68 protein-coding genes (2 of these 68 only partly in view) are annotated in these 55,171 nt (G+C 41.6%); 19 read left to right on the top strand and 49 right to left on the bottom strand.

From position 1 onward, the window contains the following. Positions 1–259: the start of an L-glutamate gamma-semialdehyde dehydrogenase gene (pruA, locus tag FHW89_RS25905; RefSeq protein ID WP_172337946.1), read on the bottom strand. The gene continues 1,379 nt to the left of window position 1, outside the view; only the first 259 of its 1,638 coding nucleotides appear in the window; its start codon is at positions 257–259; the stop codon falls past the left edge of the window. A 119-nt stretch (positions 260–378) separates the two neighbouring features. Here pruA and FHW89_RS25900 point away from each other — a divergent pair, with 119 nt between their 5' ends. Next, positions 379–822 carry a hypothetical protein gene (locus FHW89_RS25900; protein ID WP_172337945.1) on the top strand — a complete coding sequence of 148 codons (444 nt, stop codon included), beginning with the start codon at positions 379–381 and terminating at the stop codon, positions 820–822. A 63-nt stretch (positions 823–885) separates the two neighbouring features. Beyond that, a complete protein-coding gene (locus FHW89_RS25895; RefSeq protein WP_172337944.1) occupies positions 886–1,299 on the top strand; it encodes a GNAT family N-acetyltransferase in 414 nt (137 codons plus the stop codon). Here the strand turns inward: FHW89_RS25895 and FHW89_RS25890 are convergent. Then, the gene (locus tag FHW89_RS25890) at positions 1,289–2,155 is read right to left on the bottom strand and encodes a DUF6340 family protein (protein WP_172337943.1); all 867 of its coding nucleotides are present in this window, start codon (positions 2,153–2,155) and stop codon (positions 1,289–1,291) included. The two genes, FHW89_RS25895 and FHW89_RS25890, sit on opposite strands and share 11 nt — an antisense overlap. 283 nt (positions 2,156–2,438) lie before the next feature. Here FHW89_RS25890 and FHW89_RS25885 point away from each other — a divergent pair, with 283 nt between their 5' ends. From FHW89_RS25885 to FHW89_RS25875, 3 genes are all read left to right on the top strand, one after another. After that, positions 2,439–3,554 (top strand): M42 family metallopeptidase, encoded by a 1,116-nt coding sequence (locus FHW89_RS25885; protein ID WP_172337942.1) that lies wholly within the window; start codon positions 2,439–2,441, stop codon positions 3,552–3,554. Positions 3,555–3,654: 100 nt separating this feature from the next. Then, positions 3,655–4,557, top strand: a complete 903-nt coding sequence (locus FHW89_RS25880) for a sugar phosphate nucleotidyltransferase (protein ID WP_172337941.1) — start codon at positions 3,655–3,657, stop codon at positions 4,555–4,557. A 274-nt stretch (positions 4,558–4,831) separates the two neighbouring features. Further along, positions 4,832–5,008: a hypothetical protein gene (locus FHW89_RS25875; RefSeq protein ID WP_172337940.1), complete on the top strand. Its 177-nt coding sequence runs from the start codon at positions 4,832–4,834 to the stop codon at positions 5,006–5,008. Positions 5,009–5,096: 88 nt separating this feature from the next. Here FHW89_RS25875 and dnaK read toward each other — a convergent pair whose 3' ends face one another. Further along, on the bottom strand, positions 5,097–7,007 hold the full coding sequence (dnaK, locus tag FHW89_RS25870; RefSeq protein WP_172337939.1) for a molecular chaperone DnaK: 1,911 nt from the start codon (positions 7,005–7,007) through the stop codon (positions 5,097–5,099). 456 nt (positions 7,008–7,463) lie between these two features. Between dnaK and FHW89_RS25865 the strand changes: the two genes are divergently transcribed. Next, positions 7,464–7,937, top strand: a complete 474-nt coding sequence (locus FHW89_RS25865) for a GNAT family N-acetyltransferase (RefSeq protein WP_253952322.1) — start codon at positions 7,464–7,466, stop codon at positions 7,935–7,937. A gap of 69 nt (positions 7,938–8,006) precedes the next feature. Here the strand turns inward: FHW89_RS25865 and FHW89_RS25860 are convergent, their stop codons facing one another. The 31 genes from FHW89_RS25860 to FHW89_RS25710 form a co-directional block, all read right to left on the bottom strand. Then, on the bottom strand, positions 8,007–8,192 hold the full coding sequence (locus FHW89_RS25860) for a hypothetical protein (protein WP_172337937.1): 186 nt from the start codon (positions 8,190–8,192) through the stop codon (positions 8,007–8,009). Between the two features lie 164 nt (positions 8,193–8,356). Then, positions 8,357–8,950, bottom strand: coding sequence for a 50S ribosomal protein L17 (rplQ, locus tag FHW89_RS25855; protein ID WP_172337936.1), 594 nt, complete (start codon positions 8,948–8,950; stop codon positions 8,357–8,359). 137 nt (positions 8,951–9,087) lie between these two features. Next, positions 9,088–10,080, bottom strand: a complete 993-nt coding sequence (locus tag FHW89_RS25850) for a DNA-directed RNA polymerase subunit alpha (protein WP_166095847.1) — start codon at positions 10,078–10,080, stop codon at positions 9,088–9,090. A gap of 95 nt (positions 10,081–10,175) precedes the next feature. Then, a complete protein-coding gene (gene rpsD / locus FHW89_RS25845; protein ID WP_076377381.1) occupies positions 10,176–10,784 on the bottom strand; it encodes a 30S ribosomal protein S4 in 609 nt (202 codons plus the stop codon). Between the two features lie 67 nt (positions 10,785–10,851). After that, complete coding sequence (gene rpsK / locus FHW89_RS25840) at positions 10,852–11,241, bottom strand: 30S ribosomal protein S11 (RefSeq protein ID WP_172337935.1); 390 nt, start codon at positions 11,239–11,241, stop codon at positions 10,852–10,854. A gap of 132 nt (positions 11,242–11,373) precedes the next feature. Continuing rightward, positions 11,374–11,751 carry a 30S ribosomal protein S13 gene (rpsM, locus tag FHW89_RS25835; RefSeq protein ID WP_166095852.1) on the bottom strand — a complete coding sequence of 126 codons (378 nt, stop codon included), beginning with the start codon at positions 11,749–11,751 and terminating at the stop codon, positions 11,374–11,376. Between the two features lie 71 nt (positions 11,752–11,822). Continuing rightward, positions 11,823–11,939: a 50S ribosomal protein L36 gene (gene rpmJ, locus FHW89_RS25830; RefSeq protein ID WP_074487407.1), complete on the bottom strand. Its 117-nt coding sequence runs from the start codon at positions 11,937–11,939 to the stop codon at positions 11,823–11,825. An 8-nt stretch (positions 11,940–11,947) separates the two neighbouring features. Further along, entirely contained in the window at positions 11,948–12,166 is a 219-nt protein-coding gene (infA, locus tag FHW89_RS25825; protein ID WP_022833270.1) for a translation initiation factor IF-1, read from the bottom strand. Positions 12,167–12,230: 64 nt separating this feature from the next. Then, positions 12,231–13,022, bottom strand: a complete 792-nt coding sequence (gene map, locus FHW89_RS25820; RefSeq protein ID WP_172337934.1) for a type I methionyl aminopeptidase — start codon at positions 13,020–13,022, stop codon at positions 12,231–12,233. An 8-nt stretch (positions 13,023–13,030) separates the two neighbouring features. Continuing rightward, the gene (gene secY, locus FHW89_RS25815) at positions 13,031–14,371 is read right to left on the bottom strand and encodes a preprotein translocase subunit SecY (RefSeq protein ID WP_172337933.1); all 1,341 of its coding nucleotides are present in this window, start codon (positions 14,369–14,371) and stop codon (positions 13,031–13,033) included. A 6-nt stretch (positions 14,372–14,377) separates the two neighbouring features. Then, positions 14,378–14,824, bottom strand: coding sequence for a 50S ribosomal protein L15 (gene rplO, locus FHW89_RS25810; RefSeq protein WP_172337932.1), 447 nt, complete (start codon positions 14,822–14,824; stop codon positions 14,378–14,380). A gap of 4 nt (positions 14,825–14,828) precedes the next feature. Then, a complete protein-coding gene (gene rpmD / locus FHW89_RS25805; protein ID WP_166095860.1) occupies positions 14,829–15,008 on the bottom strand; it encodes a 50S ribosomal protein L30 in 180 nt (59 codons plus the stop codon). Positions 15,009–15,014: 6 nt separating this feature from the next. Next, positions 15,015–15,533, bottom strand: coding sequence for a 30S ribosomal protein S5 (gene rpsE / locus FHW89_RS25800; RefSeq protein WP_076377395.1), 519 nt, complete (start codon positions 15,531–15,533; stop codon positions 15,015–15,017). A 12-nt stretch (positions 15,534–15,545) separates the two neighbouring features. Continuing rightward, positions 15,546–15,896 (bottom strand): 50S ribosomal protein L18, encoded by a 351-nt coding sequence (gene rplR, locus FHW89_RS25795; RefSeq protein ID WP_172337931.1) that lies wholly within the window; start codon positions 15,894–15,896, stop codon positions 15,546–15,548. 5 nt (positions 15,897–15,901) lie between these two features. Beyond that, positions 15,902–16,459, bottom strand: coding sequence for a 50S ribosomal protein L6 (gene rplF / locus FHW89_RS25790; protein ID WP_090462794.1), 558 nt, complete (start codon positions 16,457–16,459; stop codon positions 15,902–15,904). A 16-nt stretch (positions 16,460–16,475) separates the two neighbouring features. After that, positions 16,476–16,874 (bottom strand): 30S ribosomal protein S8, encoded by a 399-nt coding sequence (gene rpsH, locus FHW89_RS25785; RefSeq protein ID WP_076377401.1) that lies wholly within the window; start codon positions 16,872–16,874, stop codon positions 16,476–16,478. Positions 16,875–17,021: 147 nt separating this feature from the next. Continuing rightward, positions 17,022–17,291, bottom strand: coding sequence for a 30S ribosomal protein S14 (rpsN, locus tag FHW89_RS25780; protein ID WP_166095871.1), 270 nt, complete (start codon positions 17,289–17,291; stop codon positions 17,022–17,024). Beyond that, a complete protein-coding gene (gene rplE / locus FHW89_RS25775; RefSeq protein WP_090462789.1) occupies positions 17,284–17,847 on the bottom strand; it encodes a 50S ribosomal protein L5 in 564 nt (187 codons plus the stop codon). Before rplE ends, rpsN begins: the two co-directional genes overlap by 8 nt. Beyond that, positions 17,847–18,191, bottom strand: coding sequence for a 50S ribosomal protein L24 (gene rplX / locus FHW89_RS25770; RefSeq protein ID WP_172337930.1), 345 nt, complete (start codon positions 18,189–18,191; stop codon positions 17,847–17,849). Before rplX ends, rplE begins: the two co-directional genes overlap by 1 nt. A 1-nt stretch (position 18,192) precedes the next feature. Then, complete coding sequence (rplN, locus tag FHW89_RS25765) at positions 18,193–18,561, bottom strand: 50S ribosomal protein L14 (RefSeq protein ID WP_073405786.1); 369 nt, start codon at positions 18,559–18,561, stop codon at positions 18,193–18,195. Between the two features lies 1 nt (position 18,562). After that, positions 18,563–18,817 carry a 30S ribosomal protein S17 gene (gene rpsQ, locus FHW89_RS25760; protein WP_090462782.1) on the bottom strand — a complete coding sequence of 85 codons (255 nt, stop codon included), beginning with the start codon at positions 18,815–18,817 and terminating at the stop codon, positions 18,563–18,565. 16 nt (positions 18,818–18,833) lie between these two features. Further along, positions 18,834–19,043 (bottom strand): 50S ribosomal protein L29, encoded by a 210-nt coding sequence (rpmC, locus tag FHW89_RS25755; protein ID WP_172337929.1) that lies wholly within the window; start codon positions 19,041–19,043, stop codon positions 18,834–18,836. A gap of 123 nt (positions 19,044–19,166) precedes the next feature. Beyond that, positions 19,167–19,589, bottom strand: a complete 423-nt coding sequence (gene rplP, locus FHW89_RS25750) for a 50S ribosomal protein L16 (protein WP_076377413.1) — start codon at positions 19,587–19,589, stop codon at positions 19,167–19,169. Positions 19,590–19,636: 47 nt separating this feature from the next. Further along, complete coding sequence (gene rpsC, locus FHW89_RS25745) at positions 19,637–20,512, bottom strand: 30S ribosomal protein S3 (protein WP_090462776.1); 876 nt, start codon at positions 20,510–20,512, stop codon at positions 19,637–19,639. Between the two features lie 6 nt (positions 20,513–20,518). Beyond that, positions 20,519–20,947 (bottom strand): 50S ribosomal protein L22, encoded by a 429-nt coding sequence (gene rplV / locus FHW89_RS25740; RefSeq protein WP_172337928.1) that lies wholly within the window; start codon positions 20,945–20,947, stop codon positions 20,519–20,521. A gap of 6 nt (positions 20,948–20,953) precedes the next feature. Beyond that, positions 20,954–21,220 (bottom strand): 30S ribosomal protein S19, encoded by a 267-nt coding sequence (rpsS, locus tag FHW89_RS25735; protein ID WP_066006044.1) that lies wholly within the window; start codon positions 21,218–21,220, stop codon positions 20,954–20,956. After that, positions 21,220–22,047 carry a 50S ribosomal protein L2 gene (rplB, locus tag FHW89_RS25730; protein ID WP_172337927.1) on the bottom strand — a complete coding sequence of 276 codons (828 nt, stop codon included), beginning with the start codon at positions 22,045–22,047 and terminating at the stop codon, positions 21,220–21,222. Before rplB ends, rpsS begins: the two co-directional genes overlap by 1 nt. Positions 22,048–22,054: 7 nt before the next feature. Further along, positions 22,055–22,345 carry a 50S ribosomal protein L23 gene (rplW, locus tag FHW89_RS25725; RefSeq protein ID WP_166095882.1) on the bottom strand — a complete coding sequence of 97 codons (291 nt, stop codon included), beginning with the start codon at positions 22,343–22,345 and terminating at the stop codon, positions 22,055–22,057. A 2-nt stretch (positions 22,346–22,347) separates the two neighbouring features. Further along, positions 22,348–22,980, bottom strand: a complete 633-nt coding sequence (gene rplD / locus FHW89_RS25720) for a 50S ribosomal protein L4 (protein ID WP_166095884.1) — start codon at positions 22,978–22,980, stop codon at positions 22,348–22,350. A gap of 1 nt (position 22,981) precedes the next feature. Further along, the gene (gene rplC, locus FHW89_RS25715; protein WP_166095886.1) at positions 22,982–23,599 is read right to left on the bottom strand and encodes a 50S ribosomal protein L3; all 618 of its coding nucleotides are present in this window, start codon (positions 23,597–23,599) and stop codon (positions 22,982–22,984) included. A 382-nt stretch (positions 23,600–23,981) separates the two neighbouring features. Continuing rightward, the gene (locus FHW89_RS25710; RefSeq protein WP_172337926.1) at positions 23,982–24,323 is read right to left on the bottom strand and encodes a hypothetical protein; all 342 of its coding nucleotides are present in this window, start codon (positions 24,321–24,323) and stop codon (positions 23,982–23,984) included. Between the two features lie 164 nt (positions 24,324–24,487). On the opposite strand from FHW89_RS25710, the gene FHW89_RS25705 reads away from it, so the two are divergent. After that, the gene (locus tag FHW89_RS25705) at positions 24,488–26,953 is read left to right on the top strand and encodes a M1 family metallopeptidase (RefSeq protein ID WP_172337925.1); all 2,466 of its coding nucleotides are present in this window, start codon (positions 24,488–24,490) and stop codon (positions 26,951–26,953) included. A gap of 427 nt (positions 26,954–27,380) precedes the next feature. Further along, positions 27,381–28,688 carry a DUF3472 domain-containing protein gene (locus FHW89_RS25700; RefSeq protein ID WP_172337924.1) on the top strand — a complete coding sequence of 436 codons (1,308 nt, stop codon included), beginning with the start codon at positions 27,381–27,383 and terminating at the stop codon, positions 28,686–28,688. Between the two features lie 331 nt (positions 28,689–29,019). Here FHW89_RS25700 and FHW89_RS25695 read toward each other — a convergent pair whose 3' ends face one another. From FHW89_RS25695 to FHW89_RS25685, 3 genes are all read right to left on the bottom strand, one after another. Further along, positions 29,020–29,397, bottom strand: coding sequence for a hypothetical protein (locus tag FHW89_RS25695; protein ID WP_172337923.1), 378 nt, complete (start codon positions 29,395–29,397; stop codon positions 29,020–29,022). Positions 29,398–29,402: 5 nt separating this feature from the next. Next, positions 29,403–29,897: a hypothetical protein gene (locus tag FHW89_RS25690; RefSeq protein ID WP_172337922.1), complete on the bottom strand. Its 495-nt coding sequence runs from the start codon at positions 29,895–29,897 to the stop codon at positions 29,403–29,405. A gap of 589 nt (positions 29,898–30,486) precedes the next feature. Further along, the gene (locus FHW89_RS25685; protein ID WP_172337921.1) at positions 30,487–31,746 is read right to left on the bottom strand and encodes a prephenate dehydrogenase; all 1,260 of its coding nucleotides are present in this window, start codon (positions 31,744–31,746) and stop codon (positions 30,487–30,489) included. A gap of 133 nt (positions 31,747–31,879) precedes the next feature. Between FHW89_RS25685 and FHW89_RS25680 the strand changes: the two genes are divergently transcribed. Together FHW89_RS25680 and FHW89_RS25675 are read left to right on the top strand one after the other, a co-directional pair. Then, a complete protein-coding gene (locus tag FHW89_RS25680; protein ID WP_172337920.1) occupies positions 31,880–32,611 on the top strand; it encodes a hypothetical protein in 732 nt (243 codons plus the stop codon). 323 nt (positions 32,612–32,934) lie between these two features. Then, positions 32,935–33,558, top strand: coding sequence for an NUDIX hydrolase N-terminal domain-containing protein (locus FHW89_RS25675; protein ID WP_172337919.1), 624 nt, complete (start codon positions 32,935–32,937; stop codon positions 33,556–33,558). Positions 33,559–33,664: 106 nt separating this feature from the next. On the opposite strand, the gene FHW89_RS25670 is transcribed toward FHW89_RS25675, so the two are convergent. From FHW89_RS25670 to FHW89_RS25655, 4 genes are all read right to left on the bottom strand, one after another. Beyond that, complete coding sequence (locus FHW89_RS25670; RefSeq protein ID WP_172337918.1) at positions 33,665–34,369, bottom strand: carboxypeptidase-like regulatory domain-containing protein; 705 nt, start codon at positions 34,367–34,369, stop codon at positions 33,665–33,667. Positions 34,370–34,759: 390 nt separating this feature from the next. After that, a complete protein-coding gene (locus FHW89_RS25665) occupies positions 34,760–35,758 on the bottom strand; it encodes a LiaI-LiaF-like domain-containing protein (protein WP_172337917.1) in 999 nt (332 codons plus the stop codon). An 82-nt stretch (positions 35,759–35,840) separates the two neighbouring features. Then, positions 35,841–36,440, bottom strand: a complete 600-nt coding sequence (locus FHW89_RS25660; protein ID WP_172337916.1) for a PspC domain-containing protein — start codon at positions 36,438–36,440, stop codon at positions 35,841–35,843. Positions 36,441–36,688: 248 nt separating this feature from the next. Next, positions 36,689–37,393, bottom strand: coding sequence for an SDR family oxidoreductase (locus FHW89_RS25655; protein WP_172337915.1), 705 nt, complete (start codon positions 37,391–37,393; stop codon positions 36,689–36,691). Between the two features lie 214 nt (positions 37,394–37,607). On the opposite strand from FHW89_RS25655, the gene FHW89_RS25650 reads away from it, so the two are divergent. Together FHW89_RS25650 and FHW89_RS25645 are read left to right on the top strand one after the other, a co-directional pair. Further along, on the top strand, positions 37,608–38,339 hold the full coding sequence (locus FHW89_RS25650; protein ID WP_172337914.1) for an ABC transporter permease: 732 nt from the start codon (positions 37,608–37,610) through the stop codon (positions 38,337–38,339). Continuing rightward, on the top strand, positions 38,336–39,088 hold the full coding sequence (locus FHW89_RS25645) for an ABC transporter ATP-binding protein (protein ID WP_172337913.1): 753 nt from the start codon (positions 38,336–38,338) through the stop codon (positions 39,086–39,088). The genes FHW89_RS25650 and FHW89_RS25645 overlap by 4 nt, the downstream gene beginning before the upstream one ends. A 124-nt stretch (positions 39,089–39,212) precedes the next feature. Here the strand turns inward: FHW89_RS25645 and FHW89_RS25640 are convergent, their stop codons facing one another. Beyond that, complete coding sequence (locus FHW89_RS25640) at positions 39,213–39,419, bottom strand: hypothetical protein (RefSeq protein ID WP_172337912.1); 207 nt, start codon at positions 39,417–39,419, stop codon at positions 39,213–39,215. A gap of 215 nt (positions 39,420–39,634) precedes the next feature. Here FHW89_RS25640 and FHW89_RS25635 point away from each other — a divergent pair, with 215 nt between their 5' ends. The 4 genes from FHW89_RS25635 to FHW89_RS25620 all read left to right on the top strand — a co-directional run bounded on the left by FHW89_RS25635 (position 39,635) and on the right by FHW89_RS25620 (position 44,320). Further along, positions 39,635–40,522, top strand: coding sequence for a class I SAM-dependent methyltransferase (locus FHW89_RS25635; protein ID WP_172337911.1), 888 nt, complete (start codon positions 39,635–39,637; stop codon positions 40,520–40,522). A gap of 5 nt (positions 40,523–40,527) precedes the next feature. Further along, entirely contained in the window at positions 40,528–42,111 is a 1,584-nt protein-coding gene (locus tag FHW89_RS25630; RefSeq protein ID WP_172337910.1) for an amidohydrolase family protein, read from the top strand. A 71-nt stretch (positions 42,112–42,182) separates the two neighbouring features. After that, positions 42,183–43,244, top strand: a complete 1,062-nt coding sequence (locus FHW89_RS25625) for a hypothetical protein (protein ID WP_172337909.1) — start codon at positions 42,183–42,185, stop codon at positions 43,242–43,244. 110 nt (positions 43,245–43,354) lie between these two features. Continuing rightward, positions 43,355–44,320 (top strand): Gfo/Idh/MocA family protein, encoded by a 966-nt coding sequence (locus tag FHW89_RS25620; RefSeq protein ID WP_172337908.1) that lies wholly within the window; start codon positions 43,355–43,357, stop codon positions 44,318–44,320. A 51-nt stretch (positions 44,321–44,371) separates the two neighbouring features. Here the strand turns inward: FHW89_RS25620 and FHW89_RS25615 are convergent, their stop codons facing one another. The 6 genes from FHW89_RS25615 to FHW89_RS25590 form a co-directional block, all read right to left on the bottom strand. Continuing rightward, entirely contained in the window at positions 44,372–45,220 is an 849-nt protein-coding gene (locus FHW89_RS25615; RefSeq protein ID WP_172337907.1) for a metallophosphoesterase, read from the bottom strand. Between the two features lie 181 nt (positions 45,221–45,401). After that, positions 45,402–46,220, bottom strand: a complete 819-nt coding sequence (locus tag FHW89_RS25610) for a glycerophosphodiester phosphodiesterase family protein (protein WP_172337906.1) — start codon at positions 46,218–46,220, stop codon at positions 45,402–45,404. Between the two features lie 25 nt (positions 46,221–46,245). Further along, complete coding sequence (locus FHW89_RS25605) at positions 46,246–47,340, bottom strand: alkaline phosphatase family protein (RefSeq protein WP_172337905.1); 1,095 nt, start codon at positions 47,338–47,340, stop codon at positions 46,246–46,248. Positions 47,341–47,414: 74 nt separating this feature from the next. Beyond that, on the bottom strand, positions 47,415–49,025 hold the full coding sequence (locus FHW89_RS25600) for a SusD/RagB family nutrient-binding outer membrane lipoprotein (protein WP_253952321.1): 1,611 nt from the start codon (positions 49,023–49,025) through the stop codon (positions 47,415–47,417). Between the two features lie 15 nt (positions 49,026–49,040). Continuing rightward, positions 49,041–52,337, bottom strand: coding sequence for a SusC/RagA family TonB-linked outer membrane protein (locus FHW89_RS25595; protein ID WP_172337904.1), 3,297 nt, complete (start codon positions 52,335–52,337; stop codon positions 49,041–49,043). 180 nt (positions 52,338–52,517) lie between these two features. Further along, positions 52,518–53,102, bottom strand: a complete 585-nt coding sequence (locus FHW89_RS25590; protein WP_172337903.1) for an HDIG domain-containing metalloprotein — start codon at positions 53,100–53,102, stop codon at positions 52,518–52,520. A 256-nt stretch (positions 53,103–53,358) separates the two neighbouring features. On the opposite strand from FHW89_RS25590, the gene FHW89_RS25585 reads away from it, so the two are divergent. Further along, the gene (locus FHW89_RS25585; RefSeq protein WP_172337902.1) at positions 53,359–53,937 is read left to right on the top strand and encodes an XRE family transcriptional regulator; all 579 of its coding nucleotides are present in this window, start codon (positions 53,359–53,361) and stop codon (positions 53,935–53,937) included. A gap of 20 nt (positions 53,938–53,957) precedes the next feature. On the opposite strand, the gene FHW89_RS29070 is transcribed toward FHW89_RS25585, so the two are convergent. After that, positions 53,958–54,167 (bottom strand): GDCCVxC domain-containing (seleno)protein, encoded by a 210-nt coding sequence (locus FHW89_RS29070; protein WP_305848683.1) that lies wholly within the window; start codon positions 54,165–54,167, stop codon positions 53,958–53,960. 199 nt (positions 54,168–54,366) lie between these two features. Here FHW89_RS29070 and FHW89_RS25580 point away from each other — a divergent pair, with 199 nt between their 5' ends. Together FHW89_RS25580 and FHW89_RS25575 are read left to right on the top strand one after the other, a co-directional pair. Next, positions 54,367–55,053 (top strand): HAD hydrolase-like protein, encoded by a 687-nt coding sequence (locus tag FHW89_RS25580; protein ID WP_172337901.1) that lies wholly within the window; start codon positions 54,367–54,369, stop codon positions 55,051–55,053. 105 nt (positions 55,054–55,158) lie between these two features. Continuing rightward, on the top strand, positions 55,159–55,171 hold the start of the coding sequence (locus FHW89_RS25575; RefSeq protein ID WP_172337900.1) for a DUF5690 family protein. Its footprint extends 1,343 nt past the window's final position; the window shows 13 of its 1,356 coding nt (coding positions 1–13); the start codon lies at positions 55,159–55,161; its stop codon lies beyond the right edge, outside the window.

Here is a 55,171-nt window from a genome sequence, read left to right as displayed (position 1 = left end):
CATCAATAGCAGCAGTAACGTGACTGGCATCACCTTCAGAAAAAGTAGCCAGTAAATGTTTATGATCATGCGGCGGGCGGATCTCGAGCTTAGTGCCCGTACGTACTTCTTTGTCGCCGATGTACATAGGTATATCCAATTGGTGAGCACGGGCAGCCTCTAAGGCGGCTTTAAGCGCTACACGTTCCAAACTGCGCGGGCCATAGTTTAAAACAGGCTCGTTTTGCGGCGGCGGAACATTAAAAAATCCTTTAAGCATAGATGGGTTATTTATGTTGCCGCAAAGATACGGATTTTGCAGGGAAGGGGGAATTGAGGAAATGTCAAAAATGCTATGGATACAACACAAACGTTTGAGAAAATTAATACTTTTAGGATGTGGAAGATCAGGATGAATTATTTTTTGAGTTGAAATGCGATGGCGATTCAATAAAAATAACCCCAGTTGAATTTATAATCTATGATTCGGAAACCTCATGGGATAAAAACTGGATAAAAACCAAAATAGAAATCAAAGCCGGTGTATTTACTGGAACATATAGGGGGGAATTTATGACCCACGATTTCGTGGCCTTTAAAAAGGAATTAAAAAACCTATACATCAATTTAGATAGTTCAGCAAAATTTGAAGGATTAGAGGGATATTTAAAAATAGATATTAAAGGGGACGGATTAGGTCACCTAAATGCTATATGCGTAGCCAACGATGCACCTGGATATGGAAATAAGTTAACTTCTTATTTTTATTTCGACCAGACATATATTCCACATCTATTAAAGCAACTTGATAAAATCATTGAATATTTTCCGGTAACAAAGTAATTATCTTTGCACCCACGACTTACACCACTCCCCAATAACGGATTGAAGAAGTTTTAATATATCATGATCCACATAGAACAAATACGTCCCGAACTTACCTGGCGCTTACGCCGACAGGTGCTTTATCCTGAACAAAAGCTGTACGAAATGGAAATGGAGGAAGACAATCACGGTTTGCATTTTGCCGCTTTTCTGGATAATAATGTGGTAGGCGTAATATCTTTGTTTGCCAGAGGCGATGACTACCAGTTTCGCAAGTTTGCGGTTGACGGGGAGGTTCAGGGCAAAGGCATTGGCACCAAAATGCTGGCCTATGTTACAGATTTTGCCCGTACCAATGGCGCCAAACGTTTGTGGTGCAATGCCAGGGTAACGGCAATCAGCTTTTACATCAATGCCGGCTTTGAGCATACCGGCCAGCTGTTTACACGGCAGGGGTATGATTACGAGATCCTGGAGAAAAACCTTACTCTTTAATCAGCGCCGCGATCAGCGTAGTAGCGTAGTCATTTTGCTGTTTCTGATTGGATAACTTGGCCAGATCAAGCGCCTCGTCAATATCACCCTGGGCCTCATAAACTACAGCCAGGTTATAAGCTGCCCTGCTTGCCTGTTTAAGGTCGGGACCATCAATAATGGGGTTGAGTATTTTAAAGGCAAGATCGAATCTGCCCGCCAGTATTTGCTTTACTGATGTTGCCAAAAGATCGCCCTGGTTATAAAGCGGCCGGTAATTGGTAATGGTATAAGGCAGATAATCTTTCAATGCATCGAGCGCCGCATTACGGGCAGCACCATCAATAGAATAGCCAAACCGGCCATCCTGTGGTTCGGTAGCTACCCCTTTGAGCTTTTTAAAGAAGATGCCATTACTTTCATATAAAGTAAAAGCAACCCTGGCCTTGGTGCTGTAATAAGCTATTTGAGCATTACCATCATACTGTACATTATCCAGCACCAGGCCCGCGTTAAAGTCATCGAGCGTTAAAATATAGTTGGCTTTGTATTTGGCCGCCAGATGTTTCACAGAATCTTTATTGGCGCTAAATGATACGGAATCGATCAGGTTGGAAACTTTAACACCTGGTAACAACTTCAGTTCCTTTTCGGCGCCGGTTATAGCGCTATAGGCTGCTGCTTTAAGGGCCACAATTTTACGTTTATTGAGGCGGGTGGAATCAAAGGTAAGTTTATTAACCACCAATATACGGGCGGTATCCGTTCTGAATACCAGTTTTGGGGCATAATCAACAGGTACAGTAGCGTATTGAACCACGTTACAAGAGGTTAACCCGATTATAAATAATATGCAAATGAGCTTAAACAGTTTCACGGTGTGGGGTAAATTATAGATGGATGTAAAATTACGAAACTACGATGAATTTGACATGAATATTAACACTGTATTATATGTAAACAATACAGTTAATCACAACTAATTAATCAAGTGCCACAAATTTTACATATTTCAAAAAAAAACGCTAATGCTGCAACATTAGTATTAAATTAATAATAAAAACGTGTTTTTATTTCCAATATGACAGGGTATTTTAGGGCTTTAACATCTACTTTGTTATATTTGCTTAATTGCATAATCATAGTTTGCTAAAGAAAATATGGCTAAAAAAAAATCAGATGCATCAACGCATACTCCTATCGTAAACGAAACCTCTCTTTCATTTTTCGAAAAATATATAAATAACCCGTCTCCTACTGGTTTTGAATGGAAAGGCCAGGAATTATGGCTCGATTATCTGAAACCTTATATCGATACCCATTATGTGGATAATTACGGTACCGCGGTAGGTGTTATCAATCCCAAAGCCGATTACAAAGTAGTTATTGAAGCCCATGCCGACGAGATATCATGGTTTGTAAATTATATTACCAATGATGGCCTGATATACGTGATCCGTAATGGCGGTTCCGATCACCAAATAGCCCCTTCCAAAAGGGTAAACATCCATACGGATAATGGTGTAGTAAAAGCAGTTTTCGGCTGGCCTGCAATACATACCCGCCAGGCTGGTGATAAGGAAGAAGCCCCAACCTTAAAAAACATTTTCCTGGATTGCGGTTGCACAAGCAAAGAAGAAGTAGAGAAACTAGGCATCCATGTAGGTTGCGTGATCACCTATGAAGATGAATTCACGATTCTGAATGACCGCTATTATGTTGGTCGTGCCCTGGATAACCGTGCAGGTGGCTTTATGATAGCCGAGGTTGCCCGCTTATTAAAAGAGAATAAAGTAAAACTGCCGTTCGGCCTGTATATCGTAAACGCAGTACAGGAAGAAATAGGTTTGCGCGGTGCAGAGATGATCGCCCACAAAATAAAACCTAACGTGGCTATAGTAACTGATGTTACGCATGATACACAAACGCCAATGATCAATAAAATAACCCAGGGCGATCTGGCTTGTGGTAAAGGTCCGGTGGTCTCATACGCTCCCGCGGTTCAAAACAACTTAAATAAACTACTTATTGAGACGGCTCAAAAAGCTAATATTCCTTTCCAACGCCAGGCGTCTTCACGCTCAACCGGTACCGATACCGACGCGTTTGCCTACTCCAATGATGGCGTACCATCAGCGTTGATCTCTTTACCATTACGGTACATGCACACCACGGTTGAAATGATCCACAAAGAAGATGTGGACAACGTGATACGCCTTATTTACGAATCACTATTGAATATCAAAGCCGGTCAGGATTTCAGATATATCAAATAATTAACGCTTTTTTTAAAACAATTTGAGTAATAGATTGATTTCACTATAAAAAATTCATGCAAGGGCATATAGTTATTTCAAAATACCCCAACGTATATCTATGAAACCAACACTCCTTATTTTGGCCGCAGGAATGGCCAGCCGTTATGGCAGTATGAAACAAGTTGACGGCTTTGGCCCCAATGGAGAAACAATTATCGACTATTCTATCTACGATGCTATAAAAGCGGGTTTTGGGAAAGTTAGTTTTATTATCCGTGAAGAATTCGCCGATAATTTTAAGGCTATTTTTGAACCCAAGCTTAAAGGCCGTATCGAAACGGATTATGTTTTTCAAAGCTTTGATTTAGCCCCTTTCGGCATTGATAAAACAATTGAACGTGCCAAACCCTGGGGTACTGCCCACGCGGTACTTGCCGCACGCAACCAGATCAATGAACCATTTTGTGTGATCAACGCCGATGACTTTTACGGTTATGACTCCTTCGAGAAAATGGCTAAATTTTTAACCACCGAAGTTTCTGATGACACTTACTCGCTGATAGGCTACCAGATTGACAGAACCCTGTCTGACTATGGCTCTGTATCGCGCGGTGTTTGCAAAGTTGATGATGCAGGTAACATGGTAGAGATCAACGAACGTACCGAGGTTTACTTTAAAGAAGACGGCAGCGTAGCTTACAAAGATGCTACCGGCGAGCACGCCCTGCCAAATGATACACGTGTATCTATGAATTTCTGGGGCTTTACACCTGCTATATTTAAGCAAAGCCTACCCATGTTCCAGGAGTTTGTTGAGGCTAATGAAAACAATCCTAAATCAGAATTCTTTATACCATTGGCAGCCGATCAGCTGATTAAAAGTGGTGAGGCTTCATTTAAAGTTATCCCAACCGGCTCTAAATGGTTTGGTGTAACTTATAAAGAGGACAAACCTATTGTACAAAAAAGCATATCGGAGCTGGTAAATAACGGTACCTATCCATCAACGCTTTGGGATTAATTATCTCCAATATTTAAAAAGCCTGCTTAAAGCGGGCTTTTTTGTTTTCTATCAATCCTTATTTGGCATCCTGAATGCAGTGAAGGATCTATATGATAAATAAAGTTGGCTAATAGATTCTTCGTTCCTCAGAATGACAATATTATTAGGTTTATCTTTCCCCAAACTTGTTGTTACAAATAAGTTTAGGCCGTTTTTTGATATCTATTGTTAATTTATTATTTTGATCTGTGTTTTCGGGACAATCATTTGCTAACTTTTAAAACCTAATAAAATGGAAAACAAAACAGTTGATGAAAAATTACAGTTAACGGAACTGACTAAAGATGAACAAAGAGAAATTTCTGGCGGAATGGCAGAATTGGTTGCAGACAGCAGCTTTGCAGCCCTTTTTACCTTTACGAAAACAAAACAAGATACGGCAAAAAACGCCATTAATAATCTCAGATAATCACGCTTTTGTTTGCAAAAAGTCTAACAAAAAAGCCCGGTTCAGGAAAAATCCTGACCGGGCTTTTTATTATTCAACAACACTTAAATTATTTTGTATCGTCTTTTACTTCTTCAAAGTCAACATCGGTTACGGTGTCGCCCTGATCCTGCGGACCTGCGCCCGGAGCACCTTCGGCACCTGGCTGACCTGCTTCGGCAGAGGCTTTGTACATCTCTTCAGATGCGGTTGCCCATGCAGCGTTCAGTTCGGTTTGAGCTGTTTCAATAGCGTCAAAGTTTTTAGATGCATAAGCTTCTTTCAACTTGGTTAAACCAGCTTCGATAGGGCCTTTTTTGTCGGCTGAAATTTTGTCACCGTACTCTTTCAGTTGTTTTTCTGTCGAGAAGATCAGGGCATCAGCAGCGTTCAGTTTTTCAACTTCTTCTTTTGCTTTTTTGTCGGCATCAGCGTTAGCTTCAGCTTCGTCCTTCATCTTTTTGATCTCGGCATCAGTTAAACCTGAAGAAGCCTCGATACGGATCTTTTGCTCTTTACCGGTTGCTTTATCTTTTGCAGATACATGTAATATACCGTTCGCGTCAATATCAAAGGTTACTTCGATCTGAGGCACACCGCGAGGTGCTGGTGGTATACCATCCAGGTGGAAACGACCTATAGTACGGTTACCCGAAGCCATTGGACGCTCACCCTGTAATATGTGGATCTCAACAGATGGCTGACTATCAGAGGCGGTTGAGAATGTTTCTGATTTTTTGGTTGGGATAGTTGTATTTGACTCAATCAGTTTGGTCATTACACCACCCATAGTTTCAATACCTAATGAAAGTGGGGTAACATCTAACAGCAACACATCTTTCACTTCACCGGTTAATACACCACCTTGAATAGCAGCACCAATAGCAACAACCTCATCGGGGTTAACACCTTTTGAAGGGGCTTTACCAAAGAATTTTTCAACAGCTTCCTGTATAGCAGGGATACGGGTTGAACCACCCACCAGGATAACTTCGTCGATATCTGATGTGCTTAAGCCAGCGTTTTTCAAAGCTGATTTACATGGATCAATAGTACGTTTGATCAGGCTATCTGCCAGTTGCTCAAATTTAGCACGGGTTAAAGTTTTAACTAAGTGCTTTGGCATACCATCAACAGCAGTGATGTATGGTAAGTTAATTTCTGTTTGTGCAGAGCTTGATAACTCAATTTTAGCTTTTTCTGCTGATTCTTTTAAACGTTGTAAAGCCATTGGATCTTTACGCAGATCAATACCTTCGTCGTTTTTAAATTCATCAGCTAACCAGTCGATAATTACCTGGTCAAAGTCGTCACCACCTAAGTGAGTATCACCATCGGTTGATTTTACTTCAAATACACCGTCGCCCAACTCCAGGATAGATACGTCATGCGTACCACCACCGCAGTCAAATACCGCGATTTTCATATCCTTGTGCGCTTTGTCAAAGCCATAAGCTAAGGCGGCGGCAGTAGGTTCGTTAATGATACGACGTACTTTTAAACCCGCGATTTCGCCAGCTTCTTTAGTAGCCTGACGTTGAGCATCGTTAAAGTAAGCTGGTACGGTAATAACCGCTTCAGTTACTTCGGTACCCAAAAAGTCTTCAGCGGTTTTCTTCATTTTTTGAAGGATCATGGCCGAGATCTCTTGCGGAGTGTATTTACGGTCGCCAATTTCAACACGCGGAGTGTTGTTGTCGCCTTTTACTACCTTGTAAGGTACACGGGCAGCTTCGCTTGTAACTTCGTTAAACTGGTTACCCATAAAGCGTTTAATTGACGATATGGTTTTTGTAGGGTTGGTGATGGCCTGACGTTTTGCAGGATCGCCAACTTTACGCTCGCCGTTGTCAATAAAAGCTACTACGGACGGCGTAGTACGTTTTCCCTCGCTGTTCGCAATAACTACAGGCTCATTACCTTCCATTACAGCTACGCAGGAGTTTGTTGTTCCTAAGTCGATTCCAATTATTTTAGACATATGATTGTTTTACTTGATTTAATATTTTACTAACTACAGCTATTTATCAACGTTTGTGCCAATAGCTATTTGGCAGTGCATATAGTCAGGATGACAAATATTGCGTCAGAAATGCTATACACATTGGTGACAGGTTGGCAGAAATTGAGGCTGAAGGCAGAAAGGTTAAAGGTTAAAGGTTAAAGGTTAAAGGTTAAAGGAGAATGGTCAATACTGTAAAAGGTTTTAGATTATATATCTTTGCATTATTAAATAAACGCCTCTGTTACTTAACACCATTAACGGGCATATTATCCTGCCTGGAATTGCATAACAAAAGCTTTGTATACAAAGCTTGACATTCACTTTCTAAAAGAGAACAGTTTTTCTATTGTTATTTAATTCCACAATTACATGTTTTTTATCGAGTCTGAACGGTTGCGACTGATACCGTTAACACACCAGCAATTGCAACTAATGCATACTGACAGGCCGGCTATGGAACTATCCCTGGACCTCAATCCATCTGCCATGTTGATAGATCCGCTTTATCAGCACGAAATAGATGACGCCATGATCAATTTCTGGCTCCCTAAAACGCTGGAGTATCCGCAACAATATAAATGGTACACCAACTGGGAGATAGTGCTTAAGGATACAAATACCTCCATCGGAGGAATGGGATTTGGCGGCGAACCCAACGAAAAAGGTGAGATAGAAACCGGTTATATGATCGATGCCAACCAGCACAACAAAGGCTACGCTACCGAAGCCCTGAGAACGATGATACAATGGGCCTTCGGTCATGAGGCAGTCAAGGCTATCATTATACGCACCTTTGCTGATAACCTGCCATCAAGAAAAATGATGGACAAATGCGGATTTAAGCAGGTAGATGATGTGGATGGGTTATTGACTTATAGATTGGGGAGACCACTTTCTGGATCTTGACTTTGATCGGGTCAATAAATCACCATTGCCTCAAAGGCAGGTAATGGTGATTTAATTACTTTACTGATATTAATTTAAGCAATTATCCGGGGAGGTTACACAGAGGGTAGAAACCGGGCAGGTATACAGCCCATGGCAACATCCCTCAGTCCAATACTTTCCACTATTTCCTGCAATACCGCATCCAATACCGATACCACCCTTAATTTGCTTCATTTCTTCTCTCTTAATAGGTTTTCCAAAATTGGTTTTCATTTTTCTCTCTAATTTAGTTTTTGGCTCCGGTTTTACTATAAGGTACACAGCTCACTACCTAATTATAAATCAAGTTAGTGATAAAGGTTTTGACTATCAATTTATAAGCAACAAAAAAGGCCCTGCTCAAATGAGCAGGGCCTTTCGTATTAAGGGATTTAAAATTATTCTCCTTTTTTTGCGTTTTCTTCTGCTTCTGGAGTTGCAGGAGCTTCAGCAGCTGGAGTTTCAGTAGCTTCTGCAACTGGGGCTTCTGCTTTAACTTCTTCTTCAACAACTTTTGCTTCTTCAACAGGAGCAGCAGTTTCTTTAGCTGGCGCTGCTTTTGCTTTAGCACCTGAACCACCACGACGACGTGTTGATTTTTTAGCTGCAGCTGCAGTGTCAACACCGTAAACAGTGTTGTAGTCTACTAATTCGATGATCGCCATTTCAGCATTGTCGCCTAAACGGTTCTCTAACTTCACGATACGGGTGTAACCACCTGGGCGTGTAGCAATTTTCTCGGCAATTTCGCGGAACAGGATAGTAACCGCGTCTTTGTCTTGTAAATAGCTAAACACTGTACGACGAGAGTGAGTAGTATCGTTTTTTGATTTTGTTAAAAGTGGCTCAACATAACCGCGTAAAACTTTTGCTTTTGCTAATGTTGTAGTGATACGCTTGTGTAAAATAAGCGAAGTTGCCATGTTAGCCAGCATCGCTTTGCGGTGACTGGTAGTACGGCCTAAGTGATTGTTTTTGTTTCCGTGTCTCATTGTTATTAAATTATTTCACGTGCATACCGTCCGGCGATCAGATCAAGCCTTCGGAATTATGCCTTCGCTAATTGTTTGTTATTATATAAATAAAAAAGTGAGGCTTGAACAGCTGTTCAGCCTCACTTTTTAAATTTTTATTCTTCGTCTAACTTGAATTTAGACAGGTTCATACCAAAAGATAAGCCTTTTGATTTAACCAGGTCCTGAATTTCAGTTAATGACTTTTTACCAAAGTTTCTGAATTTTAACATATCAGCAACATCGTATGATACTAAGTCGGCCAGGCTGCGGATGTCGGCAGCTTTTAAGCAGTTTAATGCGCGTACAGAAAGGTCAAGATCAACCAATTCAGTCTTCAGGATCTTGCGCATGTGCAGGATCTCTTCGTCAACTTCTTTAGTTTCTTCTTTAGCCTGTGCTTCCAGCATCATGTTCTCATCGCTGAACAGCATAAAGTGCTGGATCAGGATTTTGGCTGCTTCTTTTAACGCGTCTTCCGGATGAATTGATCCATCGGTAGCAATATCCAGAACTAATTTTTCATAGTCGGTTTTTTGCTCAACACGATAGTTTTCAATAGTATATTTTACGTTTTTAATAGGCGTAAAGATGGAATCGATAGCTATTACACCAACGTTAGCATCCGGGTTTTTATTTTCTTCGCTTGCTACGTAACCACGGCCTTTACCTACAGTAAGCTCAATTTCAAGCGTTACTGACGAGTCCATATTACAGATAACCAGATCAGGGTTTAAAACAGTAAAGTTATTAGAGAATTTAGTAACATCTCCGGCTTTAAAAGCGTCCTGGCCATTTATGATAACGAATATCTTTTCAGAATCACCAGACTCACCTGTTTTTTTGAAACGTACTTGTTTCAGGTTCAGAATGATCTCGGTTACGTCTTCAACAACACCTTTGATGGTTGAAAACTCATGCGTAACTCCCGAAAAACGAACAGAAGTGATGGCATAACCTTCGAGTGATGAAAGTAAGATACGACGCAGAGCATTACCAATGGTCACACCGAAGCCTGGTTCTAACGGACGAAACTCAAACGTACCATCGAAATCATTTGCTTTCTGCATGATAACCTTGTCTGGTTTTTGAAATGCTAAAATTGCCATTTATATCCTTTATTTATTGTTTACTAATTGAATTGATTTAAACCACGAAAATGGTTGACATAAAATGCCAACCACCCCATAGATAATTATCGTTATTATTTTGAGTACAACTCGACGATTAGGTTTTCTTTGATATTCTCAGGTATCTCGTCGCGGTTAGGATAGTTTAGGAATTTACCTGTTAAGGCGTTAGCATCCCATTCTAACCAGCTGTATTTATTGATTCTTCTTCCGGCTACTGATGTAGTGATAGCTTCTAATGATTTAGATTTTTCACGTACAGAGATCACGTCACCAGCTTTTAAAGCGTATGAAGCGATGTTTACCACAGCACCATTAACGTTAATGTGTTTGTGATTAACCAACTGACGGGCTGCAGAACGTGTAGGAGCAATACCTAAACGGTAAACAGCATTATCTAAACGAGCTTCTAAGAATTTCAACAAGTTTTCACCTGTGATACCCTCTTTAGCTGATGCGCGGTGAAACAAGTTTTCGAACTGACGCTCTAACACACCATAAGTGTATTTTACTTTTTGTTTCTCCTGTAACTGAGTTGAATACTCAGATTGTTTTCCTCTTCTTTTTGAGGCACCGTGCATTCCCGGTGGATAGTTTTTACGTTCTAACGCTTTATCCGGACCGAAGATCGGCTCGCGGAAACGACGTGCAATTTTGGATTTTGGTCCTGTATATCTAGCCATTTTTGTGTGTTCTTAAAGTATCAGGCAGCCTGTAACTGCTGAATCTTAGCTTTAAAAAATTTGTTAATTAAACTCTTCTTCTTTTTGAAGGACGACAACCGTTGTGCGGAAGCGGTGTGATATCTTTGATGGTTGTAACCTCAATACCTGCAGTTTGTAAAGTACGGATAGCCGACTCGCGACCTGCACCCGGACCTTTTACAAATACTTCAACTTTACGTAAGCCCAGGTCATAAGCTACTTTACCGCAATCGGCAGCTGCTTGTGAAGCGGCGTATGGGGTGTTCTTTTTTGAACCTTTGAAACCCATTTTACCAGCTGATGACCATGATACAGCCTGACCGGTTTTGTTGGTAAGGGTGATGATGATATTGTTAAAAGTAGCATTGATGTGTGCTTCGCCAACAGGCTCAACAATTACAATACGCTTTTTGGTTACTTTTTTGCTCTTAGCCATTTTTTTAATTTTTGAATTAATGAATTACTGAGTTAATAAATAACCCGGACCCATTAATATATATTGTCAAATGAGGTAATCCTAATGAATTGTAAAGCGGTAATTACTTAGCCTCACAATCACTATTCAATATTATTTAGTAGCTTTTTTCTTGTTAGCAACTGTTTTACGTTTTCCTTTACGGGTACGTGAGTTGTTTTTAGTACGCTGACCACGTAATGGTAAACCTTTACGGTGACGTGTACCACGGTAGCAACCTATGTCCATCAAACGTTTAATGTTAAGCTGCACTTCTGAACGTAGCGCGCCTTCCACTTTAATCTGATCGTTGATAATTCCACGAATTGAGGCTAATTGCTCATCGGTCCAGTCTTGTACTTTTGTATTAAAATCAATACCAGCCTCAGTCAAAATCCTTTGAGCTGTTGAGCGGCCTATACCGAAAATGTAAGTAAGTCCGATTTCTCCTCTTTTGTTTTTCGGTAAATCTATACCTGAAATCCTTGCCATATTTATTGTTTGTTTTTTAAATGATAACCGAACGGCGGGCCACCGTTGTACGAATTATCACAGTTTTTTAATTATCCCTGACGCTGTTTGTATTTAGGATTCTTTTTGTTAATAACATAAAGTTTCCCGTTACGGCGAATGATCTTGCAATCAGCGCTGCGTTTTTTGATGGATGCTCTAACTTTCATCTCTTTGTTTATTTATATCTATAAGTTATTCTACCCTTAGTTAAATCGTACGGGCTCATTTCCAATTTAACTCTGTCGCCAGGTAAAATCTTGATGTAGTGCATACGCATTTTGCCGGAAATGTGTGCAATAATCTCATGACCATTTTCCAGTTCAACCCTGAACATTGCATTTGACAATGCTTCCCTAATTGTACCGTCTTGCTCAATCGAAGATTGTTTAGCCATATTTTGTTGATTATTACTTAATTATCCGCCCTAAAACCGGGATGCAAAATTAATAAAAAATTATTTAATTATTATGCTTTTCTTTCAAAACATTTTCAACATACTCAAACGTTGATAAAATGTCTGGTTTACCTTTACCAATAGCTACCGTATGCTCATAATGGGCCGATGGCTTTTTATCGACAGTTGAAACCGTCCATCCATCATCCCAAAACTTAACACCGGCACGGCCAGCGTTGATCATGGGCTCGATAGCGATCACCATTCCTTCTTCCAGTTTGATGCCCGCTCCGCGCTTGCCATAGTTTGGAACTTCGGGTTTTTCGTGGAGCTTTACGCCCACGCCATGCCCTACCAATTCTTTTACTACGCCAAAGCCATTCTTCTCGGCATGCTCCTGTATCGCATAACCAATGTCGCCTATGCGCATACCTACAACAGCTTTCGCAACTCCAAGGTCAAGACACTCTTTGGTTACCCGCATCAGTTTCTTAACCGTATCACTTACCTCGCCGATAGCGAAGGTATAAGCCGAGTCGCCAACAAAGCCGTTTAAGGTAGCTCCGCAGTCAACCGATACCAGGTCACCTTCCTGCAAGACATAGTTCCCGGGGAAACCGTGTACCACCTGATCATTGAGCGATATGCAAAGTGAATAAGGAAACCCTCCGTAGTTTAAAAAAGTAGGGATCCCCCCGTTGTCGCGTATAAAGGTTTCAGCAAGTCTGTCGAGTTCAATAGTTGTAACACCAGGTCCAATCACTTTGGCCACCTCCGCATGTGTACGGGATACCAGTAAGGCACTTTCTCTGATGAGCTCTATTTCTTCGGCAGACTTGTAAAGAATTTTTGACATGCTTAAAATTAGATAGCTGTCGGAGTTGTTCCGGCAGCAGCAGGAATTGCTGTACGCCCTTTAATCCGTCCGGTTTTCATTAAACCATCATAATGACGCATCAACAGGTGACTTTCTATTTGTTGCAAGGTATCCAAAACTACACCTACCAGGATGATCAGTGAAGTACCACCAAAGAATCTTGCGAAGATCGGAGATACGCCAACCAAACTGGCAATGGCCGGGATAATGGCTATAATAGCCAGGAATATTGATCCCGGTAAAGTTATTTTTGATATTACGCCGTCAATAAAATCAGCAGTTGATTTGCCTGGTTTAATGCCCGGTATAAAGCCACCGTTCTTTTTCATATCATCAGCCATCTGGTTAGGATTAACCGTAATAGCTGTATAGAAATAGGTGAACAGGATGATCAGGATACCAAACAACAAGTTATGCTGCCATGAGTTATAGTTTGACAATGCAATCAGGATACCGTTAGATGCGGCATTCGGGAAAAACTGTTGTACAGTTTGCGGAATGAACATCAGTGCCTGGGCAAATATAATAGGCATTACACCGGCAGCATTTACCTTTAAAGGTATATACTGACGCACGCCACCATATTGTTTGTTACCTACTATACGTTTAGCATATTGTACCGCAATTTTGCGTGTACCCTGTACTATGAGTATAGTAAACATTACCACACCTATCAGTGCTACAATTTCAACAATGAAAGTTACCAGACCACCTGTACCACTGGTACGGGAGCCGAACTCTGTTATAAACGCACCTGGCAATTGGGCAATAATACCCACCATGATAATTAACGATATACCGTTACCGATACCTTTATCGGTAATTTTTTCACCCAGCCACATTACAAATAATGTACCCGCTGTTAAAACTACCGTAGTTAATAAGGTAAACAAGGGATCGCCGATTAAACGTGCATCAGGACCAATTTGTGAACGTACATAACCGATAGCCTGCAATGCAGTAATACCGATGGTTAGGTAGCGTGTCCACTGGTTTAGCTTGTTACGCCCGCTTTCACCCTCCTTTTGAAGTTTGGTAAAATAAGGCACAGCAATACCCAGCAGTTGCACCACAATTGAAGCCGAAATGTAAGGCATTACACCTAAGGCGAAAATAGAGGCACGTGAAAACGAACCTCCTGCAAACATATTCAACAATCCTACTAATCCTTCTGCTTTTTGGTTTGCGAATGACGCACCGTTTACGCCAGGCAACACTACGAATGAGCCTACACGATATATTAAAAGAAATAAGAGTGTGTTTATAATACGCACTCTCAAATCTTCGATTTTCCAGATATTGGATAATGTGGTGAAAAATTTCTTCATTGAAACTTACAACTTAACTATGGTACCACCAGCTGCTTCGATAGCTTTTTGAGCTGTAGCAGTAAATGCATGTGCTTTAACTTCCAATTTGGCTTTCAGTTCGCCACGGCCCAGGATCTTCACCAGGTCGTTACGTGAAACCAAACCATGTTCTTTCAGGGTATCGAAATCAACTGCTGACAGAGAGAATTTCTCAACTAAGCCTTGCAATACATCCAAATTAACACCTGTGTATTCAACACGGTTAGGGTTTTTGAAACCAACTTTAGGTACACGACGTTGTAAAGGCATCTGACCGCCTTCAAAACCTACCTTAGTGCTGGTACCTGAACGTGAACCGGCGCCTTTGTGGCCACGGGTTGACGTGCCGCCACGGCCAGAACCTGTACCACGGCCAATTCTTTTTCTATTTTTAGTAGAACCTTCTGCAGGTTTTAGATTACTTAAATTCATGATATTAAATGTTTTCTACCGCTACCAGGTGATTAACTTTTCTAACCATCCCAATTATAGCAGGTGTAGCCTCAACTTCCACACTGTGGTTAATTTTACGTAAGCCTAAAGCTTCGATTGTCTTTTTCTGGCGTTCACTTCTGTCGATCACGCTCTTAATCTGAGTTATTTTGATTTTGGCCATGACTGATTATCCGTTAAATACTTTACCTAAACTAACGCCACGTTGCTGAGCTACAGTATGCGCATCGCGTAATTGCGCTAATGCAGATACAGTTGCTTTTACCACGTTGTGCGGATTTGATGAACCTTTTGATTTTGCCAGTACGTTGTGGATACCTGCCGACTCTAATACGGCACGCATTGCACCACCCGCAATAACACCGGTACCATTTGCTGCTGGTTTAATGAAAACAAAACCGCCAGAAAATTTACCAATTTGCTCATGAGGTATAGTTCCGTTTAAGATAGGAACTTTTACCAGGTTCTTTTTAGCATCATCAATGCCTTTTGCAATAGCTTCGGTAACCTCTTTGGCTTTACCTAAGCCGTAACCTACAACACCGTTCTCGTCACCTACTACCACAATGGCAGAGAAACTGAATGTACGGCCACCTTTGGTTACTTTGGCAACGCGTTGTATGCTTACCAAGCGGTCTTTTAATTCGATCTCGCTTGTTTTTACTCTTTTTATGTTGATTGTTGACATTTCTCTTTTCGATTAAAAGTTTAAACCACCTTCACGTGCACCTTCGGCCAGTGATTTAACACGACCATGGTACAAATAACCGTTCCTGTCGAAAACCACATCTTTAATACCTGCTGCAATAGCTTTCTGAGCTACCAGTTTGCCTACGGCTACTGATTGATCTGATTTATTGCCAGTTGCAGAAAAGTCTTTTGATAAAGATGAAGCCGATACGATAGTTTTACCGGTTAAATCGTCAATGATCTGCGCGTAAATTCCTTTGTTACTTCTGTAAACTGACAGGCGAGGACGCTCTGTTGATCCTGAAAGGCGTTTTCTGATGCCTTTTTTAATCCTGTCTCTTCTTGATAATTTAGCTCCCATGACGATTATTTTTTAGATGCTGATTTACCTGCTTTTCTTCTCAATACTTCGCCAACAAACTTGATACCTTTACCTTTGTATGGTTCTGGTGCACGTAACGAGCGTATTTTTGCCGCTACCTGACCGATCAGTTGTTTGTCGATAGATTCCAGGATGATGGTTGGGTTTTTACCCTTCTCAGCAGTGGTTGTAACTTTAATTTCTTTTGGTAATTCAAATACATAGTGGTGAGAGTAACCTAACACCAGATCTAAAGTATTACCTGTATTGGTAGCACGGTAACCTACACCCACTAATTCCTGCTCCACTTTGTAACCAGTGGTTACACCTACTACCATGTTATTTAAAAGCGCACGGTATAAACCATGTAATGCTTTATGACGTTTTTGTTCAGAAGGGCGTTGTACTAACAACTGGCCATCTTCCTGTGCAATGGTGATATCGCTATCAACCGCTTGCTGCAACTCACCTTTAGGGCCTTTTACAGTAACAACATTCTCTGCTGATACGGTAACGGCAACTCCCTGAGGTAGTGCTATCGGTGCTTTTCCTACTCTTGACATTGCTTAATTTCTCCTATTAATAAACGTAGCATAATACTTCGCCACCTACATTTTGCTGACGGGCTTCTTTATCGGTCATTACACCTTTTGAAGTTGACAGGATAGCGATTCCTAAACCATTTAATACTCTTGGCAGGTTATCGGTACCTGCGTATTTCCTCAAACCTGGTTTACTGATGCGCTGAATGCTGCGGATAGCAGAAATTTTAGTTATCGGGTGGTATTTTAAAGCAACTTTAATGCTGCCTTGCGGACCAACTTCCTCAAACTTGTAATTGGCAATGTAACCTTTGTCGAAAAGCACTTTCGTGATTTCCTTTTTCAGATTTGATGCAGGAATTTCAACAACCCTATGGTTGGCTTTAATAGCATTCCTTACTCTTGTAAGATAATCTGCGATTGGATCTGTATTCATTTTATTGTGTTATGACGGTGGTTTCCTTCCGGTAACATCCCGGGCGACCTTCCATCGGTTAATTCATTTTTAATTCAAAAGTAAAAATTCAAAATTCAAAAACGCCGGTAAGGCACTTTTGAATTTTGACTTTTGAATTTTAACTTTTTACCAGCTTGCTTTCTTTACTCCCGGTATTTTGCCAGCTAATGCCATATCACGGAATGTTACACGTGAAATGCCAAACTGACGCATATAACCACGAGGGCGGCCGGTTAATTTACAACGGTTGTGTAATTTTACCGGAGATGAAGCTTTAGGCAATTTATCTAAGGCTGCATAATCGCCGGCCTCTTTAAGGGCTGCTCTTTTCTCTGCGTATTTAGCAACCAATTTAGCGCGTTTTAATTCACGTGCTTTTACACCTTCTTTAGCCATTGTTATTTTGATTTTTAAATGGTAATCCAAATTGTTTCAACAACTCCAATGCTTCAACATCGTTTGTTGCGGAGGTTACAAAGGTAATATCCATACCTTGAATTTTATTGATTTTATCAATATTTATCTCAGGGAAGATAATTTGTTCTGTAATACCTAATGTATAGTTACCTCTTCCGTCAAAACCTTTGTCGTTGATACCTTTAAAGTCACGGATACGTGGCAGGGCAACAGCGATTAAACGATCCAAAAACTCATACATTGTGTTGTCACGCAGGGTAACACGTACGCCAACCGGCATATTTTTACGCAATTTGAAGTTTGAGATATCTTTTTTAGATTTTGAAGCAACTGCCTGCTGACCGGTGATGGTAGTTAACTCAGTGATGGTGTTTTCGATCAATTTCTTGTCGGTTGTGGCAGCGCCAACACCCTGGTTAATGGCAATTTTTTCCAGTTTAGGAACCTGCATTACGCTTTTATACTGAAATTTATCTTTCAGAGCGGTACGGATCTCCTCTTTGTATTTTGTTTTGAGTCTTGGTATGTAAGTCATTACTTAATTTCCTCCCCTGATTTTTTTGCTACCCTTACTAATTTGCCGGCATCGTTTTTCTTACGGCCAACACGGGTTGGGTTACCTGATTTAGGATCAACCAGCATTAGGTTTGAAATATGTATAGCAGCTTCCTGTTTAACAATACCACCGTTAGGGTTGGCAGCGTTAGGTTTGGTATGTTTTGATACCATATTGGCACCTTCAACAATAGCGCGGCCTTTGTCTAACAAAACCTCAACAATTTTGCCTTGTGTTCCTTTTGAATCACCGGCTATAACTTTAACCAGGTCACCTTTACGGATCTTTAATTTAGCTGGTTGCTCGTGTTTTTTCTTTTCCATGTTACAATACCTCCGGTGCTAATGATACAATTTTCATAAATTGTTTCTCACGCAGTTCCCTTGCAACAGGGCCAAAGATACGGGTACCTCTCGGCTCGTCCTGGTTATTTAACAATACAGCTGCGTTATCGTCGAAACGGATGTATGAACCATCTTTTCTGCGGATCTCTTTTTTGGTGCGTACTACTACGGCTTTTGATACAGTACCTTTTTTTACGTTACCTGATGGTAAAGCGCTTTTTACAGTTACTACTATCTTATCGCCGATTGATGCGTACCTTTTACCAGTACCGCCCAATACACGGATCACTAAAACTTCTTTAGCTCCGCTGTTATCGGCTACGTTTAATCTTGATTCCTGTTGTACCATCTTATTTAGCCCTTTCTATAATTTGAACTAATCTCCAGTTTTTGCTTTTGCTCAACGGACGTGTTTCCATAATCAATACGGTATCACCAATACCACAGGTATTTGTCTCATCATGAGCCATGAATTTGGTAGTTTTCTTTACGAATTTACCGTAGATAGGGTGTTTTACTTTACGTTCCACAGCTACTACGATTGATTTTTGCATTTTATTGCTAACTACCAAACCGGTACGTGTTTTTCTTAAATTTCTTTCCATTTTTCTGAACGCTTAATTATTTGTTTTCAGAAGTTGACGCAGCTTTACGCTTTGTTAATTCAGTATTTAACCGAGCAATGTCCTTGCGTACTTTTGTTATACGTGTTGGATTCTCAATAGCTGATACTGCATGGGCAAATTTAAGTTTGGTAAGGTTTGTTCTCTCCTCGCCTACTCTTGCAACCAATTCCTCAGTTGATAGCTCCAAAATTTCTGAGTTCTTCATTTTCTTTTGTTATTTGTTGTTGTTGTTCGCAGTTTCAACGCTGTATTGTTTTTTTGATGGGTGAATGTTCGGCATCTAACTTCACAACATGAAAACTTTACAACTTCTCAACTAACTTTCCGTTTATGCTTCTACGTAATCTCTACGTACTATAAATCTGGTTTGTACCGGAAGTTTTTGTGCTGCAAGGCGTAAAGCCTCTTTAGCAACGTCTAATGGTACACCTTCGGCTTCAAAAATGATCCTTCCGGGGCGTACTACCGCAACCCAGTATTCTGGAGCACCTTTACCTTTACCCATACGTACCTCTGCTGGTTTCTTAGTTACCGGTTTGTCAGGGAATATCCTGATCCATACCTGGCCTTCACGTTTCATAAAACGTGTTACAGCGATACGCGCAGCCTCGATCTGGCGGCTGGTGATCCAGGCCGCTTCGAGTGATTTTATACCGAAAGATCCGAATGAAAGTTCTGCACCACGGGTGGCTAAACCTTTCATCCTGCCTTTTTGCATCTTTCTGAACTTCGTTCTTTTTGGCTGTAGCATTTTCTTAAGCTTTTATATCGTTACGATATCTTTCTCTACTTTAATTATTATCTCTTTCCTGGGCCTCCCGGACGGTTGCCGCCTTGGCCACCTGGACGGTTGCCACCTTGACCACCACCACGGTTGTTGTTTCCACCACCACGGCGGTCACCACCTGGTTTTCTGTCGCCTCTGCGCTCGCCGCCACGTTCGCCACCGCGTTGGTTGTCACGTCCGCCGAATGCCGGAGCACCGTCTGGACGACCACCTTTACCGCTGCTGCTGCTTGTGCCGCCGATGTTTGGAGACAAGTCACGTTTTCCGTAAACTTCGCCTTTGCAAATCCATACTTTAACACCTATTTTACCATAAGTGGTTAAAGCTTCTGCCAGTGCGTAGTCAATATCAGCACGGAAAGTGTGCAAAGGAATTCTTCCTTCTTTGTATTGTTCGCTACGTGCCATCTCGGCACCGCCTAACCGGCCTGATGTCATGATTTTGATACCTTCGGCACCCATTCTCATGGTTGAAGCGATGGTAGTTTTCATGGCACGGCGGAAAGAGATACGTGCTTCCAGTTGTTTTGCGATACCTTCTGCCACTAATTGCGCATCAAGCTCAGGACGTTTGATCTCGAAAATGTTGATCTGAACTTCCTTTTTGGTAAGTTTTTTCAACTCTTCTTTGATCTTGTCAACTTCCTGACCACCTTTACCGATCACGATACCCGGACGGGCAGTGTGAATAGTTACAGTGATGCGTTTTAATGTACGTTCGATAACCACTTTGGATACCCCACCTTTAGCAATACGAGCTGAAAGGTATTTGCGGATTTTTTCGTCTTCAACTAATTTGTCGGAGTAGTTGTTGCCACCGAACCAATTAGAATCCCATCCTCTGATGATTCCTAATCTGTTACCTATTGGATGTGCTTTCTGTCCCATTTCAAATTAATTATTATCGTTTTTACTATCCACTATAAGGGTTACATGGTTTGAGCGTTTGCGGATACGGTATCCTCTTCCTTGCGGAGCAGGGCGTAATCTTTTCAGTTGACGGCCACCGCCTACTGAAACTTCTTTTACAAATAAAGCGCTGTCTTCAACACGTTTGCCTTCGTTTTTTGCTTCCCAGTTTTTGATGGCTGATAACAAAAGTTTCTCTACACGAATAGCAGCTTCTTTGTTAGTATATTTTAATATGTACAACGCTTTTTCAACGTTCTCGCCACGGATAAGATCAACTACCAAACGCATTTTGCGTGGTGAAGTTGGACAGTCCTGTAGTTTAGCAACTGAAGCACCGCCAACCTGGGCTTTTGCTGCTTCTTTTTGTTGCCTGATCAATACAGACTTTTTGATTTTTGTTGTTGCTTCCATTGCCTGTTATTTTTTCTTTTCTGCGTGACCGCGGAATGTACGGGTTGGAGCAAATTCTCCCAACTTGTGACCAACCATGTTTTCTGTTACGTACACAGGGATAAATTTATTACCGTTGTGTACTGCGAATGTATGACCAACGAAATCAGGAGAGATCATGGAACGACGTGACCATGTTTTTACAACTGATTTTTTATTTGAATCATTCAAGGTAAGAACTTTTCTTTCCAGGTTATGATCAATATAAGGTCCTTTTTTAATTGAACGTGCCATTATTTTTTCCTTCTTTCAATGATATAACGATCCGACCCTTTTTTCTTATCACGGGTTTTGTAGCCTTTAGCCAATAAACCTTTACGTGAACGTGGATGACCACCTGAGGCTCTACCCTCACCACCACCCATAGGGTGATCTACCGGGTTCATGGCTACACCACGAACTCTTGGTCTGCGGCCCAACCAACGGTTACGGCCAGCTTTACCCAACACTGCGTTTGCTTTCTCGCCATTTGAAACGGTACCGATAGTTGCCAAGCAAGTTGACAGTATCATACGGGTTTCGCCTGAAGGCAATTTGATGATAGCATATTTACCATCGCGAGCTGAAAGCTGAGCATAAGTACCGGCGCTGCGGGCGATAACACCACCCTGGCCTGGGTTTAACTCAATGTTGTGGATGATAGAACCTAACGGGATGTTTTTCAAAGGCATGGTATTACCAACCTCTGGAGTTGCGGTCTCGCCAGATACAACTACCGTACCAACTGTTAAGCCTTCCGGAGCAATCATATATCTTTTCTCGCCATCTACAAAGTGTAGCAGAGCTATACGTGCAGAACGGTTTGGATCATATTCAATAGTGGCAACTTTTGCCGGGATATCAAACTTATTACGTTTGAAATCGATTAACCTGTATGCTTGTTTATGGCCACCACCCAGGTAGCGCATAGTCATTTTACCGCTGTTGTTACGACCGCCCGATCTTTTGTTAGACGCTACAACCAACGATTTTTCAGGAACGTTTGTTGTGATATCTGAGTTAGATACGTCAACTCGGAAGCGGGTACCCGGAGTAACCGGTTTAAATCTCTTTACTGCCATGTCTTAATTATATATTGCTGTAAAAATCAATTGTTTCACCGTCCTTCAACGTAATGATCGCCTTTTTGTAAGTAGCAGAGCGGCCTTGAACGGCGCCTGCCTTAGTGTTGCGAGTTTTAAGTTTGCCGACGTATTTCATGGTGTTTACCGCCGTAACGTTTACACCATACATTGCCTCAATGGCACCTTTAATCTGAATTTTGTTTGCTCTGTGATCAACTTTGAAAGCATAACGGTTAAGTTTCTCGGTTAATTGAGTTACTTTTTCAGTAAGTAGGGGTTTCTTTAAAATTTCCATAATTACTTAGCTAATGCTTCCTCCAAAGTTTTAACAGCACCTGTAGTTAATAACAGTTTGCCAGCATTTAACACATCATAAGTGTTCAACTGCTCAACCGAAATAACTTTTGATTTTTTCAGGTTTCTGCTTGATAAATACACATTGTTATTATCAGCGGCTGCAATTACCAATAATGTTTTATCGTTGGTAACATTCAGATCAGCCTCCAGTTTAAGGTAGTTTTTAGTTTTGATGCTATCAAAGCTAAAATCTTCTAAAACCAGGATATTGTTATCTTTTGCTTTGTATGATAAAGCCGATTTACGTGCCAGTGATTTCAGTTTCTTGTTTAATTTGAAGCTGTAATCGCGTGGTTGCGGACCAAATACACGGCCACCACCGTTAAACAACGGAGATTTTACGCTACCTGCACGGGCACCACCTGTACCTTTTTGTTTATATAATTTGCGGGTTGAACCTGCAATTTCGTTACGCTGTTTTGCTTTGTGTGTACCCTGACGCTGGTTAGCTAAAAACTGCTTAACATCAAGATAGATCGCGTGATCGTTGGGTTCAATGCCGAATACCGACTCAGGAAGCTGCACCTTGGCACCTGTTTCTTTACCTGATACGTTTAATACGTTAACTTCCATCTTATTTATCAACTATTACGAATGAACCCTTAGCTCCTGGGATGGAACCTTTAACAACTAACAGATTCTGCTCCGCATAAACTTTCACAACTTGTAAGTTCTGAACTTTAACACGGCCGTTTCCGGTTTGACCCGCCATACGCATACCTTTAAATACGCGAGATGGCCATGATGACGCACCCAAAGAACCCGGCGCACGTAAACGATTGTGCTGACCGTGAGTTTGCATACCCACACCACCAAAACCGTGACGTTTTACCACACCCTGAAAACCTTTACCTTTTGAGGTACCAACCACATCCACAAAATCTCCCGCAGCGAAAATCTCTACAGTAACAGTGTCACCTAAGTTTTTTTCGTCTTCGAAAGTTTTGAATTCAACAAGTTTACGCTTTGGAGCAGTACCTGCTTTTTGGAAGTGACCTTTTAAAGGTGCAGAAGTGTTTTTTTCCTTTTTGTCGCCATATGCCAGCTGTACAGCAGCATACCCGTCTGTATCAACAGACCTAACTTGTGTTACCACGCAAGGGCCAGCTTCGATTACTGTGCAGGGAATATTCTTCCCTGTTTCGTCGAAAATGCTGGTCATTCCTACTTTTTTACCAATAATTCCTGACATTTCTTTAATTTGTTTGTGCCCATCGAAGCAGTAGGGCTTCGTTCAAGGCATATTATTTTCCCCTTAAGGGACGGCAAAGATAGGAATTTTGTATTAACTCTCAAATAGTTAGTGAATTATTTTTTAATATTTTTCCACAAACGTTTTTCACAAGAGCTCCGGGGGTATTTGGCTGGCGCCTAAGGTATTTAATACCTGCCGCGAAAATATGATTTTTAATGCTTACACAGAAATGATAAAAACCATGCCTGTAAAGATTCCTGAAATGGAAATTTCGCAGGTAATATTTTACCCAGGCTATTCCCTTTTATTGTTTAAAGCCTACAAGCGATCCTGTAAAATAACTTTGCTTTTTAGCTGTGGATAGTTAAACAGCGTATCTTTATATATAAATGCCGAGCTCGTTTTTATCGTCATGGGCATGTTTTTTAATATTCCGCAAAAAGGCAGTGTCATTTTTCATAAACACCTCCCCTTCAATTATCCGTTTAAAATAAGTAAAATCTTTATCCTTTACCTTAGCAAACGTATTAGATTGCTTGCGGATGATTAACTGATAAGTTTCCTGTCCGGCAGCAAATGATTTTTCTGCCATCTTTAATTTAATCGTATACCTGAGCCATAAACAAATCACCATATAAAAAACCAACGGGGCAATGATGATATTGAGCTTAAAATAAATCACCGGTTTGATGCTGATGTAACCCAGTTTTTCTGACAACATCCGGAATATAATTAACTGGTCAGATGCCTCCGTGATATGAAAGCCTATCCACGGACATTATTTTTGGCAAAGTAGTATACCATTCATTATTTTATAATAAATAGTACTATGTTATAAATAGTACTATAAAAGTTTTACATTTGTTCAACTTCAAATGAACAGATATGAAAAACCTTTGTCTTACCTCGGCAATTTGTACCATCTTATTTTTAACTGGCTGGGCGCCGATAAAGGCACAGCAAAAACCTGCGGATATCGCATTAAAAATATACAGGGAAACGCCTGCCAAAATCAATGATTTGTTAAACACTAAACTTGAGGTACGCTTTGATTATCAAAAGCACTATTTGTATGGCAAGGAATGGGTTACTTTAAAGCCGCATTTCTACCCAACTGATACTTTACGCCTTGATGCCAAAGGAATGGATCTGAAAAACATTTCAATAGTTAAATCGGGTAAAAACATTCCGCTTAAATTCACTTATGACAGCCTTTCCGTGGCAGTTCAATTAGACAAGGTTTATCATAATAATGAAAATTATACCATTTACATCGATTATACGGCAAAACCAGATGAATTAAAAGCTACCAGAAAGCATGGAAAAGGTTTATACTTTATTAACCCTGATGGCAAAATAAAAGACAAACCGATACAGATATGGACAGAGGGCGAGCCCGAAAGCTCATCGGCCTGGTTCCCAACTATTGATAAACCTAACCAGAAAACCACGAGCGAAATCAGCATGACCGTGCCCGCCGAATATGTAACTTTATCAAATGGCAGGCTTGCATCTCAAAAAAACAACACTGATAATACGCGTACCGACACCTGGAAGATGGAATTACCCAATGCCCCATATTTGTTCATGATGGCCGTAGGCAATTTTAAGATCTATAAAGACAGCTGGCATGGCAAAGAAGTAAGTTATTATGTTGAACCAAAGTACGCTCCTTATGCAAAAGACATATTTGGTTTTACGCCAGAGGCTATTGGTTTCTTTTCAAAAATTACCGGCATTGATTATCCATGGAACAAATACGCTCAGATAGCTGTGCGAGATTATGTAAGCGGTGCAATGGAAAATACCACGGCAATGGTGACAGGCGAGGGAGCACAAGCGACCAAACGTGAATTGATTGATCGGGTTCATCATGATTTTGGTGGCGTACATGAGTTATTTCATCAATGGTTTGGTGATTATGTAACTACCGAAAGCTGGAGTAACCTCACGCTAAATGAATCATTTGCCGACCTTGGAGAAATACTATGGGCCGAACACAAGTATGGGCAGGATGCCGCCGATGAGCACATTCAGGAAGGTTTACAGGGATATTTGGATAATCCTCAAAATGCAACAAAAAACCTGGTTCGTTTTCATTATATTGTTAAGCAGGATGTATTTGATGGAGTTACTTATCAAAAGGGTGGTCGCATACTGAATCTTTTACGGCATTATTTAGGTAACGACGCATTTTACAAGGGGTTGAATATTTATCTTAAAACAAATGCGCTAAAAAGCGCCGAAGCTCAGCAGCTACGCCTGGCCATGGAAGAAGCCAGCGGGCTCGATCTGAATTGGTTTTTTAACCAATGGTACTATGGCGCCGGCCACCCGGTAATGAGTATCGGTTACAAATGGGACGAAGCCAATAAGACCCAAACTGTTTACCTGCAACAAATCCAGGATGGACAAACATTTACACTACCTATGGCTATTGATATTTATGAGGGCGGTAAAAAGCAACGCCACCAGATTTGGATGCGCAAAAAAGCCGACACTTTGATTTTCCCCGCTGCTTCAAAACCCGATCTGGTAAACGTGGATGCCGAAAAGCTGTTACTCGGTAAAAAAAACGACGACAAAACCATCACTGAGTACACTTTTCAATACAGCAATGCACCTTTATACCTTGACCGCTATGAGGCTATTGATGCGGCAATAACGGGGCAGAAAAACCCGGTTGCGCAAAAGCTTCTTATAACGGCATTAAATGACAAGTATCATGGATTGCGGATGAAAGCGCTAAAAGGACTAAATATGGATAATGATACTATCCGTAATATGGCCTATCCGCTGATAGTTACCATTGCCCAAAAAGATGATAACAGCTTGTTACGTGCCCAGGCTATTGTACTTTTAGGTAAGTATAAGAAAGCTGCTGATACAGCATTATTCAAACAGGCTTTAAAAAGCGAGTCATACACGGTGCAGGGGGCAGCACTATGGTCACTAAACCAGGTAAACCCTCAGGAAGCTATGATATTGGCCCCTTTATATGAAAAGGATAATAAAGGCGATCTGACAGAAACTATTTATACAGTTTATACAGCCAATGCACGTGATGAAAAGTGGGAATACATTTATAAGTTTTATATGAGCCGTTTTGCCGAACAACGCTATAAGCTCACCGCCAAATTTGGCGACTATATTGGCAGAATAAAAAATACGGTTAATGCGCAACTGGGTATAAAAGAGATAAAAGCCCTGGGCATTGAATATAAAAAGTATGTCGGGTTAAAAATCATAGATATATTAACATCGGTAAAAACACATCGCATGGAACTAAATGATTCAGCCTCTGTAAAAGCGATTGATGAGGCTATCATAGACATTAATAAAGCTAAATAAGATGATTAAAATATATTTATTTACAAACCTTATCCTATGCAGACTAAGGCATAACCACCTGAAATACAATTTCAAACGTTTGTGTTGTGGTTCATTGCTGTAAACGCGGCTCTATTGAACGTTACCAGTAAAATCAGCAAGATTAGGTATCATTCACCTCCCCCATAAGTATTTGAAAATTATCAAATTACAGTACATCGCTATTCCCGATACCCTTATAGCTTATTAAAAACACGTTTTAGCAAGCCATTGGCAGCCACCACTGTTTTCAAAACATGATTTGGCTAATATCTCGCAAAAGCACATAAAATTATCTACTGGTTAAATTTTTATCAAACGTTTGCGTAACCTTTAAATAGTTGATTAACTACCCATTTCATAATTTAAGTTAAAATTAACCGACAAATTTTTAACAAACCTTTACATTATGAAAAAGAACCAATTACACTACCTGGTGTGCTGTATGCTGCTTGTGTTATTTTCCTGTAAAAAGGATGTGCAAAAAAGTTTAGCTGCCAACGGCACTCCCGATGCCGGTACACAATCACTCGGCGGCTCATCACTCCGGGTTTCCATGGGTGGCAATGCTTTTGTAACCACCCTGGCTTCGGGGGGCAATGAGGTGGTAACTTCTACCACTCTGGCCAATTGGACCAGCCCCAACAGTATTTTCTCGGCCTATTTCCGTTTAGGCAATACCGGTTCGCTGACCGTAAAAGTAAAAGCCAAGGTGGCATCGGGCAGCAGCGTCATAAAATTGACTATTAACGGTGTGCCCTTTAACGTATCCATGACCGGTTCGGCATTTACTACTTATGATGTAGGTACCGTGAATGTTACCAGCGCGGGCTATGTACGGGTAGATTTTCAGGGAGTAAGCAAAACCGGCGGGTACTATGCCGATGTATCCGACCTTATCATCAGCGGCCCGGTGGTTGCCTCCAATGTACAGTATGCCAATGACTCTACTAATTTTTACTGGTCGCGCAGGGGACCATCGGTTCATTTGGGTTATACCGCCCCGGCCAATTCCCAATGGTTTTATAATGAGGTTACCGTACCCGTGGGGCAGGATCCGGTTGGCTCCTACTTTATGGCCAACGGCTTTAGTCAGGGCTATTTTGGCATGCAGGTAAATTCATCATCAGAGCGCCGCATCCTGTTTTCGGTATGGAACCCAACCGGGGGCACTACCACCAGTACCCGGGCGGGTGCAGGCGTAGTGGTACAAACCTTTAGCGGCGAAGGCGAAGGCGGCCAGGCTTACCTGGATTATAACTGGGTTGCCGGTACTACCTATAAATTTTTAACCGAAGCTGTGCCCGATGCAGCTGGCAACACCACCTTCTCCTCCTGGTTTTACGCGCCCGAGGTTGGTTCCTGGAAATTTATCACCTCATGGTTAAGGCCATCAACCAATACTTATTTAACCGGTTTGTACTCCTTTGTTGAAAATTTCACAGATACCAACGGCTACCTGGGCCGCAAGGGCAACTTTGGCAATCAATGGGTAAAAAGCTCAAGCGGCACCTGGACCGAACTCACCAGCGCCTATTTTGACGGCGACGCCACAGCCAATAACCAGCAGCGGATGGATTACGGTGGCGGTCTTTCGGGCGGCCAGTTCTATCTGCAAAACGGCGGTTTCTTTGCCAATTACGTAACGCTGAACCAAACGTTTACCCGCGCGGCAGGCGGCACACCACCAAGTATTAATTTTACAACGCTGCCATAGTTTTATACACTCAGGGATCCTTTGCGCGAGACCCTGAGGGGACATTGAAGCTGTCTGAATTTGATTCAGATTATTTATTTATCATGTAAAAATCATTGCCGTTGACTTTAGTCAACGGAATAATGAATGAAGGACAAAGGGCTTTAGCCAAAATACCGCCTGGATAATTGGGCTGAAGCCCTCCTTAATACTTCCTTTTACCGTTGACTAAAGTCAACGGTAATGAATAATCTTCGTTTTTAGACCGCTTTGGGGTTTATATAAGGCCTTTATGATAGTAGTTCATTGCAAAATCAGCTGAAGCTTTGAGCCTTCTGCTTTAAGTTTTCAGCTAATCATCATCGACATCCCAGGCAGTTAAATCAATTACGGGTTGGGGTAACCTGCCAGAGAGCCACTCTTTCATATCGTCGGGCGTAAAATCGGGGTCTTCGGTTTCAATGATCCAGGACAGGAATTCATCCGGTCCGCCGTTCATGTACGGCGCTGGCGAAACAGGGTAAAACACAGTGGGCAGCCGCTCATTAACCGATACGTAGTTAACCACATGGCCAATTTCCTGCACTACCTGCCAGGCATTGGGATGCCTGATATCGATATTAAACTTAACCCACCACAGGCCGTTTTCAAATATACCACTGCCAAAAACATCAACCGCCGGAATTTCCTGCAGATAGTTGATCAGTTCTGAAAAATTTTCGCCGCCCATACTCTCTATTTTTTTATAACGGTGATGTTATTGAATGAATAAGCAAAAGGGGCGTTCTTGTTTACCTGCACTTTGCTTAAAGCATAGGAGGTACCACATTCGCCTTTGTCTACCGAGAGCGTGCTGATCAGGGTATCTGTTTTTAAACCTTTAATTTTAATATAACATGTATCCAGGTTTCGGGCATAGGTAACCGGATATACAAAATGCCATCCGGTTGGCCATTCTTCTTTCAGCGGAGGCGAAACAGAATCTAATTTATTGGAGCTGTTTCTGAATACCACTTTAATATCGGTTAAGGCGTAACGAGCATTTGGCGCGAAGAAAAGATCTTGCTCACTGGTTTTATCAACCATCTGAAATTTAATGGCCTGTATGGCTAACAACGAAGCAGCTAAAGGTATGGGCGGACATCCCCTATTCTTTTCTTTATTTTTAGAGCAGGACACCACGGTTAACAAAAACAACAAACCGGCAATATATCGGCATAGGTTTTTCATAAACTAATTGGTTATAATAGGGGTATTAAAAATCAGGGAATTATTTACATTACGTTAATGATACATCAATACGCTACACAGGATAACTTATTTTATGAAGACACTTACCGAATAATGGATTTTTGTGACAGCCTTTTTGCGAGTAATCGTCCATCACATGACAGAAAAGATGAAAATGGTCAAAAGCAGGCTGTCACCCTCAGCTCCGTCGAAGGGTAGAGCGGAGAGGGCCTGCCCACCATGCTTCGACGGAGCTCAGCATGACAGCATTTTAGGAAAATATCTAATCAGTGGCTATTATCCTTATGCCGCCAATTATAGTGTATAACAACAGCCCGGTTTTTCTGATCAAAAAGAAAAAGCGGCCTATTTTTTAAGAAAAAAAATCAGGCTATAAACCAACCGTTCGGTATGGAGTGATTCCATAATCGGTTATTTGATACTTTTTAAAGTTTTCAAAACCGATCAAAATCCTATTGAAATTTGTTAAAATCGCTAAAGCCGATGATTTTGCATCAATTTTTAAGCATTTTTCACCCTTTTCTGAGTCGAAATTTGTTAAAATAAAAGGTTTAAAAAGTTTTACGGATTACTCCATCATCAATCTTCTGATGAGTTCGGCACTCTGTTTTTTGCCTTCTTCCAGTCGGTCGCCAAAAAATGCCTGCACCTCGTTGAAATGTTTTTTGTAGCCCTCCATATCGCCGTAACCAATGATAGACGACCATTCCCGCACCGCCGAATGGAATTCCAGATCATCGCCCCGGATGGCCTTGTCATACAGCGCTGTCTCGATAGATTCTTCCAGCAGATCCTCGTTCTTGAACAGGTATTCGGCAATGCCCAAACGCAGGCGGAAAGGCGGGGTTTGGCAAATAAGGTTATCATAAGGGTTTACGCCCAGGTGGTACCAGGCATCAACCATACTCAATATACTCAGGTGCGAATTGGGCTTTTGCTGCCCGGTTTTTTGCGACAGCGAAAACTCCCGCATTACGGCATCGTTCAGCATAATGGGTTTTCGGCTCTCGTGAAAAACGAAATCGCGACCGCGATACAGGCGCTCTCTGAAGGTTTTGGCCTCTTCCTTGATCATGAGTTTAAACAGCTCCGATTCCGACTCGGCATAGCGCTTAACCTGTTGCCTGGCATAAGGGTTCAGGATAGCCAGACCCGCGTATACGTGGGCCTTATAGCTGAATATGCGCAGCATGGTTAGTATCTTCACATTATCGATACCACCCACGTAGGAGTCGTTTTCCCAGGGGAAAAACCCTGCCGATTTCCACCCGGTGCCCATACTTTCAAAACCCACATGGGTTACGGCCTGGGTATCGGCTACAATTTTATCATGTTCGTGGTAATCGGCAATTTCAACAATATTGCTGCCGATTGCATTAAACAGATCGTACATACGCTGGTATGCGTCTGGCGTAGTGCGGTGAGGTATCAGGATAAGGGTTTGCCCTTCGGGTTCAAAACCGGGACCATGCATGCCATGAAAGGTAACTATTTGCACATCGGCAGGCAGGTATTTTTCAAACAGCGCTATTTCGGGATGCTTCACCGAAGTTTGACCGGCCACAATAGCGCCATACTTGGTGAGGGGGCCACATTCGGCAACTACCTGCTCCATTTTATCGGCCTCAACCGAATAAATGACCAGATCATTGGTACGGGCAACATCTTTGCCGCTATCCATTATGTTTATTTTGTATGGTGCCAGCTCTGCTTCAAGCTTGTCGCGATTTTCGGGTAAATCGCATCCGCTAACGGTGTAGCCTGCTTTTGCAAAAGCTTTGGCATACAGGCGCCCCATATCGCCCAAACCAATAATACCTATATTCATGCCGCTAATATAACCATGAGTAGCAAAATTACGTATGAAACCTTACATTAGCCCCTGCAAACCTTTGGGATATTATAAATAAAACCAATAAGTACCCTATTTTGTTAACATAGGATACCTAATTTTACATCTAATGAGCAAGCATTTTTTATTCAGTACCGGTATTTTGATAGTCGTTTTTTTCAGCAGTATCAACGTGGGATTTGCCCAGGATACCGTAAAAAAAACAGGTGTAGTAAAACCTGCTACCCAGAAACCGGCCAGTACTTTAAAACCTGCTGTTGTAAAACCTCCTGTACCTACCGCTACAGCTTATAAATATACACAGCCTAAAGCAGCCGCAGCCGACTCTGCATTGGAAAAAGATAAATCGCTTAATGGTCAGTATAAATACCTGATCAGCAAATTATACCATTACCAGGAACCACTGGCATCGGCCCTTTGGAAAAACATGCGCGATACATTGAATTCGGAAAGGCGCAAACTGGCCGAAGCACAATCAAAACTAGCGGCACAAACTAAAGATATCAATAGCCTTAAAACAGACGTAAGTACCAAGGATCAGACGCTTTCTGAATCAAATGCCAAGCGCGATGAAATAAACCTTCTGGGTATTTCGCTTACCAAATCATCATATAATTTATTGATGTGGGGGCTGGTTATTGCATTTGGTGTTATAGCCACCGTTGTTATTGCCCGCTCGGGCGCGCATAGCCGTGAAGCTAAATACCGCATAAAACTGTACGAGGAGCTTGATGAAGAGTACAAAGCCTACAAATCAAAAGCCAACGAAAAAGAAAAGAAACTGGCCCGCGAGCTGCAAACAGAACGCAATAAACTGGATGAACTGTTAGGCAGGGGATAGTTTTATTTGATTTGACAATCGCCCTAATTTGTCATCCTGAGGAACGAAGGATCTGCTTTAAGGCTTTGCATATCTTCCGCCGCCAATGTTGGTGTTGTCACCAACATTATACGTACTGGTTAATTACTCGTGCAGATTGTTGTTGGTGACAACACCAACAACGGCAGTAGGGTAGTTTATTTTAACCTAAGACCACTCTGTCATGTTGAACTTGTTTCAACATCCCACGGGCAAGGTTATACTTTGTATATTCTCTACTATACACGTGGGATCCCGAAATAAATTCGGGATGACAATTTATTCTTTGTACTTTTTGCCCCATTATGAATAACAGCTCTCTTTTATCCCTCATTACCCAACTAAGATCAGTTGCCGATACAGGCCTTTTATACGCCAAAAATGAATATGATATAGAACGTTACACCGAACTAAGACACATCAGCACCCAGATGCTTGATGAGGTTTCGGGCTATGGGGAAGAAAGTATCAGCATATATTTTCCGCAAGCTATTGATTACCCGACAGCTAAGGTTGATATCAGGGGCATCCTGTTGTCGACCGATAACAAAATATTACTGGCTCGTGAAAGCACCGATGGTAAATGGTCGTTACCCGGTGGATGGGGTGATATAGGCTACAGCCCGAAAGAAGTGATCGTTAAAGAATTCCAGGAAGAAACCGGGCTCGATGTGGTGCCAGAAAGGTTAATGGCTGTATTTGATAAAAAAATGCACCCTCACCCCCCACAACCTTTTTATGTATATAAAATGGTATTTTATTGCAAAGCCTTGTCATCAACCTTAAATAAAGGTTTCGATGTGCTCGATGTACAATATTTTGATATTAATCAGTTACCCGAGCTATCGGAAGACCGTATACTTAAAAGCCAGATAGAACTGCTCTATCAAAAAATAATATCAGGCGATACAGAAGTTTATGCAGACTGATATTTTCTGATGATTTTTATTAACTATGAGATAAACTTACGAAGTTTTAAAAGCTTCGTAAGTCCGCAAAAAATCGGTAAACTGCCAACTACCCACTGCAAAGCGCCTACTGCAATGTTTTACCGGTATTTGGCAAACTTGGCAACGTACGTTTATCTGCAGGCAAGGCCATAAACTTCTTATAAGAATCGTTGATATATACGGTGAGTGATTCGCCATTGTTATTTTTCAGGAAAGCATAAGTTGGGCGGTAAAGGGTCATGAAGTTTTCAAGATCCTGACCGCGTAAGGGCACCAGGCTCTCTACATAGGTAACATTAAATACCTCATCCACGTGGCGTTCTTCCTCTTCACGCTTAAAATACTTTTTCAGGCGGCGGGCATCACGGGCATCCTTACTAAACCATGATGATGGCGATAGCGGATAGACCTTGCTGCGGGTATAAACCTCGGGGTATTCTTTATGCGCATCAAACGAGGCCCTGGTTGAGGTGATATTAACCTGACGCAGGGAGATGGTTTTAGTTACCATTTCTACCCTTTTTGGCGAAAGATTAGTTACATATAAGGTATCAGATATATAGCCGGGAGAATCAAATATCAGCGTATGGCCGGTTTCGGTGTTTATTTGAAAATTACCTTTGTCGTCGGTAATGGTTATTTGTTTTTTGCTGTTATCGTCTCTTATAAAAACATTGGGCATCCGGTTGTTTTTACCGGCTTCGTACACAGTGCCCTTTAACACGCTTTGAGCGTTAACGGTACCCGTGATAAAAAGGGCGGAAAATATTATCAAGTATTTAGGTCTCATATGCAGATCAATTAAGCTGTAAATTAAACCTATTTTTTTCAATAATGGTTTTGCATTTAACACTTTTAAGCATGTTTTTACAATTAATGACAAAAAGGTGAGTTGAGACTGACCAAAAGGCATAATTGAAAGATAGCGTCGAAATGTAAAGTGCTGGGATTAGTTTACCATGCTTTGATAGTACAAAAAGTGGGTTTACAGTGTAAACCCACTTTTTGATGAAAAATAAACACAAAACATTGAATATCAATTATATATAAAAATGCAAACCATAAAATATGTAAACCATGTAAACCCACTTTTTGGATCATAAAAAAGCCGCTCCATAATGATCATGAAGCGGCTTGTAAAATTTATTATAGATATACTGTCCCGGTATCGGTTGGGTAATTAATACCTTGTTACTTTAAAATCAGATACACCACCAGTCATGTGGATGTATATTTTGTTTTTAGCGGCATCAAACCCTGGGGTTTCGTACCGGTTGTCATCTTTTTTATCAAAGCCATCAAAATCGCTTGATGACAAGCCTGAGTTGGTGCGGATGCTGCAGGCCGCGTCTTTTGGCACATTAATCTTTACTTCTGATACACCGGTTGCTACCTCAACATTGGTTGTTGCCAGCGGGCTGCCCAGTTTCACATCAAATGATGCGGCGCCTCCCTTTAAAGTTAAGTTTTTTATTTTGAATTTGCTCAGGTCGAAATTAAGTTTTGTGGCACCGGTCTCAACATTAACATCCCATACCGGGTTAGGGTTCAATTTAATATCGGCCCGGTTGGCTTTGTCTTTATCTTCGTCGCTATCAATATGCCAACCCTTGTCATTGCGCAGGTGTAGGTTTACCACGTACATTGAATCGGTTTTGCTGGAAGTAAACTCATATTTGCTGCCATAAAACTCTTTGGTTTCGGCTTTAAAAAGCTGATTGGTGGTATCATTCAAAGTATAGGTAGTACCACCGCCGCTGATGTTTAAACGGGCCAGTTTAGCATCTGGTGCGTATTCTTTATTAAAAACACTACTGCCTGATACTTTAACCACACCATGGCCTACGCTGCTGGTGCTATCGCTGTCGTCGTCATCATCGTCGTCATTCTTATCATCATTATAACGAAAATTATAATGATTAGGCCAAAATCTGTAATTATCGAAATGCCCAAACATAAGCAAGCCGAAGCCCAGGATAACCACGCCTAATTTCAATACAGTGGCCCATATGGTGCGGTTACCCGCAAAAACAAGGTTAACACCACCCATGATCAAAAATATAGGCCAAAGGTGTAGTACATTCATCCAATGGAAGTCTATATACCCAAAGTTATTGAGCAAAAATATGGCCCCTATGCATACCAGGATAGCGCCCGGAACTAATCTATCGTTTCTCATTTTAGTAATTTTTATTTTGTGAAGCTGATATAACCCCTACGTTGATCTTTGCAGATCATAACGGTTTAATAACAAACTCCTGTTATACAGTTGGTGGATTATCTTTTAAGCCATCGTTTTCCGGAGCGGCATGATCTTCTTTATTCAAAGTATCATCCTTTACCTCCTCCTGGGTTCCGGTGCCGGTTGGGTTATAATCATCTTCCCAGGGTTTCTTTTTGTTGCCAGATGCCATCAGGGCTAAGCCTCCTCCTACTAAAACTACCGGCCATAATTTACCAAAATGCCAAAATCTGAACAGGTGTAACTCATGCAACAGAAATGATGCACCTATAAATATCAATATTACACCGATAATAAGCGCCGGTGTTTTTGAACCCGTTTTTTTGGGTGGTACACCAAAGGGCATATCCTGTTGAGGAGGTACGCCCGCGGCAAACGGATTGTAAGGGTCCTGCGGAGGTACACGGTAATCAACCCCAGGGTTAAAGTATTGCTGATATTTTTTTGGCAGTACTATCCATAAAACAATGTAAACCATTAAACCTGTACCCATGAATATAAAGGTAAGCAGGAACAGGGCCCGTACTATAGCTATATCGAGATCAAAATAATCGGCTAAGCCCGCGCAAACACCGCCAATTACCTTCCGGCGTTCATCGCGATAAAGTTTCTTTTCCATAATTTATTAATAATAGTGATTTTATAATTCAAATGTGCAAACAACAAATGTTTTACAGTAATACTATTAGGTAAACACAGTCAAACTCTCGGTAAAGCACCTAAAAACACCGATGAAATTCGTTGATCGGTAGTTCATAGTTGATGGTTCATGGATCATAGTTTTTGGCGTGTAGATAAACTTAGGCCGTTTTCCATAACCTATTTCCATCCACTATGATCCATGAACCATGAACTACCAACTAAAACTTACAACTGACCAGGTGCAGGCTTAATGATCATTTCATCAACATTAGCGCCGTGGCTCATACGGTATATATTGATAATGGCTGAAGCGATATCCTGGGGTAATACCATGGTATCTTTATCAACCACCTCGTTTTTCCATGAATCCGTTAATGTCGATCCCGGAATTATCGCGGTTACCTTTACACCATGCTCCTGCATCTCCAAACGCATTACTTTGGTGAGGCCCAACAGCGCGTATTTGGTTAAACTGTACGTACCAGCCTGCGGAAAAGGATTTAACGAGGCTACCGAACAAATATTAAAAAAATGTCCTTTTTGCGCAGCTATCATGGTTTTACCGAAATAACGGTACAGCTCATAGGTGGGCATCAGGTTTGTATGCAGTTGTTTTTCAAAGTCACCCTCGGCTTCATCCAATATGCTGCCGGGTGCAAACATGCCCAGGCTGTTTACCACCACATCAATAAATCCTAATTCCTGTTGCGCGCCGGCAGCAAATTGGAGTAATTCAGCTTTCTTACTTCCATCGGTAACCTGGGCAAAAACTTTGATAGATGGGTTGATGGCCAGCAGTTCATCCTTAAATTTTAATAATTCTTGCTCATTGCGAGAACAAATTGCCACGTTCAATCCTTCATTAGCAAACGAAATAGAAATGGCACGGCCCATGCCTTTTGTTGAACCGGTGATAAGCGCATTCTTCATGATGATGATAATAATATATTTAAATAAGTGTTCTTTTAAAACGCCCCGGAAATATGGGACATATTTTTTTGATTAGGCCTGAAGCTTTATGGGCCGAATTTACGTAAGCGATAGTTGATAGCTTATAAAATTGCATATTTAAATTAATTCAATAGGCACAAGCGGTAAAGCTTAATGTAAAAAACGTATTTTTAACCGATTTTTATAAAAACAAATGTTCCATAGTTTAGGAAAATACATTCTTCTGCTGCGTTTAGCTTTCAGAAAGCCCGAAAAGTTTAGTGTTTATTGGAGCGAGGTAATGCGTGAAATGGTTTCGGTGGGTATAGGCTCACTGGGTATCATCGCTATTATTTCGGTGTTTATCGGCGCGGTGGCCACTATTCAAACCGCATTCCAGCTGGTGAGCGACTTTATTCCTAAAACCATCGTAGGCGGTATCACCCGCGATTCAACCATCCTGGAGTTTAGTCCGACTATCTCGGCGCTGGTATTAGCAGGCCGGGTGGGCTCCAGTATGGCCTCGCAAATTGGCACCATGCGCGTAACCGAACAGATAGACGCGCTGGAGATCATGGGCGTAAATGCACCGGGCTATTTGATATCGCCAAAGATCATTGCCGGGGTGTCTATGATTCCCCTATTGGTCATTGTATCGGTAATTTTAGGCTTAACCGGTGGCTATATCGCCTGCGCGGCCTCAAACGATGTATCAACAGCCGATTATGTAACCGGCTTAACGGATGGTTTTAATCCGCTTATTGTTACCGTTTGCGCGGTTAAAGCTATATTTTTTGGATTCATCATTACCTCTATTTGCTCTTACCAGGGGTTTTATACCGATGGCGGTTCGCTTGAAGTTGGCCAGTCGGCTACCCGTGGTGTTGTTTGGAGCTGTATTATGATCTTATTTGTGGATCTTATTATTTCACGCCTGCTACTATGATCGAAATTAAAGATATCTACAAAACATTTGGCGAGAACGAAGTACTAAAAGGTATAACCGCGACTTTTCAACCAGGTAAAAACAACCTCATCATTGGCGGCTCAGGATCAGGAAAAACCACTTTGCTGAAATGTATTGTTGGCCTGCATGACCCTACCAAGGGCGACGTGATATTTGACGGCGAGAATTTTACCGATATGGATTTTGAGCAACGTGTACCTATCCGTACCAAAATCGGGATGCTTTTTCAAAATTCGGCATTATTTGACTCCATGACCGTGGAAGAGAATATTATGTTCCCGCTGAATCTTTTTACCAATCAATCAAAAGCCGAAAAACTCGATCGCGCCAATTTTTGCCTCGAAAGAGTTAATTTAACCGGCAAGAATAAATTATACCCGTCTGAACTTTCGGGTGGTATGAAGAAACGTGTAGGTATTGCCCGTGCCATATCCATGCAGCCAAAATATTTGTTTGTGGACGAACCCAACTCGGGCCTCGATCCTAAAACATCCATCCTGATAGATGAGCTGATCAACGAGCTGACCGAGGAATATGAAATAACAACAGTGATTGTTACCCACGATATGAACTCTGTAATGGGTATAGGCGATCACATTATATTTTTACACCAGGGTAAAAAATGGTGGGAAGGTAGCAACAAAGAAATAGCCCACACCGATAACCAGGAACTGAACGATTTTGTATTCGCCAGTAAATTCATGCAGGCTGCAAAAGCTAAGCTCTGATCCGGCTGAATTATTATTTTCGCGAGTGATATACAAAAACTAAAGCCTGATCAAATATTTGATCAGGCTTTAGTTTTTGTAATTGATTACCAATAAACCTGTTTCCAGGTAAGGCGTTTATAGATCAGGGACAAGCACAGGTGTATCCCGGTGCAAAGCTAATCCAGCTACCCGTGGTGCAATGAGCGTCGCAATTACCTGTACAGGTTGATATTTCTCGTACCGTTGCTCCATTTACATTACATAATACCCATACCTGATCAGGGCCAATACCGCCCGTTACATTTTTCATTTCTGCTCTCGAAAGAGATTTTCCAAATTCTGTTTTCATGTTTTTTTGGTTTCGTTAATAGTTTTTAATCGTTCTCTTCATATGATTAGATTCTAAATATAATTATTATTTACTAATTATTATATATCAATCGATCGGCCTTATTAGGCCTTGATACCAGCTATTCAATACCAAAAAAGAATAGTAAATTTGCGCTTTGTATTAAAGACACCGTTAGTCTTGATACCTGATACTCATTACTTGATACTAAATAGATGATCCAACTATTAACCCCCACGCACTGGAAAGATTACGAACTGATTGATTGCGGCGATTTTGAAAAGCTGGAGCGCTTTGGGAATATTGTACTGATACGCCCCGAACCACAAGCAGTTTGGAGCAAACAACTGCCGGCCTCTGAATGGCAGCGCCTGCACCATATCAAATTCAAGGGACGCTCAGCAACCGCGGGCGACTGGATCAAAAAAGACCCGAAAACGCCCGATCGCTGGCATATTGAATACAAAAACAAAGATGCGGCCATCAAATTCCGTTTGGGTTTAACCTCCTTTAAACACCTGGGTATTTTTCCGGAGCAGGCTGTTAACTGGGATTATATCACCCAAAACATTAAAAAATTTAAAACACCACAGCCTAAAGTACTTAACCTGTTTGCCTATACCGGCGGCGCATCGTTAATTGCGCAGGCAGCCGGTGCCGATACCACGCACGTAGATTCGATAAAACAAGTGGTAACCTGGGCCAATGAAAACCAGGAGATCTCGGGTCTGAACAATATTCGTTGGGTAGTTGAGGATGCACTGAAGTTTGTAAAGCGCGAGCTCAAACGCGGTAAAAAATATAACGGTATCATCCTGGATCCCCCGGCATACGGCAATGGCCCCAACGGCGAAAAATGGAAACTGGAAGATAATATCAACGAAATGATGGCCGATGTGATCCAATTACTTGATCCCGAAGAGCATTTTCTCATTCTGAATACTTACTCACTCGGTTTTTCATCTGTCATTATCGAAAACCTCATCAAAAGCGCCTTCCCGAAAGTGCAAAACCTGGAGATCGGCGAGCTTTATCTACAGGCTACCGCTGGATCAAAACTGCCGCTTGGTGTTTTTGGAAAATTCTTTAAAACACGTTCATAATTACGATGATCAAAAAACTGCTGTATACCGCATGCCTGATCTTAATATCCACAGGTTGTTTTGCACAGCAGCATTTTGACATCATTCTTAAAAACGGAAAGATCATTGACGGTGCCGGCAATCCCTGGTTTTATGGTGATGTGGGTATTAATAAGGATAAGATAGTAAGCATTGGCGATCTGTCCAAAAGCAATGCGGGTAAAACCATTGATGCCACCGGCCTCATCATTGCTCCTGGCTTTATCGATGTACATACCCATATTGAAGGCGACGAAAAGAAAACCCCGACTGCCGATAATTTTATTTACGATGGTGTAACCACTGTGATCACTGGGAATTGCGGCACTTCCAACATCGATATTAAAAAATATTTTCAGTTTTTAGATAACCTGAAGCTATCTGTAAATGTAGCCTCGCTGATAGGCCACAATGATGTACGCGAAACCGTTTTAGGCAAAGCGGCCATCACACCCAACGATGCACAGTTGCAAAAAATGCAGGCCATTGTGGAGCAAGCCATGCGCGATGGTGCGGTGGGATTTTCTACCGGACTAATTTATACACCGGGCTTATATTCAAAAACACCCGAAGTTGTTGCCCTGGCAAAAGCAGCGGCCAAATATCATGGCGTTTACACTTCGCACATGCGCAATGAATCGGATAAGATATTTGATGCCATTGCCGAAGCTATTGATATTGGCCGGCAAGCCAATATGCCGGTAGAGATCTCCCATTTCAAGGTTGGCCTGCCCAACTGGAACCGCTCCAACGAAATGATAACCATGATCGAAAAAGCTCGACAGGAAGGTTTGGATGTAACCGTTGATCAATACCCATACACAGCCAGCAGCACCACCCTGAATGTATTATTGCCAGACTGGCTGCAGGATGGCGGCCATGACTCGGTATTAAAACGCCTGAATAACCCACTGATCCACCAAAAGGTTGTGGCCGAGATGATAACGGATATGAAAAGGCGCACCCGCGAACATTTTGATTACGCCGTGGTTGCCCATTGTGATGGAGATCCATCTATCAACGGCAAAAACATTATGCAGATCAATATCGCCAAAGGCCGCCCATCAACTATCCCTGATGAGATTGAAACCATTTTAGATATTACCAAAATAGGCAGCGCATCCATGGTATTTCATGGCTTAAACGAAGCCGATGTGGAGAATATCCTCCGTTATCCGCTAACCATGGTAGCTTCAGATTCGGGCATCCGTTTATTTGGTTCGGGTGTACCGCATCCGCGTGGTTATGGCAGCAATGCCCGGGTGCTGGCTTATTATGTACGCGAAAAAAATGTGATCAGGCTGGAGGATGCTATCCGAAAAATGACCTCCTTACCTGCACAAAAATTCCATTTAACCAATCGTGGCTTGTTGCAGCCCGGTATGTTTGCAGATATTGTTATCTTTGACGCCGGTACGGTCAAAGACCAATCAACGTTTGAACATCCCCACGCCTATTCAACTGGTTTTAAGTATGTTTTAGTGAATGGAAACATCACTGTTGATAATTTTAAGCATACAGGCACCAGAAAAGGTGTTATTTTGCACGGCCCCGGATATCAGCAGAAATAATTAGTAATTAACCAGTTAAAAGAGTTTAAAAACCGGCACATCAAATACGCAAAAATCTCACCTTTATAATAATGAAACATTTTTTCCTTTACGCCTCGGCGCTTTTATTAACAATTACCCTGCTAACCAATTGCAAACAAAGCGGCAACACCAGCAAGCCGGGCGCTAAACAAACAGCAACCAAGGCAGACTCTGCCAAAGGCGAAACAGCGGACACACTAAGTGTGCTAAAGTCAAGCTATCCTCCTTTGGATAAAAAGCTTTATGATTCGCTGTTAAAATTTAACGCCCATGGCGATACCACCGGCAGATGGCCGGTTAAAAACACGCCGTATCCACTAAACGGCGCTATTTTGCCATTTAAACGTGTGGTTGCTTTTTATGGTAATCTGTACTCCAAAAAAATGGGCATCCTGGGTGAATTACCTCCAAATGAGATGCTGGCTAAATTAAAAGGCGAGGTAAAACACTGGGAAAAAGCCGATCCAAAAACACCGGTACAGCCAGCACTGCATTATATTGCCGTAGTGGCTCAGGGCGATGGCGGTAAAGACGGTAAATTCCGTTACCGCATGCCATTTAAGCAAATTGACAGTGTTTTATCATTGGCTAAAAAAGCACATGCTATTGTATTTTTAGATGTGCAGGTGGCTTTGAGCAATATACATGCGGAACTGCCCCTGCTCGAAAAATATTTAGCCATGCCACAAGTGCATTTCGGCATGGATCCTGAATTCTCCATGAAAGATGGCACTCATCCTGGCAGAAAAATTGGTACTTATGATGCAGAGGACGTGAACTATGTATCAGGTTATTTAGCCGGTCTGGTTAAAAAGTATAACCTGCCTCCCAAAATTTTAGTGGTACACCGCTTTACTAAAAAGATGTTGACCAACTATAAAAACATTAAACTACGCAAGGAAGTTCAGGTGGTAATGGATATGGACGGCTGGGGCGAGCCAGATCTTAAAACAGGCACTTACCGTTACTTTATTAACCAGGAACCGGTACAGTTTACAGGCTTTAAACTGTTTTATAAAAACGATATCAAAAAAGCACCTCACCACATGTTAACGCCTGAGGAGGTTTTATCAAGATACAAACCATATCCTATTTACATCCAGTACCAATAGTGTAAGTCGGAAGTCTTTAGATAAAAGTCTTAAGTCAATTAATATTTATATTTTTTGACTTAAGACTTTTTTATTTTAGACTTTTGGCTTGGGACTCAGAACTTACGACTATGATTAAATGGGGAATAATAGGTTGCGGGCGTATTGCCCACCGGTTTATGCAGGGCCTTCAGGAAGTAGCGGATACCCAGCTGGTGGCTTCCTGGTCAAGAACACCATCCACTGTTAATGCCTTTGCAGAACAATACGGTGGTATTGCCTGCGCCAATGTTGATGAATTATTAGCCAGCGATATCGATGCGGTATATATTGCCACCCTACCTGATAGTCATGCTGCTTATAGCATTACCGCACTAAAAGCCGGAAAACATGTGCTTTGTGAAAAACCGGTTACCGTTAACCTGGCCGAATTGGAGCAACTGCTTGCTGTAGCCCATGAATGTAAGTTACTTTTTATGGAAGGCATGAAACCGGCCTTCTATCCTTTATACCTGCGTTTAAAAGAATACCTTACCCACGATCCTATTGGCCCCGCGGGTTATGTACGCGCGGGATCATCAGTCGCTGATCTTTCTGCCGACCATCCTAATTTTAGTTTGGAGCTTGCTGGTGGTGGACTGATGCAGATAGGTGTATACGAAGCTTTTTTAGCGATAGACTGGCTCGGCGAATTACAGGATGTACAAGCCATGGGGCGCTTTGGCAGCACCGGGGTAGATATGTTCACCATATTTCAAACGCAGCACGCGGGTGGGTATTCGCAACTATATGCCGGATTTGATCTGCATGGAAAAGGCGACGCGCTGATTGCCGGACCGTTGGGCCATATCACCATCCACAAAAACTGGTGGAACCCTGCCCGCGCCACTATTGATTACCTGGATGGCCGGGTTGTTGAACTGCATGAGCCGTTTATCTCGGGTGGTCTTAATTATGAAATAGCCCATTTTTGTGACCTGATCAAAACAGGTAAAACAGAAAGCCCTGTCATCAGCCACCAAATGTCAAAACAAATGATCGACGTGATTGACAGGGCCCGTGCGCAGATCGGTTTAAAGTTTCCATCTGAGCAATAATTTTATTCATTTCATTTTCGTAGAAACACATTACATGTGTCTCCTGAACCGTTACAATTTATTAGAATTCAAAACCGGATTTTGGCTGGCATTTACCTGGTAAGTGTAAATAACGTTGTCATTATCAACCTCCACTATGCGGTATCCTTTATAATCGGTACCCCAGTTACCCCCAATGTGCGAATCAAAAAAGTGCGGGAATTTATTGCCGGTGTAACGAATGCCATCAAGCAAATGATCGTGCCCGTGAAAAGTGGCCTTTACATTAGGGTAGCCATGCAGCAATTCCATAGTTTCGGGGCAATCCACAAAAAAATCATCTTTTTGCCATTTGAACGGAGCGATGTGTAGTATCACAAACACGATTTTCTTATCCTTGAATTTCTCCAGTGAAGCCTTGATAAATGTATTATCGGGGCAAACATAGGTTCCTTTTGTATCCGCAGTATTGGCCAGTACAAAAGCTATATCGCCAAACTCTACAGTATACTTATCCTCATACCCAAAATTCTTTTGCCACAGGGCCGCATCTGCAAAATCATGATTACCGGGAATTGTATGATAAGGCATATTGAACTTATCCAGGTATTGAGTCTTTATCTCGGGCAACAGATCTGGGCGGTTATGCACCAGGTCGCCATTGACAATTACCATATCGAGATGATTTTTAGCATGATCGGCATTGATCCATTTAACCATGTTGCCGGTATTCAGCGCGTAATCGGTATCCGGCTGTCCGTAATGGATATCAGATGCAAGGGCAAAACGTAGTTTAAGTCTGCCTTTATTTTGGCGGTTATATTCATTATTAACGTTTGCAAAAGTATTAACAGCAGGTAGTAATGTTAAGGCTGCTATACCGGCCAATCCGGTACCAATAAAATCTCTGCGGGTACTCATGGTTGTTTTTTTAGTAAAAATACGGTACAGGTGTTAAGTTAGAATTAAGGATGGAGAGTGAATAGAAAAAACCTCACAAAATATTGTCATCCTGAACGAAGTGAAGGATCTATTGTTCAACAGGCATAACTAAAAATGGATTCTTCACTTCGTTCAGCATGACAAATTGTTTTTTAACTATTTACCTCAACCCCCTCCCTTTTAAATATTTCACCAATGCCGCCGGGTGATCGGTTTGCAAACCAGATAATCCCGTCGCCAGGGCCTTGTCCCAATCGGCGAGGCCTTCGCCAGCACTTTGAATATCAGGCCAAACGGGTATATGTTTACTTTCGGCCAGTTTTACCATATCTGCGTTGTACTGTTTGTAACTACCATCTAATATATCGGGCTGGTATTTGGAGATAAAATCCGCCATCCCGGTAACCGTTTTAACACTATCGGGCAAGCTCAGCATCAGAGGCATTTTTGGAGCAGCTTTGCGCCAGCCGGTAAATTGGGGAGCGCTGTTGATGTACACCAGTACTTGTTTCTCCATTCCGTACTGCTTGATCATCTGATAGGCAATAGCAGGATCAGCAGCTTTAAAATCAAGATAAATATTGATCTTGTTTTTGCAGACCTGCAATATCTGTTTAAATGTAGGGATGCGGTAAATTTCTGTTGATGTGATGTCTTTACTTTTTACCTGGAGCAGTTCAAGCTCTGCCAGTGTCAGGTCTTTAATTTGCCCTTGTCCGTTGGTCATCCGGTTTACACTACCATCATGCATGCTTACCAGTTCGCCATCTTTGGTTGTCCGCAGATCTATCTCTACATAATCCGCCTCGTTTTTGATGGCTTCGCGGTAGGCTTCCAGAGTGTTTTCCGGATAGATCACATGATCGCCACGGTGTGCGGCAACTATGAATTTGTGTTTTGATACCGGTGCGGGATTGGGTTGCCAGTTGTCACTTGCAGTTATTGAAAGCAACACTGTTATTAATATGGGTAAACGCATTTTCTATGATAGTAATAGTGAAGAATTATTTACCAAAAACACTATCTACAGCATCACCGACCTCATGCCCTGCCGAAGCTTTAAAATCAAAGCCCAGTAACTTTGCAATAGTTTGCGCCAGTTGTTTATGATAAGTTGTTGTAGGTAATTTCATTTCGCCACCAGCCGGAGTATCTGGCCCTAAAACAGCAAACCAGGTTTGTTCAGAATTCGGGGTTTCTTTACCATGATCGCGCCATTTGGTTAATGGCACATCTCCCCTGCCATGATCACAGGTAATGATGAGCGTAGTTTTATTTTTATAAGCCGGATCGGTTTGTACAAAATCCCATAATTGCCTGATATAATCATCTTCCTGGTGAGTGCGGTCAAGGTAATATTTATAGTTACCGGCATGGGCCATATCATCCGGTTCGTCAAAGGCCACATATAAAGCACGTGGTTTAAACTGCTGCATATAGGTTTTGGCAAACTCGAAGGTTAAAAAATCTATCCGGGTGGAATCGCCAAGGAAATGCGGTACTTCATTCAGCATCTCGTTAAGGTGTTTCAAACGATCATTGATACTCGGAACATTTACAGGCATATAGCCCGAATTGTTCAGGATGCCTGAACGTTGAGTGTTCAGTATTTGCGTAAACCGCTCCCACGATGAAAAAGCGGCAACCTTACCTTGAAATCCCTTTTGTTTATTTAAAAACTCCAGCACATTCATGTTTGGATTGGTGATACCTTCGTTGGTATTCATCCGGGGATCGGGAAAACCGGTAAATATTTCGTTATAGCCCGGGTACGAAAAATGGTATGGGTTGGCCACCTCATCTTTACTGCCTATATCGCGGTTGCCATATAACTGGCCCTGCTGTACAATGGCCGACCAGAAAAACGGCATCAACAGTTTACGGCGGTCATCGGTGTTTGCTGTCCAGAAGTTTTTACGAACTGCATCCTTCTCATTAGTTTCCTTCGAATTGATCAAAGCCGAATCCGCACCGCGAAAAACCTCCTGCCAGCGTAAACCATCAATAGTCACAATGATCACATTTTCTGTTTTATGCTGCTGGGCAAATAGCGCCGAGATAGAGCCGGCAAGTAGTATTGTTAGAATTATTCTTTTCATGGGTTTTTATTTAATTCAACAAAGGCCCCCTGGTATACCGGGGGCCTTTGTTATTAATTATTAATATTCATGGTTTATTTCAATATCCACATGGTTCCGTTGATATCATCGCTGCCACCATATTGGCTGCTTAATGCTTTATTATAATTAGCTGCATTAACTGTTCTTTCTGATGTTGGATACTCAAAACGTAGCGGTATACGGGTACTATTACCTGTACCTGGACCTACTGTAAATGTAGGCACACCTGTACGACGATAAGTAAAGTATGATTCCAAGCCCGAATGACGGAACAAGGCCAGGTATTTTTGCTGTAATATTTGCTTGTAACCTGTTGCTCCACCCGCATATTTAACTAATGGTTGTGCATAATAGGTATCCCAGTTTACACTAACCTGATAAGTGTTATAACTGGTTGGGTCCGTTACACCTTTAGAGTTAGTTGTAGGATGGTAAAAATAGGCTGTGAATGCGCCGGTACCTGTAGGTATGGTATAAGAATCAAATGAAGCCTGTATACCTTTTTTGTAATAAGCTTCGGCATCGCCTGATGCCCAGCCCAGGTTAATACCTTCGGCAATATTAAACATCAGTTCTGGATAACCAATTTGGATGCTTGGTTCGCCGGTATAGGTTGAATAAAAATGCTTACGATTTAAAAATGAGTAGCGTTGCAGGGTAGCGTTGTTATACATTACACCAAGGTCAAGACCAGCATCGGCGCCAACAAATGAAGCAAAATCAGTTGGGCTTTGTTTTAATGTATCAACCAGGTAGCGTGAAGGCTCGGCAGTAACAAATACACGTGGGTCTTTAAACTGGGTAAGCAGGCTAACATAAGTTGCCGACATGTTTTGCCTTGAACCGTTTTGTCCAAAATTGTTTGGATTTTGCGGATAGTAGTTACTTGGCGAAACAAATATATACTGCAGGTTATCAGATGCATTATTCATTAATGGATATTTGGTAGCATTGCCTATAATAGCTGCAAACTGCGATTTCACATCAATATCGGCAGTTTTTTTACTTAAGGCCAATAATAATCTTACGTGGAAAGCATTAACCGTTTTTTGCCATTTGGAAAGATCATTGTTAAAGTATATATCGTTGGTTAAACTTGAGCCAGCGCCCGAGCCAGCAATAGTTGGATCATTAATTAACTGGGTAAGGTCGGCATTCGCGCTCTCCAGCCATGCCAATGATTGTGTCATTACCGTTTTCTGTGAGTCATAAGCAGGTGTAAGATTATCCAGGCCTTTTATGGCCTCAGTCATCGGGATATCACCTTCTTCCAAACTCATCTTGCTAAAGAAATAAGCTCTGAAAAATTTACCTAGTGCCTCGTATGGATTAACCGCGCCACCACCTGTAGCGGTTGCCTGTTTTTCCATATCCAACACGTTTTTAATGGTGCTGTAATAATTGTCGCCACCACTGGCAAAGCCATCATAACGGTTGTTGCCATAATAATCATAGTTGTATATGTAATACTGGCAATAGATCTCATTACTGGTTTGCGGCAGATCGGCCATTCTGTTTAATATACCATTAAACAACAGCGAGGCAGGTACCGTACTTGGAACGTTGTTATTTTTGGTCAGATCTTCAAAGCTCTTTTTACAGCCCGTTACCGCCAATACCATAAATACAGGCAGTAAGTAATTGATAAATATCTTTTTCATCATTATTTAATTTTTAAATTAGAATGATACATTTAAGTTAACACCATAGCTACGTACCGTTGGCGACTGTAAAACAGTGCTTGAAGTAGCGTAGTTATATTGATCTAAATCCACATCCTTAAAGCGTTTGTCACCATAGAAATACAATAAGTTACGACCATAAACCGATACTGATGCTTTTCTGATGAATGATTTATCCAGCCATGCTTTCGGGAAATCATAACCCAGCGTTACTTCGCGCAGTTTAGAGAATGTTTTGCTCATGAGGTTTGACTCATCAACATTGTAGTATTTACTCACGTAATCCTGCACCAACGCAGTTTGTTTGTTTGGTGAGTATTGCAGCGCGCCGTAATTTGTTATTTTGCCGGTTGTTGGATCATAATTGATGGAAGCTCCGTTTGATACAGTTACACCTTCACCTACATAACTGCCATTATAGTCTTTTTTACCAAAGTTTTGCCAGTCTTTATAACGAGCATCACCCAATGCGCCTGTAGCCGTTTCAATGTTTGAACCACCACGCATGGTTTTATTGTGCATGTAATCAATAATTACACCACCAACAGAGCCGTCAAATTGGAAACCCAGGTTAAAGTTTTTGTAGCGCACTTTATTGGCAACACTCCACTGGTATTTGGCATTTTCATTACCCAAGTATTGAGGAACCGGTAAAGCCAATGGTTTCCCTGCAGCATCATTGATGATCTGACCTTGAGGGGTCCTGGCGAAGGCCGTACCATATAATTTATCGGTACGATCACCTTGTTTAAAGAACTGTTGATAGGTGTTTTGTCCCGGAGGCAACTCTTCATAAACATCTTTAAACGTTGATACGTTAACTAAAACATTCCAGGTAAAGCCACCCCAATTTTTAATGGGTGTACCTTCTATTGAAGCTTCATAACCTGTTTTTTTAGTTTTTAAGGCATTCAGGTATAAAGTAGTATAACCGGTAGCGGTTGATATACTATTGGCCAATATCTGCGGACCATCAATGTATTGGAACGCGGTAGCAGAAAGACCTAAACGATTTTGTAAGAATTTAATATCAAAACCTTCCTCGTAGTTAACACGGGTTGATGTTTTGATGCCTGGCTGATAAAGGAAATCTGAAGCAGAAGCAGCAGGCTGACTGTTATATGGTTTACTGGTTAAGTAAAATGGATTAAGCTGATAGCTTGGGCCGTTGTATGGTGAGTTGTAAGTACTGCCATAGCCCAGCGGATTTAAGAATAACGGGTTTGAATTTGGGTTACTGGTTGTTGTTTGGCCACCATATACCGAAATTGCATTGAAAGGAGCAGGACCAATAGTTGGGCTCGAAGCATCGGATTTAACTGTTGAGTATGATGCCCTTGCTTTTAAGAAAGAAATAACCTCTGGCAGTTTAATATAATCAGAGATTACCGTAGCTGCCGATATACTTGGATAATAATAGGTAGTTACATTTTGAAATGCCGACGATTTATCAACACGACCGGTGCTTGATAAGGTAGCATATTTACCAAATGTAGCATCCAAAGAGTAATAACCACTTAATACACGTTCTTCTGAACTAAAGGCGGTTGATTGTACGGCGTTTCTGGAGTTGGCGAAGGTATAAACCTCTGGCACGTTCAAATAATCGGTTGATGTCCAGCTGGAATTATAGTTGAAGCTGCGTAAGTTTGAACCTACCACACCCGATAAGTTCAGGAATTTTTTAACGGTGTAGTTATAGTTCAACATCAACTCTGTATTGTTGTCAAACAGGTTGCGGCGGTCCTCGCGATAATCGCCCTGGTTACCTTCGCGACCGTAAGGGTGGGCCGAGAATGGCAGATCCTCTGTGCGTAAGATGTTATAGGTATCGATCTGTGAACGTAAAGTAACATTCAAATTATCATTAACCTTAAAATTCCCAGACAAATATCCGTAGATGTCATTTTTATAGTGACCTCTTGTCCATTTTTCGGTTAACAACCAGGGGTTGTGGTAACGGGTGTATTCGGCAAATACCGATTGAACACCTTCTTTACCTGGCTGCCAGATAGCTTTGATATCAGGTGCATTCACATTCCAGTCGGCGCCAGTCCAAACGGCAATGTTATAAATGATACTGTTCGGGCCGTATTGAACGTCTGGGAAGTTATCAGTTGATTGTCTGTTGAAATCAACGTTGGCCTCAAATTTCCAACGGCTGGTAGGGGTAAATGAAGCGTAGAAGTTAGCATTGGCTATATCCAGGTATTGTGCCGGGATGTAGCTGGTTTGGTGCTGTTGTGAAACCGAGAAACGGGTTACGTAAGTATCACCCACAGAACCTAATGAAATGTTATTGTTGGTTTGGTAACCTGTTTTCAAAAAGTTTTTCAGGTTATCTTTACCACGGGCCACCCATGGGGTTCCCTGGCGTACACCATTAACAACAGGGCTGTCATACTGAGGTATTAACTGACCGGCAAAATACGGCCCCCAAACGTCATAATCGCTATCCACACCACCTGGTGCACCGCCTTTACCGTCAACGAAGGTATAAAAGGTGTTTTCACCCGGGCCATATGAGTTTTGCGTACGCGGAAATGCCAGGAAGCCGGTGTTCATTACTGTACTGCTGTTGATATCAACAGTAAGGCCTTTTTTGTTCTTTTCACCTTTTTTGGTAGTGATCAGGATAGCACCGTTTTGTGCACGACTACCATATAAGGCGGCCGCGGCCGGGCCTTTCAGTACAGTGTAGGTTTCAATATCATCAGGGCTGATATTATAGGTATCAGTATTGATCGGGAAACCGTCAACAACATATAAAGTTACCGAGTTACCCCTTATTAATACCGATGGATTGCCTAATAGCTCTGCTGATGGACCTACTGATAAACCGGCCACCTTACCTGTTAAACCGGTAATAGGGTTAGGGTCACGCGCGGTGGTAACATCGGCACCGTTAACCGCCTGCAGGGCGTAGCCAATACGGCGGGTTTCCTTTTTAACACCAAGAGCGGTTACAACAACCTCGTTAAGCGTTTTGCTGTTACCATTCATGCTTACATTAACAATGGCTTTATCGCCCACTACTACTGATTGCGGGGTGTAGCCTATAAATGTAAAAACGAGCGTTTGACCGTTAGAAGCTGTAATAAAGTAATGACCATCCACATCGGTAACAGTACCCTTGTTTTGATCTTTAATTTTCACACTTACTCCCGGAAGCGGCAAATGGTTTTCGTCGGTAACTGTACCGCTTATTTTGGTTTGTCCAAATAAAATAGATGGCGTAATACAAAATAATAAAACCGTGATAAGGTTTTTTAGTCTCTGGTAAAACTTGTTCATCTGCTAAAATTTAATGGTGAAAGGATTGATTTTTTCATACAGCAATACTAAACTTTGTTTATTATTAGTAAACCAATTTAGTATTAAGCTATACTTAATCTTATGTTCACCCTGTGTTAAGCAGGCGGTTTTTGTAACAACGGAATTACATATCGCTTACAAAAACTTAATATAGAAATATCAACTATTTACCAGTTGCAGGTGGGTTAGTGCGATAGATTTTAAATAATCGATATTATTTACAGGCTGGTGCATTTCTTTGGCCATATCATCCCAATACCGCAAACGTATAATTAGCTCGGCATCAGGGTTTAATTCAAAATCAGTGGCCTCTTCTTCGGTCATTACACCACCCTGAAACTCCAGCGTTCCTTTGCTGGCATCAGATAGCCGGTTATAGTATTCTGGGTATTTATAAGTAAGATAACGCTTCGCTATTACGTGGCCCTGCACCAGGTTGGCCACTCTTTCAGAAAAACCACGCTCCAGCAAGTAATCGGCACCTAATTTTTCATGATCAACATTACCCATACCATCCATGCTTCCCGCCTCCTCGGCATCCGCACACAGATGACCAATATCATGAAAAAAAGCGGCCAGTATTACTTCATCGTCAAAACCTTCGGCCTGTGCCAAAGCAGCAGCCTGCGACATGTGCTCCAGTTGTGAAACCGGTTCGCCTATATAATCTTCGTCGCCAAATTTTTCATAAAGTGAAAACACTTCATTTACAACAGCCTGGGGATCATATTGAGAAAAAGCCATGGTTAGTTTATTTTTTGCAAATAAAGGGTATCCACATTATGAAAATATTAAATGTTTGTAAAATATCGTTTTCGCTTAATATTAACCCTGGGTTATACGTTATTAACTCATTAATATCATTACTAGGTGATTAAGTGCCCGTTTTGAAGGCTTTCCCGTGTCAATTTATGGTATCACTTTAATGGATGGAGATTTTTTGAATTTTGACTTTTGGATTTTGACCACTACTTTGCACCCGCTAATTGGAAACTAAATAATGGAAGAAGATATACTGATACAGATCAGTAACCGGATAAAAGAACGTCGCCGCGAAAAAAACATCACCGTACAGGAACTGGCCATACGGGCCAATGTAAGTAAAGGATTGATATCACAGATTGAGAATAGCCGCACCATACCATCATTAATGGTATTGATAGATATTATCAAAGCCCTGGAAATTGACCTGAACGAGTTTTTTAAAGACATCCGCTCAAAAAGTGATCATTTACCGATACTGATAAAACGCAAACATGAGTATGATCATTTTGAAAAAGAACATGCTATCGGTTTTCATTACCAACGCATCTTTACCCAATCCATAACGCAATCTACTGTCGACATTGTGATCCTGGAATTGGAGCCAGGCGCTACACGCCCGCTTGTGGAAACAGATGCCTTTGAGTACAAATACATTTTGCAGGGCGAAATAGAATACCAGTTTAATGACGACCGGATAGCCATACATCAAGGCGATTCTATGCTATTTGACGGCCGCATTCCACATACACCTAAAAATTTGGGCAACACCACAGCCATCATGCTTGCGGTTTATTTTTTTGAAGAGAAAAAGTAACCGGCTATTTTATAATTAAGTTAATTACAGCACGAACTATTGACCTGCAAAGGCGGACATTTGTAAGTGCCGTAGCTGCAAAAAACACAGCGATCGCCCTCCTTAGGCTTTAATAAAGTATTACAGTTGCCGCATTGGTAAAAATACTGACAGGCACTCACCGGCATCTCCTCCTGTTTTTTAAAACCACAAACCGGGCAGGTAATTTCTGAAACAAGTATTACTTCCATACTTAAAGTTAGCATTATTCCTGCTGACATCATGCCCCATATGGAGGATACATATTTACTTTGACAGCAAGAGGTTATTAAGGGTGCAGGTTATACTTTTTCGCACAAAATCCTCTCATCTTAACCATATCTTAACACAAATTTAGTTTGATATTAATAAACAAAGTTTACTATTGCTAAACATTATTTCATTAATATTATGGCCATTAAATTAGTAGTTTTTGACATAGCCGGTACCACGGTTAAAGACGATCAGGAAGTGAGTAAAGCTTTTCAAGCCGCTTTAAAAAAATATAGTTATCATATAGAACTTGACCGGATCGATCCTTTAATGGGTTATGAAAAAACGCTGGCCATTAAACAAATATTGCTACTGATTGAAAGTGATATCAATAAAATCACCCCGGAGCTGATTGGCGACATTCATAAAGAATTTGTACACCAGATGATCAGCTTTTACAAAAACGAACCGGGCATTGAGCCCCTGCCCCATGCAGAAGAAACATTGGCAGCCCTTCGCGCGGCCGGTATACAAGTAGGTATCAACACCGGTTTTTCACGTGATATTGCCGATACGATAGTAACCCGCCTACAATGGCGCGAAAAGGGTTTGATTGACCATGTGGTTGGCTCTGACGAGGTAGAACTCGGCCGCCCGCATCCCTATATGATCCAAAAAATGATGAAGGAAGGTAACATCACCGATCCATCAGAGGTAGCCAAAGTTGGTGATACCGAAGTTGATGTGCGCGAAGGTCAGAACGTGGGTTGCAAATATGTAATAGCTGTAACTACCGGCGCATTTACCCGCGCGCAGTTGGAACCTTACAATCCCACCCACATTATTGATGATATAGCACAGGTAATTGACATCATAAATCAATAGTTGGATTATGGGACTTTAGGATCATGGACAAAAGACTTAAACTCATGAAGCCAATAATTATATAAAAATGAAGCGTCCATTTTAAAATCTTCAAATTAAGTACAAATGAAATTGGTCG

This window comes from Mucilaginibacter sp. SG564 (assembly GCF_013149275.1).
GTDB lineage: Bacteria > Bacteroidota > Bacteroidia > Sphingobacteriales > Sphingobacteriaceae > Mucilaginibacter.
Note: the sequence above shows the minus strand (reverse complement) of the source record. Positions and strands in the feature narration are given on the sequence as shown.

What these genes read in the sequence shown, in the direction of transcription:
- rplX (WP_172337930.1), bottom strand. Translation starts at nt 18,191, where the DNA reads ATGGAAAAGAAAAAACACGAGCAACCAGCTAAATTAAAGATCCGTAAA.
- rplQ (WP_172337936.1), bottom strand. Translation starts at nt 8,950, where the DNA reads ATGAGACACGGAAACAAAAACAATCACTTAGGCCGTACTACCAGTCAC.
- rpmC (WP_172337929.1), bottom strand. Translation starts at nt 19,043, where the DNA reads ATGAAGAACTCAGAAATTTTGGAGCTATCAACTGAGGAATTGGTTGCA.
- infA (WP_022833270.1), bottom strand. Translation starts at nt 12,166, where the DNA reads ATGGCTAAACAATCTTCGATTGAGCAAGACGGTACAATTAGGGAAGCA.
- FHW89_RS25875 (WP_172337940.1), top strand. Translation starts at nt 4,832, where the DNA reads ATGGAAAACAAAACAGTTGATGAAAAATTACAGTTAACGGAACTGACT.
- rpsQ (WP_090462782.1), bottom strand. Translation starts at nt 18,817, where the DNA reads ATGGAAAGAAATTTAAGAAAAACACGTACCGGTTTGGTAGTTAGCAAT.
- FHW89_RS25700 (WP_172337924.1), top strand. Translation starts at nt 27,381, where the DNA reads ATGAAAAAGAACCAATTACACTACCTGGTGTGCTGTATGCTGCTTGTG.
- FHW89_RS25625 (WP_172337909.1), top strand. Translation starts at nt 42,183, where the DNA reads ATGAAACATTTTTTCCTTTACGCCTCGGCGCTTTTATTAACAATTACC.
- FHW89_RS25660 (WP_172337916.1), bottom strand. Translation starts at nt 36,440, where the DNA reads ATGGAAAAGAAACTTTATCGCGATGAACGCCGGAAGGTAATTGGCGGT.
- rpmD (WP_166095860.1), bottom strand. Translation starts at nt 15,008, where the DNA reads ATGGCCAAAATCAAAATAACTCAGATTAAGAGCGTGATCGACAGAAGT.
- rplW (WP_166095882.1), bottom strand. Translation starts at nt 22,345, where the DNA reads ATGGAAATTTTAAAGAAACCCCTACTTACTGAAAAAGTAACTCAATTA.
- rplE (WP_090462789.1), bottom strand. Translation starts at nt 17,847, where the DNA reads ATGACTTACATACCAAGACTCAAAACAAAATACAAAGAGGAGATCCGT.
- FHW89_RS25710 (WP_172337926.1), bottom strand. Translation starts at nt 24,323, where the DNA reads ATGTTGTCAGAAAAACTGGGTTACATCAGCATCAAACCGGTGATTTAT.
- FHW89_RS25620 (WP_172337908.1), top strand. Translation starts at nt 43,355, where the DNA reads ATGATTAAATGGGGAATAATAGGTTGCGGGCGTATTGCCCACCGGTTT.
- rplN (WP_073405786.1), bottom strand. Translation starts at nt 18,561, where the DNA reads ATGGTACAACAGGAATCAAGATTAAACGTAGCCGATAACAGCGGAGCT.
- dnaK (WP_172337939.1), bottom strand. Translation starts at nt 7,007, where the DNA reads ATGTCTAAAATAATTGGAATCGACTTAGGAACAACAAACTCCTGCGTA.
- FHW89_RS25850 (WP_166095847.1), bottom strand. Translation starts at nt 10,080, where the DNA reads ATGGCAATTTTAGCATTTCAAAAACCAGACAAGGTTATCATGCAGAAA.
- rplR (WP_172337931.1), bottom strand. Translation starts at nt 15,896, where the DNA reads ATGGGAGCTAAATTATCAAGAAGAGACAGGATTAAAAAAGGCATCAGA.
- rplD (WP_166095884.1), bottom strand. Translation starts at nt 22,980, where the DNA reads ATGGAAGTTAACGTATTAAACGTATCAGGTAAAGAAACAGGTGCCAAG.
- FHW89_RS25675 (WP_172337919.1), top strand. Translation starts at nt 32,935, where the DNA reads ATGAATAACAGCTCTCTTTTATCCCTCATTACCCAACTAAGATCAGTT.
- rpsD (WP_076377381.1), bottom strand. Translation starts at nt 10,784, where the DNA reads ATGGCTAGATATACAGGACCAAAATCCAAAATTGCACGTCGTTTCCGC.
- FHW89_RS25580 (WP_172337901.1), top strand. Translation starts at nt 54,367, where the DNA reads ATGGCCATTAAATTAGTAGTTTTTGACATAGCCGGTACCACGGTTAAA.
- rpsE (WP_076377395.1), bottom strand. Translation starts at nt 15,533, where the DNA reads ATGTCAACAATCAACATAAAAAGAGTAAAAACAAGCGAGATCGAATTA.
- FHW89_RS25670 (WP_172337918.1), bottom strand. Translation starts at nt 34,369, where the DNA reads ATGAGACCTAAATACTTGATAATATTTTCCGCCCTTTTTATCACGGGT.
- rplC (WP_166095886.1), bottom strand. Translation starts at nt 23,599, where the DNA reads ATGTCAGGAATTATTGGTAAAAAAGTAGGAATGACCAGCATTTTCGAC.
- FHW89_RS25885 (WP_172337942.1), top strand. Translation starts at nt 2,439, where the DNA reads ATGGCTAAAAAAAAATCAGATGCATCAACGCATACTCCTATCGTAAAC.
- map (WP_172337934.1), bottom strand. Translation starts at nt 13,022, where the DNA reads ATGTCAAAAATTCTTTACAAGTCTGCCGAAGAAATAGAGCTCATCAGA.
- FHW89_RS29070 (WP_305848683.1), bottom strand. Translation starts at nt 54,167, where the DNA reads ATGGAAGTAATACTTGTTTCAGAAATTACCTGCCCGGTTTGTGGTTTT.
- FHW89_RS25595 (WP_172337904.1), bottom strand. Translation starts at nt 52,337, where the DNA reads ATGAACAAGTTTTACCAGAGACTAAAAAACCTTATCACGGTTTTATTA.
- FHW89_RS25645 (WP_172337913.1), top strand. Translation starts at nt 38,336, where the DNA reads ATGATCGAAATTAAAGATATCTACAAAACATTTGGCGAGAACGAAGTA.
- FHW89_RS25600 (WP_253952321.1), bottom strand. Translation starts at nt 49,025, where the DNA reads ATGATGAAAAAGATATTTATCAATTACTTACTGCCTGTATTTATGGTA.
- FHW89_RS25880 (WP_172337941.1), top strand. Translation starts at nt 3,655, where the DNA reads ATGAAACCAACACTCCTTATTTTGGCCGCAGGAATGGCCAGCCGTTAT.
- FHW89_RS25610 (WP_172337906.1), bottom strand. Translation starts at nt 46,220, where the DNA reads ATGCGTTTACCCATATTAATAACAGTGTTGCTTTCAATAACTGCAAGT.
- FHW89_RS25630 (WP_172337910.1), top strand. Translation starts at nt 40,528, where the DNA reads ATGATCAAAAAACTGCTGTATACCGCATGCCTGATCTTAATATCCACA.
- rplP (WP_076377413.1), bottom strand. Translation starts at nt 19,589, where the DNA reads ATGCTACAGCCAAAAAGAACGAAGTTCAGAAAGATGCAAAAAGGCAGG.
- rpmJ (WP_074487407.1), bottom strand. Translation starts at nt 11,939, where the DNA reads ATGAAAGTTAGAGCATCCATCAAAAAACGCAGCGCTGATTGCAAGATC.
- rplF (WP_090462794.1), bottom strand. Translation starts at nt 16,459, where the DNA reads ATGTCAAGAGTAGGAAAAGCACCGATAGCACTACCTCAGGGAGTTGCC.
- secY (WP_172337933.1), bottom strand. Translation starts at nt 14,371, where the DNA reads ATGAAGAAATTTTTCACCACATTATCCAATATCTGGAAAATCGAAGAT.
- FHW89_RS25590 (WP_172337903.1), bottom strand. Translation starts at nt 53,102, where the DNA reads ATGGCTTTTTCTCAATATGATCCCCAGGCTGTTGTAAATGAAGTGTTT.
- FHW89_RS25635 (WP_172337911.1), top strand. Translation starts at nt 39,635, where the DNA reads ATGATCCAACTATTAACCCCCACGCACTGGAAAGATTACGAACTGATT.
- FHW89_RS25705 (WP_172337925.1), top strand. Translation starts at nt 24,488, where the DNA reads ATGAAAAACCTTTGTCTTACCTCGGCAATTTGTACCATCTTATTTTTA.
- FHW89_RS25665 (WP_172337917.1), bottom strand. Translation starts at nt 35,758, where the DNA reads ATGAGAAACGATAGATTAGTTCCGGGCGCTATCCTGGTATGCATAGGG.
- rplV (WP_172337928.1), bottom strand. Translation starts at nt 20,947, where the DNA reads ATGGAAGCAACAACAAAAATCAAAAAGTCTGTATTGATCAGGCAACAA.
- rplB (WP_172337927.1), bottom strand. Translation starts at nt 22,047, where the DNA reads ATGGCAGTAAAGAGATTTAAACCGGTTACTCCGGGTACCCGCTTCCGA.
- FHW89_RS25655 (WP_172337915.1), bottom strand. Translation starts at nt 37,393, where the DNA reads ATGAAGAATGCGCTTATCACCGGTTCAACAAAAGGCATGGGCCGTGCC.
- rpsM (WP_166095852.1), bottom strand. Translation starts at nt 11,751, where the DNA reads ATGGCAAGGATTTCAGGTATAGATTTACCGAAAAACAAAAGAGGAGAA.
- rpsC (WP_090462776.1), bottom strand. Translation starts at nt 20,512, where the DNA reads ATGGGACAGAAAGCACATCCAATAGGTAACAGATTAGGAATCATCAGA.
- FHW89_RS25695 (WP_172337923.1), bottom strand. Translation starts at nt 29,397, where the DNA reads ATGGGCGGCGAAAATTTTTCAGAACTGATCAACTATCTGCAGGAAATT.
- FHW89_RS25865 (WP_253952322.1), top strand. Translation starts at nt 7,464, where the DNA reads ATGCATACTGACAGGCCGGCTATGGAACTATCCCTGGACCTCAATCCA.
- FHW89_RS25690 (WP_172337922.1), bottom strand. Translation starts at nt 29,897, where the DNA reads ATGAAAAACCTATGCCGATATATTGCCGGTTTGTTGTTTTTGTTAACC.
- rpsN (WP_166095871.1), bottom strand. Translation starts at nt 17,291, where the DNA reads ATGGCTAAAGAAGGTGTAAAAGCACGTGAATTAAAACGCGCTAAATTG.
- FHW89_RS25860 (WP_172337937.1), bottom strand. Translation starts at nt 8,192, where the DNA reads ATGAAAACCAATTTTGGAAAACCTATTAAGAGAGAAGAAATGAAGCAA.
- rplO (WP_172337932.1), bottom strand. Translation starts at nt 14,824, where the DNA reads ATGAATTTAAGTAATCTAAAACCTGCAGAAGGTTCTACTAAAAATAGA.
- rpsH (WP_076377401.1), bottom strand. Translation starts at nt 16,874, where the DNA reads ATGAATACAGATCCAATCGCAGATTATCTTACAAGAGTAAGGAATGCT.
- rpsK (WP_172337935.1), bottom strand. Translation starts at nt 11,241, where the DNA reads ATGGCTAAGAGCAAAAAAGTAACCAAAAAGCGTATTGTAATTGTTGAG.
- FHW89_RS25640 (WP_172337912.1), bottom strand. Translation starts at nt 39,419, where the DNA reads ATGAAAACAGAATTTGGAAAATCTCTTTCGAGAGCAGAAATGAAAAAT.
- FHW89_RS25615 (WP_172337907.1), bottom strand. Translation starts at nt 45,220, where the DNA reads ATGAGTACCCGCAGAGATTTTATTGGTACCGGATTGGCCGGTATAGCA.
- FHW89_RS25585 (WP_172337902.1), top strand. Translation starts at nt 53,359, where the DNA reads ATGGAAGAAGATATACTGATACAGATCAGTAACCGGATAAAAGAACGT.
- FHW89_RS25605 (WP_172337905.1), bottom strand. Translation starts at nt 47,340, where the DNA reads ATGAAAAGAATAATTCTAACAATACTACTTGCCGGCTCTATCTCGGCG.
- FHW89_RS25680 (WP_172337920.1), top strand. Translation starts at nt 31,880, where the DNA reads ATGAGCAAGCATTTTTTATTCAGTACCGGTATTTTGATAGTCGTTTTT.
- FHW89_RS25650 (WP_172337914.1), top strand. Translation starts at nt 37,608, where the DNA reads ATGTTCCATAGTTTAGGAAAATACATTCTTCTGCTGCGTTTAGCTTTC.
- FHW89_RS25895 (WP_172337944.1), top strand. Translation starts at nt 886, where the DNA reads ATGATCCACATAGAACAAATACGTCCCGAACTTACCTGGCGCTTACGC.
- rpsS (WP_066006044.1), bottom strand. Translation starts at nt 21,220, where the DNA reads ATGGCACGTTCAATTAAAAAAGGACCTTATATTGATCATAACCTGGAA.
- FHW89_RS25685 (WP_172337921.1), bottom strand. Translation starts at nt 31,746, where the DNA reads ATGAATATAGGTATTATTGGTTTGGGCGATATGGGGCGCCTGTATGCC.